This window comes from Algibacter pectinivorans, assembly GCF_900112595.1.
Classification (GTDB): Bacteria; Bacteroidota; Bacteroidia; order Flavobacteriales; family Flavobacteriaceae; genus Algibacter_B; species Algibacter_B pectinivorans.
In genome coordinates this window covers 403,700-461,370 of the sequence record NZ_FOMI01000001.1, presented here as the reverse complement: position 1 = coordinate 461,370, position 57,671 = coordinate 403,700, and the positions used below count along the sequence as shown (strand labels likewise).

57 protein-coding genes (2 of these 57 running past the window's edge) are annotated in these 57,671 nt (G+C 32.5%); 31 read left to right on the top strand and 26 right to left on the bottom strand.

The features are described from left to right. The 4 genes in view from BMY96_RS02185 to tsaB are tightly spaced (at most 23 nt apart) and all read left to right on the top strand, a layout consistent with a single transcriptional unit that may run on beyond the window. Window positions 1–85 carry the final stretch of an efflux RND transporter periplasmic adaptor subunit gene (locus BMY96_RS02185; protein WP_092848476.1) on the top strand. The gene continues 1,031 nt to the left of window position 1, outside the view, so only the last 85 of its 1,116 coding nucleotides appear in the window; its start codon lies beyond the left edge, outside the window; its stop codon occupies window positions 83–85. Further along, window positions 72–1,406, top strand: coding sequence for a TolC family protein (locus BMY96_RS02180; RefSeq protein WP_175473494.1), 1,335 nt, complete (start codon window positions 72–74; stop codon window positions 1,404–1,406). The genes BMY96_RS02185 and BMY96_RS02180 overlap by 14 nt, the downstream gene beginning before the upstream one ends. Window positions 1,407–1,429: 23 nt before the next feature. Next, window positions 1,430–1,921 (top strand): TlpA family protein disulfide reductase, encoded by a 492-nt coding sequence (locus BMY96_RS02175; RefSeq protein ID WP_092848472.1) that lies wholly within the window; start codon window positions 1,430–1,432, stop codon window positions 1,919–1,921. A 2-nt stretch (window positions 1,922–1,923) separates the two neighbouring features. Beyond that, window positions 1,924–2,601, top strand: a complete 678-nt coding sequence (tsaB, locus tag BMY96_RS02170) for a tRNA (adenosine(37)-N6)-threonylcarbamoyltransferase complex dimerization subunit type 1 TsaB (RefSeq protein ID WP_092848470.1) — start codon at window positions 1,924–1,926, stop codon at window positions 2,599–2,601. 67 nt (window positions 2,602–2,668) lie between these two features. On the opposite strand, the gene BMY96_RS02165 is transcribed toward tsaB, so the two are convergent. The 6 genes from BMY96_RS02165 to BMY96_RS02145 all read right to left on the bottom strand — a co-directional run bounded on the left by BMY96_RS02165 (window position 2,669) and on the right by BMY96_RS02145 (window position 6,009). Beyond that, window positions 2,669–3,259 carry a hypothetical protein gene (locus BMY96_RS02165; protein ID WP_092848467.1) on the bottom strand — a complete coding sequence of 197 codons (591 nt, stop codon included), beginning with the start codon at window positions 3,257–3,259 and terminating at the stop codon, window positions 2,669–2,671. 241 nt (window positions 3,260–3,500) lie between these two features. After that, window positions 3,501–4,316: a mechanosensitive ion channel family protein gene (locus tag BMY96_RS02160; RefSeq protein WP_092848466.1), complete on the bottom strand. Its 816-nt coding sequence runs from the start codon at window positions 4,314–4,316 to the stop codon at window positions 3,501–3,503. Between the two features lie 41 nt (window positions 4,317–4,357). After that, window positions 4,358–4,468 carry a DUF1304 family protein gene (locus BMY96_RS16180; protein ID WP_349267196.1) on the bottom strand — a complete coding sequence of 37 codons (111 nt, stop codon included), beginning with the start codon at window positions 4,466–4,468 and terminating at the stop codon, window positions 4,358–4,360. 37 nt (window positions 4,469–4,505) lie between these two features. Beyond that, the gene (locus BMY96_RS16175) at window positions 4,506–4,715 is read right to left on the bottom strand and encodes a DUF1304 domain-containing protein (protein ID WP_349267195.1); all 210 of its coding nucleotides are present in this window, start codon (window positions 4,713–4,715) and stop codon (window positions 4,506–4,508) included. Between the two features lie 103 nt (window positions 4,716–4,818). Next, a complete protein-coding gene (locus tag BMY96_RS02150; RefSeq protein WP_092848464.1) occupies window positions 4,819–5,019 on the bottom strand; it encodes a dodecin family protein in 201 nt (66 codons plus the stop codon). 87 nt (window positions 5,020–5,106) lie between these two features. Continuing rightward, window positions 5,107–6,009 carry a NifU family protein gene (locus BMY96_RS02145; RefSeq protein ID WP_092848461.1) on the bottom strand — a complete coding sequence of 301 codons (903 nt, stop codon included), beginning with the start codon at window positions 6,007–6,009 and terminating at the stop codon, window positions 5,107–5,109. 176 nt (window positions 6,010–6,185) lie between these two features. On the opposite strand from BMY96_RS02145, the gene BMY96_RS02140 reads away from it, so the two are divergent. Further along, entirely contained in the window at window positions 6,186–7,193 is a 1,008-nt protein-coding gene (locus BMY96_RS02140) for a PorP/SprF family type IX secretion system membrane protein (protein ID WP_092848458.1), read from the top strand. 72 nt (window positions 7,194–7,265) lie between these two features. On the opposite strand, the gene BMY96_RS02135 is transcribed toward BMY96_RS02140, so the two are convergent. After that, the gene (locus tag BMY96_RS02135; RefSeq protein WP_092848455.1) at window positions 7,266–8,426 is read right to left on the bottom strand and encodes a VWA domain-containing protein; all 1,161 of its coding nucleotides are present in this window, start codon (window positions 8,424–8,426) and stop codon (window positions 7,266–7,268) included. Window positions 8,427–8,675: 249 nt separating this feature from the next. Here BMY96_RS02135 and BMY96_RS02130 point away from each other — a divergent pair, with 249 nt between their 5' ends. From BMY96_RS02130 to BMY96_RS02115, 4 genes are all read left to right on the top strand, one after another. Beyond that, the gene (locus tag BMY96_RS02130) at window positions 8,676–10,859 is read left to right on the top strand and encodes a histidine kinase (protein ID WP_092848452.1); all 2,184 of its coding nucleotides are present in this window, start codon (window positions 8,676–8,678) and stop codon (window positions 10,857–10,859) included. A gap of 75 nt (window positions 10,860–10,934) precedes the next feature. Next, entirely contained in the window at window positions 10,935–11,669 is a 735-nt protein-coding gene (locus tag BMY96_RS02125; protein WP_092848450.1) for a LytR/AlgR family response regulator transcription factor, read from the top strand. Window positions 11,670–11,820: 151 nt separating this feature from the next. Next, window positions 11,821–12,336, top strand: a complete 516-nt coding sequence (locus tag BMY96_RS02120; protein ID WP_092848448.1) for a gamma carbonic anhydrase family protein — start codon at window positions 11,821–11,823, stop codon at window positions 12,334–12,336. 8 nt (window positions 12,337–12,344) lie between these two features. Beyond that, a complete protein-coding gene (locus BMY96_RS02115; RefSeq protein ID WP_245750520.1) occupies window positions 12,345–12,989 on the top strand; it encodes an HD domain-containing protein in 645 nt (214 codons plus the stop codon). A gap of 249 nt (window positions 12,990–13,238) precedes the next feature. Here BMY96_RS02115 and BMY96_RS02110 read toward each other — a convergent pair whose 3' ends face one another. Beyond that, on the bottom strand, window positions 13,239–13,508 hold the full coding sequence (locus BMY96_RS02110; RefSeq protein ID WP_092848445.1) for a hypothetical protein: 270 nt from the start codon (window positions 13,506–13,508) through the stop codon (window positions 13,239–13,241). Window positions 13,509–13,600: 92 nt separating this feature from the next. Between BMY96_RS02110 and BMY96_RS02105 the strand changes: the two genes are divergently transcribed. Next, window positions 13,601–14,074: a DUF1569 domain-containing protein gene (locus BMY96_RS02105; RefSeq protein WP_092848442.1), complete on the top strand. Its 474-nt coding sequence runs from the start codon at window positions 13,601–13,603 to the stop codon at window positions 14,072–14,074. Window positions 14,075–14,179: 105 nt separating this feature from the next. Here BMY96_RS02105 and BMY96_RS02100 read toward each other — a convergent pair whose 3' ends face one another. The 6 genes from BMY96_RS02100 to BMY96_RS02075 all read right to left on the bottom strand — a co-directional run bounded on the left by BMY96_RS02100 (window position 14,180) and on the right by BMY96_RS02075 (window position 21,437). Continuing rightward, a complete protein-coding gene (locus BMY96_RS02100; protein WP_092848440.1) occupies window positions 14,180–15,187 on the bottom strand; it encodes a phytase in 1,008 nt (335 codons plus the stop codon). Window positions 15,188–15,190: 3 nt separating this feature from the next. Continuing rightward, on the bottom strand, window positions 15,191–18,073 hold the full coding sequence (locus tag BMY96_RS02095) for a TonB-dependent receptor (RefSeq protein ID WP_092848437.1): 2,883 nt from the start codon (window positions 18,071–18,073) through the stop codon (window positions 15,191–15,193). Window positions 18,074–18,231: 158 nt separating this feature from the next. Continuing rightward, window positions 18,232–19,806 (bottom strand): tetratricopeptide repeat protein, encoded by a 1,575-nt coding sequence (locus tag BMY96_RS02090; protein ID WP_092848435.1) that lies wholly within the window; start codon window positions 19,804–19,806, stop codon window positions 18,232–18,234. 142 nt (window positions 19,807–19,948) lie between these two features. Beyond that, entirely contained in the window at window positions 19,949–20,209 is a 261-nt protein-coding gene (gene rpmA / locus BMY96_RS02085) for a 50S ribosomal protein L27 (RefSeq protein ID WP_092848433.1), read from the bottom strand. Window positions 20,210–20,249: 40 nt separating this feature from the next. After that, window positions 20,250–20,906, bottom strand: a complete 657-nt coding sequence (gene rplU / locus BMY96_RS02080; RefSeq protein ID WP_092848431.1) for a 50S ribosomal protein L21 — start codon at window positions 20,904–20,906, stop codon at window positions 20,250–20,252. Window positions 20,907–20,993: 87 nt separating this feature from the next. Further along, window positions 20,994–21,437, bottom strand: coding sequence for a DUF4199 domain-containing protein (locus BMY96_RS02075; protein WP_092848429.1), 444 nt, complete (start codon window positions 21,435–21,437; stop codon window positions 20,994–20,996). 185 nt (window positions 21,438–21,622) lie between these two features. Here BMY96_RS02075 and BMY96_RS02070 point away from each other — a divergent pair, with 185 nt between their 5' ends. After that, window positions 21,623–22,174 (top strand): heavy-metal-associated domain-containing protein, encoded by a 552-nt coding sequence (locus BMY96_RS02070; RefSeq protein ID WP_092848425.1) that lies wholly within the window; start codon window positions 21,623–21,625, stop codon window positions 22,172–22,174. A 57-nt stretch (window positions 22,175–22,231) separates the two neighbouring features. Here the strand turns inward: BMY96_RS02070 and gldD are convergent, their stop codons facing one another. From gldD to mutY, 4 genes are all read right to left on the bottom strand, one after another. After that, the gene (gene gldD, locus BMY96_RS02065; protein ID WP_092848780.1) at window positions 22,232–22,837 is read right to left on the bottom strand and encodes a gliding motility lipoprotein GldD; all 606 of its coding nucleotides are present in this window, start codon (window positions 22,835–22,837) and stop codon (window positions 22,232–22,234) included. Between the two features lie 28 nt (window positions 22,838–22,865). Further along, the gene (locus BMY96_RS02060) at window positions 22,866–24,170 is read right to left on the bottom strand and encodes a gliding motility-associated protein GldE (RefSeq protein WP_092848423.1); all 1,305 of its coding nucleotides are present in this window, start codon (window positions 24,168–24,170) and stop codon (window positions 22,866–22,868) included. 53 nt (window positions 24,171–24,223) lie between these two features. Beyond that, a complete protein-coding gene (locus BMY96_RS02055) occupies window positions 24,224–24,673 on the bottom strand; it encodes a single-stranded DNA-binding protein (RefSeq protein ID WP_092848420.1) in 450 nt (149 codons plus the stop codon). Window positions 24,674–24,762: 89 nt separating this feature from the next. Further along, the gene (mutY, locus tag BMY96_RS02050; protein ID WP_092848418.1) at window positions 24,763–25,803 is read right to left on the bottom strand and encodes an A/G-specific adenine glycosylase; all 1,041 of its coding nucleotides are present in this window, start codon (window positions 25,801–25,803) and stop codon (window positions 24,763–24,765) included. Between the two features lie 139 nt (window positions 25,804–25,942). On the opposite strand from mutY, the gene BMY96_RS02045 reads away from it, so the two are divergent. The 4 genes from BMY96_RS02045 (at window position 25,943) to BMY96_RS02030 (ending at window position 31,379) form a co-directional block, all read left to right on the top strand. Continuing rightward, the gene (locus tag BMY96_RS02045; RefSeq protein WP_055442767.1) at window positions 25,943–26,233 is read left to right on the top strand and encodes an HU family DNA-binding protein; all 291 of its coding nucleotides are present in this window, start codon (window positions 25,943–25,945) and stop codon (window positions 26,231–26,233) included. Between the two features lie 332 nt (window positions 26,234–26,565). Continuing rightward, on the top strand, window positions 26,566–28,113 hold the full coding sequence (locus BMY96_RS02040) for an Rne/Rng family ribonuclease (protein ID WP_092848415.1): 1,548 nt from the start codon (window positions 26,566–26,568) through the stop codon (window positions 28,111–28,113). Window positions 28,114–28,344: 231 nt separating this feature from the next. Further along, on the top strand, window positions 28,345–30,528 hold the full coding sequence (locus BMY96_RS02035; protein WP_175473493.1) for a TonB-dependent receptor: 2,184 nt from the start codon (window positions 28,345–28,347) through the stop codon (window positions 30,526–30,528). Between the two features lie 11 nt (window positions 30,529–30,539). Continuing rightward, a complete protein-coding gene (locus BMY96_RS02030) occupies window positions 30,540–31,379 on the top strand; it encodes a DUF4249 family protein (RefSeq protein WP_092848411.1) in 840 nt (279 codons plus the stop codon). A gap of 70 nt (window positions 31,380–31,449) precedes the next feature. Here the strand turns inward: BMY96_RS02030 and BMY96_RS02025 are convergent, their stop codons facing one another. After that, window positions 31,450–32,676, bottom strand: coding sequence for a hypothetical protein (locus BMY96_RS02025; RefSeq protein WP_092848408.1), 1,227 nt, complete (start codon window positions 32,674–32,676; stop codon window positions 31,450–31,452). Between the two features lie 530 nt (window positions 32,677–33,206). Here BMY96_RS02025 and BMY96_RS02020 point away from each other — a divergent pair. Beyond that, window positions 33,207–34,826 (top strand): OmpA family protein, encoded by a 1,620-nt coding sequence (locus tag BMY96_RS02020; protein WP_092848406.1) that lies wholly within the window; start codon window positions 33,207–33,209, stop codon window positions 34,824–34,826. Window positions 34,827–34,922: 96 nt separating this feature from the next. Here the strand turns inward: BMY96_RS02020 and clpX are convergent, their stop codons facing one another. The 6 genes from clpX to BMY96_RS01990 form a co-directional block, all read right to left on the bottom strand. After that, the gene (clpX, locus tag BMY96_RS02015; RefSeq protein ID WP_092848404.1) at window positions 34,923–36,155 is read right to left on the bottom strand and encodes an ATP-dependent Clp protease ATP-binding subunit ClpX; all 1,233 of its coding nucleotides are present in this window, start codon (window positions 36,153–36,155) and stop codon (window positions 34,923–34,925) included. Window positions 36,156–36,225: 70 nt separating this feature from the next. Continuing rightward, window positions 36,226–36,900, bottom strand: coding sequence for an ATP-dependent Clp endopeptidase proteolytic subunit ClpP (clpP, locus tag BMY96_RS02010; RefSeq protein ID WP_092848401.1), 675 nt, complete (start codon window positions 36,898–36,900; stop codon window positions 36,226–36,228). Between the two features lie 141 nt (window positions 36,901–37,041). Then, on the bottom strand, window positions 37,042–38,370 hold the full coding sequence (tig, locus tag BMY96_RS02005) for a trigger factor (RefSeq protein WP_092848398.1): 1,329 nt from the start codon (window positions 38,368–38,370) through the stop codon (window positions 37,042–37,044). 151 nt (window positions 38,371–38,521) lie between these two features. Continuing rightward, window positions 38,522–38,869, bottom strand: coding sequence for a phage holin family protein (locus BMY96_RS02000; protein WP_092848395.1), 348 nt, complete (start codon window positions 38,867–38,869; stop codon window positions 38,522–38,524). A 16-nt stretch (window positions 38,870–38,885) separates the two neighbouring features. After that, window positions 38,886–39,650: an alpha/beta fold hydrolase gene (locus BMY96_RS01995; protein ID WP_175473492.1), complete on the bottom strand. Its 765-nt coding sequence runs from the start codon at window positions 39,648–39,650 to the stop codon at window positions 38,886–38,888. Window positions 39,651–39,769: 119 nt separating this feature from the next. Then, window positions 39,770–40,486 (bottom strand): pyridoxine 5'-phosphate synthase, encoded by a 717-nt coding sequence (locus tag BMY96_RS01990; protein WP_092848392.1) that lies wholly within the window; start codon window positions 40,484–40,486, stop codon window positions 39,770–39,772. A gap of 225 nt (window positions 40,487–40,711) precedes the next feature. Here BMY96_RS01990 and BMY96_RS01985 point away from each other — a divergent pair, with 225 nt between their 5' ends. The 8 genes from BMY96_RS01985 to murI all read left to right on the top strand — a co-directional run bounded on the left by BMY96_RS01985 (window position 40,712) and on the right by murI (window position 49,180). Beyond that, window positions 40,712–41,371 carry a CBS domain-containing protein gene (locus BMY96_RS01985; protein WP_092848389.1) on the top strand — a complete coding sequence of 220 codons (660 nt, stop codon included), beginning with the start codon at window positions 40,712–40,714 and terminating at the stop codon, window positions 41,369–41,371. A gap of 9 nt (window positions 41,372–41,380) precedes the next feature. Next, window positions 41,381–42,268, top strand: coding sequence for an NAD kinase (locus BMY96_RS01980; protein ID WP_092848386.1), 888 nt, complete (start codon window positions 41,381–41,383; stop codon window positions 42,266–42,268). Between the two features lie 308 nt (window positions 42,269–42,576). Next, entirely contained in the window at window positions 42,577–43,263 is a 687-nt protein-coding gene (gene porG / locus BMY96_RS01975) for a type IX secretion system protein PorG (protein ID WP_092848383.1), read from the top strand. Between the two features lies 1 nt (window position 43,264). Then, window positions 43,265–44,005, top strand: a complete 741-nt coding sequence (uppS, locus tag BMY96_RS01970) for an undecaprenyl pyrophosphate synthase (protein ID WP_092848381.1) — start codon at window positions 43,265–43,267, stop codon at window positions 44,003–44,005. Further along, window positions 43,938–46,619: an outer membrane protein assembly factor BamA gene (bamA, locus tag BMY96_RS01965; RefSeq protein ID WP_092848379.1), complete on the top strand. Its 2,682-nt coding sequence runs from the start codon at window positions 43,938–43,940 to the stop codon at window positions 46,617–46,619. Before uppS ends, bamA begins: the two co-directional genes overlap by 68 nt. 171 nt (window positions 46,620–46,790) lie before the next feature. After that, window positions 46,791–47,801 (top strand): OmpH/Skp family outer membrane protein, encoded by a 1,011-nt coding sequence (locus BMY96_RS01960; RefSeq protein WP_092848377.1) that lies wholly within the window; start codon window positions 46,791–46,793, stop codon window positions 47,799–47,801. 27 nt (window positions 47,802–47,828) lie between these two features. Beyond that, a complete protein-coding gene (locus tag BMY96_RS01955; protein WP_092848374.1) occupies window positions 47,829–48,329 on the top strand; it encodes an OmpH/Skp family outer membrane protein in 501 nt (166 codons plus the stop codon). A gap of 71 nt (window positions 48,330–48,400) precedes the next feature. Further along, window positions 48,401–49,180: a glutamate racemase gene (murI, locus tag BMY96_RS01950; RefSeq protein ID WP_092848372.1), complete on the top strand. Its 780-nt coding sequence runs from the start codon at window positions 48,401–48,403 to the stop codon at window positions 49,178–49,180. Between the two features lie 294 nt (window positions 49,181–49,474). On the opposite strand, the gene ahcY is transcribed toward murI, so the two are convergent. Continuing rightward, entirely contained in the window at window positions 49,475–50,791 is a 1,317-nt protein-coding gene (ahcY, locus tag BMY96_RS01945) for an adenosylhomocysteinase (protein ID WP_092848776.1), read from the bottom strand. A 130-nt stretch (window positions 50,792–50,921) separates the two neighbouring features. Between ahcY and BMY96_RS01940 the strand changes: the two genes are divergently transcribed. From BMY96_RS01940 to BMY96_RS01910, 7 genes are all read left to right on the top strand, one after another. Further along, window positions 50,922–51,548 (top strand): 4'-phosphopantetheinyl transferase family protein, encoded by a 627-nt coding sequence (locus BMY96_RS01940; protein ID WP_092848370.1) that lies wholly within the window; start codon window positions 50,922–50,924, stop codon window positions 51,546–51,548. 53 nt (window positions 51,549–51,601) lie between these two features. After that, complete coding sequence (locus BMY96_RS01935) at window positions 51,602–52,342, top strand: phosphoglycerol geranylgeranyltransferase (RefSeq protein WP_092848368.1); 741 nt, start codon at window positions 51,602–51,604, stop codon at window positions 52,340–52,342. A 41-nt stretch (window positions 52,343–52,383) separates the two neighbouring features. Next, window positions 52,384–53,016 (top strand): nicotinamide riboside transporter PnuC, encoded by a 633-nt coding sequence (pnuC, locus tag BMY96_RS01930; protein ID WP_092848365.1) that lies wholly within the window; start codon window positions 52,384–52,386, stop codon window positions 53,014–53,016. Then, window positions 52,977–53,546 carry an AAA family ATPase gene (locus BMY96_RS01925; protein WP_092848363.1) on the top strand — a complete coding sequence of 190 codons (570 nt, stop codon included), beginning with the start codon at window positions 52,977–52,979 and terminating at the stop codon, window positions 53,544–53,546. Before pnuC ends, BMY96_RS01925 begins: the two co-directional genes overlap by 40 nt. Beyond that, the gene (locus tag BMY96_RS01920; RefSeq protein WP_092848360.1) at window positions 53,546–55,096 is read left to right on the top strand and encodes a DUF4301 family protein; all 1,551 of its coding nucleotides are present in this window, start codon (window positions 53,546–53,548) and stop codon (window positions 55,094–55,096) included. The genes BMY96_RS01925 and BMY96_RS01920 overlap by 1 nt, the downstream gene beginning before the upstream one ends. After that, entirely contained in the window at window positions 55,096–55,503 is a 408-nt protein-coding gene (gene arfB / locus BMY96_RS01915) for an alternative ribosome rescue aminoacyl-tRNA hydrolase ArfB (protein ID WP_092848357.1), read from the top strand. Before BMY96_RS01920 ends, arfB begins: the two co-directional genes overlap by 1 nt. A 340-nt stretch (window positions 55,504–55,843) precedes the next feature. Continuing rightward, window positions 55,844–57,671: the 5' portion of a TonB-dependent receptor gene (locus BMY96_RS01910; protein ID WP_092848355.1), read on the top strand. The gene runs 428 nt beyond the window's last position; only the first 1,828 of its 2,256 coding nucleotides appear in the window; the start codon lies at window positions 55,844–55,846; the stop codon falls past the right edge of the window.

Genomic DNA, 57,671 nt, shown 5'->3' with positions numbered 1-57,671 from the left:
TGAAATTACCGAAGGTATTAGCGAAGGCGATAAAATTAAAGTATGGAATAAAGCATCAAAAGATAACGAAGATGAAGAAGAATAATATAAAACAGATCGGTATCGTTTTTGCGTTATTATGCACGGTCTTTACTTTTGCTCAACAAAAAAAATGGACTTTACAGGAGTGTGTTAATCATGCATTAGAAAACAATATTACTATACGACAAAGTAAAAATAGATTGCTTGATAACGAACAGGACATTATTGCGTCTAAAGGTGCTTTTTTGCCATCTGTAAACGCAAATATGAATCATACCTTATCTATTGGTAGCAGAGAATTATTCCCAGGGCAGTTTGTAGATAGAACAGATAATGGAACTGGTATTGGAATAGGTGTAAATCAAACTGTTTTTGATGGATTTAGGTTAACTAACCTATACAAACAATCTCAACTAAGATTAGAAACAAATCAATTAGAGCTTGAAAGAATTAAAGATGACGTTTCATTAAATGTAGTTAACGCATACTTAAATGTGCTTTTTAATAAAGAACGTTTTGAGACCGCCGAAGCTCAATATCAATTTAGTGAAAAGCAACTAGAACAGGTGCAAGAGTTGGTAGATGCTGGCCTACAACCTAAAGTAAATATTTATGATGCTGAGGCTACTTTAAGTAGAGATGCTCAGCAAGTTACATTAGCAGAGAATAACTTTAATTTAGCCTTATTAACCTTATCACAATTATTACAAATACCTTTTAACGGTTTTGAAGTTGAAATTATAAATATAGATACTCCTTCTGAGGCTCTATTATATAATAATATAAATCCTATTTTAAATTTTGCTTTTGAAAATAGAAACGAAATTAAGGTGGCAGAAAAGAATGTAGAAAATGCAGTATTAGGCACGGAAATTTCTAAAAGTGGTTTTTACCCAACACTTTCTGCTAGTTATGGATTTGGTTCAAATGTGTTTTTTACAAATTTAATTGATACTGAAGAGGATTTCTTTACACAGTTAAATCAGCAAAAAGGTCATCGATTTAGTTTAAGCTTAGACATTCCAATTTTTTCTAGATTTCAAAATAAAACAACGGTTGCAAAATCTAAAATTCAAGAAGAAAATAGTAAGCTTAATTTAGAGCAAGCTAAGTTAGATTTAGAGTCTAGTATCCAACGAGCTTATACCGATGCTCAGGCTGCTCTTAAGGCTTTTGTGGCTGCAAAAAAAACGTTAGAATCTCAAAGTTTATCTTTTAATAACTCTAAAGAACGTTTTGATATTGGTGTAATGACTACTTTCGATTTAGAGCAAGCTAGAGTACAATTAATAAATGCAGAATCTTCATTAATTAATGCTAAGTACGATTTTGTTTTTAAAACTAAAGTTTTAGATTTTTATATGGGAAAATCGTTAACTGAATAATTCATTTTTAATACTTTTAACAAATGAAAAAGTTTGGGGTTATGTTAATGATTTTTTCTTGTATGACGGTTTGTGCGCAAGGAAAACAACTTTGGGCAAAGTCATATTTAAACAAGCAAGCGCCAGAGTTAATTGTTGAAAAATGGCTTTCTGAAAAACCAGATTTTAAAGGTAAATTTGTATTAATAGATTTTTGGGCAACATGGTGCGGCCCATGTATAAAAGCAATACCAGAACTTAATCGATATCATTATGAATTTAAAGACGATTTAATAGTTATTGGTATTTCAGACGAATCAAAAACTATAGTTAACAAGATGAAATCTCCAGTTATGGAATACTATAGTGCCATTGATACTAAAGAACGACTAAAAACCAGCTATGAAGTTAGAGGGATTCCTCATTGCGTACTGATTGATCCAAATGGCATTGTACGTTGGGAAGGTTATCCTGGACTTCAAGGTTTCGAATTGGATTCTTTTGTTATTGGAGATATCATTGAAAAATATAAATAATTTTGAGTTTAATTTTAAACCTAGAAACCGCAACAACAAACTGTTCGGTTTCCTTATCAAAAGATGGTAAAACCATTGTTTTAAAAGAAGATAATGATAAAAACTATTCGCATGCCGAAAGACTACATGTCTATATTGATGCTGTTTTAAAGGAAGCCAATATCACGTCAAACGATTTAGATGCCATAGCCGTTAGCAAAGGTCCAGGTTCTTATACGGGTTTACGTATTGGAGTTTCGGCAGCTAAAGGACTCTGTTTTGCATTAAATAAACCTTTAATAGCGGTTCCAACTTTAAATGCCTTGGCTTACCAAGTTACAATGGAAAGTGGTGTGGTTGTGTCTATGTTAGATGCAAGACGTATGGAGGTGTATTCTGCTATTTACGATTTAGATTATAAACAAATTCGAGAAACACAAGCCGAAATACTTGATGAGACATCATTTAAAAACTACTTAGAGCAAGGAAAGGTTTATTTTATTGGTAATGGTGTAGAAAAAACAAAAACGTTAATTAATCATCCTAACGCTATTTTTGTAGATAATAAACTTCCTTCTGCTAACCACATGAGCGTTTTAGCTTACCAAAAATATAAAGAAAACAGCTTTGAAGATGTCGCTTATTTCGAACCGTATTATTTAAAAGATTTTGTGGCTTTAAAGCCGAAGTCTAAGTCGTAAAAAAGACCTGTCAGTTTTTCTTAACATAACAGGCCATTATAAAATTTATATTTTCTAAACTTAAATTTTAGCTATCTAAATCTGGCAATAAAATAACTTCAGGTAGCGTGTATTCTATTTCTTTTGTATCGAATTTTTCAATAGGATAAGGAGGTATGTAAACTAATTCTTTAATTTTGCATACAGTTAAACATCCCCCTTTGTCTAAACAATCACCTGCAAATTTTTTACAACTAAACACACCGCTACAAGTTTTTGTTGTAGTTTTACCTCCAGAAGAGCAAGTTAATTTATATTTATCTCCTGCGTTTCTTTTATTATTAGCACCTAATTTAGACTTGAAAAGTCCAGTAGATTTGTAACCTATCTCCTTTAAAAGTAATGTTGATGTAATTATATCTAATTTTTCTTCATTTAATATCTTATATTCATATTCAGCATTTTCATTATATTCATATTTGATGGAAACTAAAACTTCTTGACCACTATATGTGCTGTTTAAGTTTTGAATAAGTTGATCTAAGTCTGAGTATTTGTCTACGAAAGCTAGATTTTCTGTTTCTTCTGTTTTATCTTCATTACTACAAGAAATTATTCCTACTACGAGAAAAAGAGTAACAATTATCATTTGTAAAAACAATAGAGGTTTTTTTTTCATGATTACATATTTTGATGTTCTTTACAAATTAAATTAAACTAAATTAAACTAAATTAAATTAAATAAGCAAATTTCTTAGAGTAATTTTTTATTTTTCTTACAGCAATTATGGAAATTTTCTATGATTTAAACCTTGTATTTTGAAGTGATTTGTGGCTTTAAAGCCGAAAGCCAAATAATAAAAAAAAGACCCTTCAAAATATTAATATTGAAGGGTCTTATAGTTTATAAATAAGGTCTTTTACCCTTTCTTTTGAATTTCAACTTGATGTGGGTAAGGAATTTCAATTCCAGCTGCATCAAGAGCAAGTTTACATTTTTCAATAGTACCAAAGTAGACATCCCAGTAATCTGCTACTGTAGCATACGGTCTTACAGCAAAATTAACAGAGCTATCAGCAAGTTCAGAAACATTTACAGAAGGGGCAGGATCTTTTAAAACCTGTGGATTATCTGTAAGTACTTTCATTAATACCTCTTTAGTTTGTTTAATATCTGCATCGTAGCTTACTCCTATAGTTAAATCTACACGTAATTTTCCTTCAGTTGTGTAATTAGTTATATTTCCATTTGATAAAGCAGCATTTGGGATAATTACTTCTTTATTAGTTGGAGTTAATATTTTAGTGGTAAAAATTTCTATTTCTTTAACAACACCAAGTTCTCCTTGTGCTTCTATTAAATCTCCAATTTTAATTGGTTTAAAAATCATGAGTAAAACACCACCAGCAAAATTAGCTAAAGACCCTTGTAAAGCCATACCAATTGCTAAACCTGCGGCAGCTAGTATTGCAGCAAAGGAGGTGGTTTCAATACCTAAATTGGCTAAAATTGTTAATATTAATAGTATTTTTAATATCCAACCTATAAGATTAAGTAAGAACTTTTGAAGGCTCTCATCATAGTTTTGTTTGGCCATTACTTTGGCTATACCGTTTCTTATTTTTTTAATAATCCAAGAACCAATTATCCATATAACAATAGCTCCTATAACTTTAAGGCCATAGTCGGTTCCTAATTCAATCCATTTTTGTGTGTCAATACTTTCTAATTCCATAATGTTTTAATGATGTTTTTAATTTGTAAATTTTTAAATTTTTAAATATTAAAATAAAGTATAATTAATGTAATAATTGCAGGTACTGCTTGTATATAAAATAACTTTATTTGCTTTGTAGAATAAGACCCGTATATACCAGCTATAGTCACACAAGTAAGAAAGCAAATGGCGATTTTTATATCGTTTTTAATAATAGAATATAAGTCCAGCTGCTAGAAATCCATTATAAAGTCCTTGATTGGCTGCTAAAATCTTAGTGTCTTCAGCAAATTGTTTAGATTTTATGCCGAAAGCTTTAATAGTTTTTGGTTTGGTCCAGAGAAACATTTCAAGAATTAAAAAGTAAAAGTGTTCTAGAGCTACAAAAGCTACAAGTATTAGGCTTATTAATGTCATTCTTTTTTATAACTTAAATATTATTTTTTAAAATTAATGAATTTATTCCATAAAAAAAGCGTTCAGAAACTGAACGCTTTGTATGTTATTTTTAAAGTAAAATTTATTCTACTTCAAAAGTAATTTTTAAGTTAACTCTAAAATCTGATACTTCACCATCTTTTACACTTGCACTTTGGTCTTGAACATATACAGAACGTATGTTTTTAAGACTTTTTGATGCGTGTTTTACTGCTTTTCTTGTAGCATCTTCCCAACTTTTTTCTGAATTTGCTAAAACTTCAATTACTTTTAATACTGCCATGATTTTATGTTTTAAGTTGTTTGTAACAATTACACTTTGTAATGTAATGATTTTTTGACACTTAAAATATAAAAAAGTCACATGGTTTTATCCATTTATGGCTTCTACAGTTTCAATTTTTCCTGGTAACATTTCTTTAAGCATGTTTTCAATACCACTTTTTAAGGTGTATGTTGAAGAAGGGCAACCACTACAAGCACCTTGAAGCATTACACTTACGTTTTTACTTGCTGAATCGTAAGAAATAAATTGAATATTACCACCATCGCTAGCAACTGCAGGTTTTACATACTCTTCTAAAATGTTTACAATTTCTTTTGAAACATCATCTAAAGATTCAAAATGGCTATCAACTTGCTGGGTAGATTTTTTTAGTTTTTCTACTGCTTCTGGTAATACAATATCTTTTCCTTTTTCGATATAATCCTTAATGAATTCACGAAGTTGTACTGTTATGTCTTGCCATTCTGTAATATCATATTTAGTTATAGAAACATAATTTTCATCTAGAAAGACGCTCTTTACAAACGGAAAATGAAATAACTCTGTAGCTAAAGGCGAAAGTTTAGCTTCGTCTATAGATGTAAACTCAAAAAGGGCCGCAACCATTTTTTTGTTGGCTACAAATTTCATTACAGATGGGTTAGGTGTGCTTTCAGCATAAACCGTTACTGCTACTTTTTTTGCAGTTGCAGCTTCTTCAACTACAACACCACCATCGTTTAAATAACTCTCAATTTGTTCTCTAACTTCATTTTGTACGTCATTCCATTGTACAATATCATAACGCTCTACGGCGATAAAATTTCCAGATATATATACTTTTTTTACAAACGGTAAGTAAAATAATTGTTGCGCTAATGGTGCGTTTTTAGCTTCGTCAATATTATTAAATTCAAAACTTTGATGTTTTGTAATAAATTGATTAACCTCGAATTTTACTATGGCTATATTTGATGTTTCTTGCACAGAAACCTTGAAAGTGTTCATTTTAGCTAATTTTTTACAAAAATACTAAAAGAAAACTTTAGTTATCCATATATTTGAGTTTTGTTGCTTGTATTAATATAGCCAAAAAAGTAAAGCTTGATTTTGTCTGTTTTATATGTAATTTTTTAATAATCATGGCGTTTGTAATAAACTAAACTTACTTCCTAATAGAGTTTATGAATTTTAGAACTATTATTTTAATAGCAGTAGCAGTTGTGTTTTTAAACAAGGTAACAGCTCAAGAAGGGCTGCCTATCTATACAGATTATTTAACCGATAATTATTATTTAATTCATCCATCTATGGCTGGTATAGCCAATTGCTCTAAAGTTAGATTAACAGGAAGGCAACAATGGTTTGGTCATGATGATGCACCTAAACTTACCACGCTTAGTATTAATGGCAGAATAGGGGAATCTCAATCTGCAATTGGAGGTATTGTATATGCCGATAATAATGGCTATCACTCGCAAAAAGGAGCGTATTTAACGTATGCGCATCACCTTATGTTTTCTAGAAGTGAAGCCGATTTAAACATGTTGTCGTTTGGTTTAAGTGCTGGTTTTATTCAATACCAATTAGACGAAACAACGTTTTTAGACGGTACGCCTATTCCAGATCCAATAATTGATGGTGTTGTGCAAAATGAAACTAATTTTAATGTGGATTTAGGATTCTCTTACCACTACCTAGACTTTTATGCACATGGTACGGTAAAGAATTTATTAAACAATTCTGGGGTTAACAGTGATTTAGAAATAACAAGCAACCTAAGACGTTATTTGTTTTCGGTAGGAAATGTATTTAGTAGGTTTGGTAGCGATTGGAGTTACGAGCCTTCTGTATTATTTCAATACAGAGATTTAACCAAAGAGTCTAGTCTCGATTTTAATGGTAAAGTTTACAAGGAAGTGGAGTTTGGTAAATTATGGGCAGGAGCTTCCTACAGACAAAGTTTAGATGGTGCCGAATATTTAGATGGTACCAGTGTAAATAGTCAAAAATTAAACCAAGTAACAGGAATAATTGGTGCAAACTATAACAATTTTATGTTTGCTTATACTTATACCTATCAAACCAATCCTATAGTATTTACAAGTGGTGGTTTTCATCAAATAACATTGGGATATAACTTTGGTTGTCGCCGTAAAAAATATGCGTGTAATTGTCCAGCAGTTAACTAATACTCGTTATAAATGAATAAATAAAAATCCCGCTACTAAGCGGGATTTTTATTTTGAATGGGCTTTAAATAGTTATTTCCACGTATACTTTTTTCGTTTTGCTTGTTCTTTTATAGCATGAGTCATAGCGTTTTCCAAGTTGTTGGTTTGTTCACTTTTTTGCTCAGAAATGTATGCTACGCGTTTGGCGTTTAAATCAGTAATTTCATTTTGAATGCGTTCTCGTTCTTTACTTTTGGCGTCTACATAGGCTTTAATTTCAGATTTCGACTTGCCTTTTAATTCTGTAGGTAACTCATCGTCATTAATAGTTTCAATAACAACTTCTTCCTGCTCTACAGCATCCACTAAATCCCAACTTTTATTTTTATATAAATGCGAACTTTTACTTACTGTTCGCTTTACAGCATTGGCTTTACTGTAGCCACTTGCATTCATGTCTTGTTCTGCTTGTAGCGCCATTTTTCGGCTACCTTTAGCTCCGTAGGCGACATACGTTTTATTCAATTTCTTATTTAAAATTAAAATAGCGTCATCGTAAGGCGATGCTATATGTACGGTTGCTTTGTCTTGATTTATAGCCATATAATCACCATTTGTTAATTGCGCACCATCTTTCCAATGGCTAGAAACACCTTGGTTGTAATTGCCACAGAAAATAGTGTTTACGGTAACGTCTTTTTCATTTGCATTGGCGGAGGCATCTTTATAATTTACTTTTCCTTGTGTAAAAGGCTCATTTCCTGCAATAAAAATAAGTTTTAAATCGTCGGCATTTTTACCCCAATTTAATTGGTTTAATGAGGTTTGAATCACTTGCCCGCAATACTCCTCGCCACCATTTGTGGTTAACGAAAAAAGCTCTTTTGATATATCATCTAAATCGTCGCTAAAGGCTAAAACCTGACGAATATAGCCTTCGTTTCCGTTAAGTCTATCATTGCCATATTCATATAAAGCAATTTCTAAATTGGGTTTGCTAGTGCCACATTTGGCATAAGATAGTTCGTTTACAATATCCCAAAGTTGAGCTTTTGCTTGGTCTATTAAACCATCCATACTATTGCTAGTATCTAATAATAAAGCCACCTTAATAAATTGTTTGTTGGGTTCTGGATGATTGGTTTTGGTGTCGTTTAATGCAATAGGTTCTTTTTTGTTTTCTGCTTTGCAAGAAGTGGTGAATGCCGCTAAAGTTGCGCAAACTAAAGCCGTTTTAAAATACGTTTTCATGGTTTTTCGTTTTAAGATTAATGAAGTATTATTAATCGCCCTATTTTGGACGTATTGATCTACAACGTAAAACTATGCCCAACATAATTCTTATAAAATGAAGAATGAGTAAAAGGGCTTTTTTATTGAGTAAACAAACCCACTAAATTCGTAAAGTCTAATTTTTAGTGATGTAAATACACGGTTTTGTTAAACACACATTTTCTTTTACCAAGTAAAGTGCGTAAGTTTAGCTACTTAAAATAAAGTATGCAGTCGGTAATTAAATATATATGTATAACCTGTTTTGTGTTGTGTGGCCTGTTTGTGCAGGCTCAAAACACGCGCGACGGATTAAACCAAGGGCCTAAGTTTACAGTGCGCGGTTTGGTGGTTGAGAGTGATACTCAAAAACCCATTCCCGATGTTAATATTGAAGTTAATGGTGGTGGCTATTCGGCTACCGATATTCATGGCGAATTTAGAATTGAAGCTAGAGAAGGCGACGAGTTAACCATAAGGCATAAAGATTTTGAAACCGTATTTTATACTATTAAAAGTAGCGAGCGTATTCGAGTAGAAGTAGAGCCAAATTACGAGGAGGAATCAAAATTATCTAAGTTTAAATCTATTTCTAGAAACCAAAAAGAATTATTTACGCCGTTAATAGATTCGGCAGAAGTATATTTAAAAAAAGATGCAAAAAAAAGTATTCAGTTTATTGCTGATGCGCTTTCTGAAGCTAGTTCAACAAAACAAAATAGTGAAGCCTACGAGGTTTTAGGCGATATTTATATGTATTGGAAACAATACGATTTAGCAGTTTCTAATTATAGAATTAGTTTGCAAAATAGAAGTTTAAACGAGGTTTCGTTAAAGCTGGCTAAGGCGTATAAGCTCAATAAAAACTATCAAGAAAGTTTACAGGTTTACAATGCTATAAATAAAAGTAGTTTAACAAATTGGCAGCTAACCAGTTTATATGAAGGCTTAGGCGATGTGTACCTTTTAACCAAGTCGTACAACCTATCTATTGGAGCTTACGAAGATGGATTGCAAGTAGCCAAAAAGCATTTAATAACACCTAAAATAACCGATTTAAACTCTAAGTTAGGTCAGGCCTACAACGCCCAAGGTGAAACACAAAAAGCACAAGGCTTTTTTAATAAATCTTTAAAGTTAGCCAATAGCGAAAACAAGAAACGAGCCGTCGAGGAACAAATTAAAGTAGCCGATTTTCAAAATGAAACTAATAATTATTCAGATGAAATTCAGCTAAGAAAGGAAGCACTTAATACCATTAGCGAAATTGAAAGTGAAACCGACGATATTGATAACGAAAGCCCATTAACACCGCAAAAGCAGAACTATAAAATTGGTAACGCTTATGCCTCTCAAAAAGATTATAATAGCGCCATTCCGTATTTAGAACGCAGTATTGAAGAGGCTGGTAATAAGGCCGATTTAGTGGTTCAAAAAGATGCTACACGAAGACTCTCGGAAGTATATAGAGATGCAGGACAGTTTAATAAAGCCTTGTTAGCGTATCAAGATTATGTGGAATTGGTAGATAAATTATATTCCAAGAAAGAGCAAGAAATATCGCAAGCAGCAAGGTTTAGTAAAGATATTGTAAGTAAACAAAACCGCATTTCTAGTTTGGAAAGCGACAGGCAACTATCCGAAAGTAAATATCAATTATCCATAGAGCAGGCCAAACGCCAAAAACTTATTATTTACTCTTTAATTGGTGGGTTAATCCTTTTATTAATAGGAGCCTTTTTAATGTTTAAATACATTAAACAACAACGATTAGCAAATAATTTATTGGCGCTTAAAAGTTTAAGAAGTCAAATGAATCCGCATTTTATATTCAATGCCTTAAACTCCGTTAATAGCTTTATAGCATCAAACGATGAGCGTACAGCAAATAAATATCTAACCGATTTTTCTTTGTTAATGCGAGCCGTTTTAGAAAACAGTGAAGAAGATTTTATCCCATTAGAAAAAGAGCTAAAACTTATCGAGCTCTATACCAAACTAGAACATTTTAGGTTTAAAGATAAATTTGATTATACTATAAATGTTGATGAAAACATTATAGTAAAAGACTTTGTAATACCGCCAATGCTGCTACAACCGTACATAGAAAATGCTGTTTGGCATGGTTTAAGGTATAAGAAAACCAAGGGAATGCTTAATATTAGTATTGCTCAAACCAAGCCCGACGAAATTAAAATCACCATTACAGATAACGGTATAGGGCGTGAAAAATCTAAGGCGTTAAAAACCGAAAACCAACAAAAACAAAACTCAAAAGGCATGGGTAATATTAAAAAGCGAGTGTCTATTTTAAACGAAATGTATAAGGATAAGGTAGATGTTTTAATTGACGATTTTCAAGCCGAAGAGGACACGGGAACCAAAGTAGTTGTAACGCTAAAAAAAGATTAAAAAAGAGCTAAGGTTAGGAGTACCAAGCACAAATTTTGATTCTTACCTTTAACATTAGGCTTTAAACATAAAAATATGAAATTAACCTCCATAATAGTCGAAGACGAAGAAACCAGTAGAAAAATTCTAAAAAATTACCTTAAAAAATACTGTCCAAACGTTACTGTTTTAGGTGAAGCATCAAATGTAGATGAGGCTTTGGTTTTAATTCGTAATCATGATTTAGATCTAGTGTTTTTAGATGTTGAAATGCCGTATGGTAACGCCTTCGATTTGTTAGATAAGGTGGGCGACATTAATTTCGAAACTATTTTTGTAACCGCCTATAACCATTATGCTATCGATGCGCTAAACGCCCATGCTAGCTACTATTTAATGAAACCCATTTCTATAGACGAGCTTATAAAAGCCGTAGATTATGTTACCGAAATAAAAACAAAGGAAGACGCTCTACAAGATCAAGTTTTGGTTCCAAAAACTAATACGGTGGCAGGTAAAATTACCATTCCGCAATTAGATGGTTTCGAGATTTTAAACACCCCGGACATTCTTTATTGTAAAGCCGACGATAATTACACCGAGATTTACCTTAACAACAATAAAAAGAAAATAGTAAGCAAAACGCTTAAGTATTTTGAAGAAGCTTTAGGTAACTCAAGCTTTTCCAGAGTTCATAAATCCTATTTAGTAAACGTAAACGAGGTTGTTAAATACGTTAAAGGAAAAGGAGGAAGCGTAGTGCTTAGCAATGGAAAACAAATTATGGTTTCGGCATCTAAGAAATCAGACTTATTGTCTTATTTTAAATAAATTCCCGTAAAAACGGGAATCTCATAAATTGTATCGAATTCTTTAATTTTACAATTAGCAAAATGAATTTCGAGCGTAGCAAGAAAAACAATAAACAAACAAACTAAAAGGAACTCAAAATTATAAGACTCCTTTTTTAAAGACATTATCTATGCCAGTAATAAAAACAGTAAGAGGCCATTCGCCTGTAATACCAGACAATTGTTTTATAGCCGAAAATGCTACCATAGTAGGCGAGGTTACCATGGGTAGCCAATGTAGCGTATGGTTTAGCGCCGTAGTTCGTGGCGATGTAAACTTTATAAAAATGGGTAATAAGGTAAATATCCAAGACGGTGCTGTTATACATGGTACGTATCAAAAAGCGGGTACAACCATTGGTAATAACGTGTCTGTAGGGCATAATGCTTTGGTGCATGGGTGTACCATTCACGACAATGTTTTAGTAGGTATGGGCAGTATTATTATGGATGGCTGCGTTATAGAAAGCAATAGTATAGTAGCAGCAGGCGCAGTAATTACGCAAAACACGGTTGTAGAGTCGGGCAGTATATACGCAGGTGTACCGGCAAAAAAAATTAAAAACGTAAGCGAAGCACATGTATTGGGCGAAATTAACCGAATTGCCGACGCTTATATAAAATACTCCAGTTGGTTTAAAGATTGATTAGTTTAATGGCATTTGATGTGAACAATACCCGAATTGAGATGATAAAAGAAAAGTTTTTGAATTTGATGAGAAAGTATTCGGATAATGAAAAGTACAATTTGGAATGCTGGAGTGAAATTGAGAAGCAATATACATCCAAATCCAGACACTATCATAATCTTGAGCATTTGGAAAATATGCTGATTGAACTAGAAAATGTTAAATCACAAATCAGGAATTTAGACACCCTTTTGTTCTCAATATATTATCATGATATTGTTTATAAAGCAACAAAAAGTGATAATGAGCACCAAAGTGCTATAGTATTTGAAAAAAGAATTAATAAAACATCATTTGATGGTATTATTGATTGTATAAATCAAATTGAAGCCACTAAAGAACATAAACACTCAACTGATAATGATACTAATATTCTCTTGGATCTAGATCTTTCGGTTTTAGGAAAAAGTACTGAAGAATATTTAAAGTATTCTAAAAACATAAGAAAGGAATATCGTGTTTATCCGGATTTCATGTATCGAAAAGGGAGGAAGAAAGCCTTAAAAAATATTATAGAATTAAACTCAATATTTAAAACTGATTATTTTATAAGTAAATATGAAAGTCAAGCTAAAGAAAATTTAAAATTCGAATTAGAACAATTAAGTTAATTATAATTTAAGCACTACTCAAAACCAAGAGTATTCTTTATTTCTTAGCGTTTTACTAACATCGCCCTTGGTGCTAATTTTTGCTTCACTCAGTTTCCAACTAACATGTAATACCTAAACGATAGGCTGCAAGTTTTCGCACCTCCTTCGTCGGGCTGTGGGCTTTTATTCATGCCTTATTAATTCATATTAATATATACATGAACATACATGTTTGTCAGCAATTCTTAACGCAAAAACAAAGCGTTATTAATCAACCATATCCTCTTCAAAATACCACCATAAACTAGAGTCTATCGATTTTTTCATCTTACTAATATCGGCATCATCTTTTAAAAATACAGTAATGTTTTCTCCAACACGATTTTGCCCAATACTTTCGGTAAGTTCAATTTCTTCTATTTCATTAAAGTGCTCTAAATGTTTTTTAATTTTAGCATCTAAAGATTCATCACTTAAATAAATCTTTATAGTTGACTTACTAGGCGAGTTTCTAATTTCAGATCTAAATGGTAGCATAATTATAGAATTAAAAATTAAACAATAGATAAATTGCGAATGCAACACTTTAAAGTTAAGGATTTTATTAATACTTTTAAAATAATTTTCTTATGGCAGATAAATCGATAAATAAATTAACAGCTCAGTTAGCAAAAATAGAAGGGCTTATACCTAAAAAGGACGTAAAAAATCCTTCGGTTTCCAAAGTTAGTATTGGTTGGCAAGTAGACCATGCTCTAAAAGTATTTAATGCGGTTAGCGAATGGACAGAAAACTCGAATCCTAACGAGTATCAATATAAATTTAACCTTATGCGTACTGTATTATTTCCGTTAGGTTATTTTCCTCGAGGTAAGGTTAAGGCGCCAAAAGCCGTTTTACCCCCAGAGATTATTAGTGCTGAAGATTTAATAAGCCAAATACAAATTGCAAAATCTCATATTGAAAAACTGGAAGTACTACCAAAAAACGCCTTTTACAAACATTTTATTTTTGGAAAGTTGCCTAAAAGAAAAACCCTTCGTTTTTTATATATGCATACCAACCATCATTTAAAAATTGTAAACGATATTTTAAATAAATAAAGATTTTCAATACTAAGGTGTAGTCATGCTTTAGTTATGGCTATAATTAAAAAAGCTCTTTCTGTAAAAAGAAAGAGCTTCAACAACAATTAACCTCAAAAAAAATTAATCTAGTTCTAGTAGTGCTAAATCATGAAAAAAGAAATTCTTTTCATCGTTCATAGAAACAAATAAACCGTTAGGGAACTTATTACCTAAAGCTGCAGTTGTAACATCGCAACCATCGGTTTCAATAGTGCCTAAATTAAGTTCTTTTATAAATGCATTGGTTTTTAAATCGAAAATATTAAAACTGTGAGCTTGTTGGTTAGATACTATTAAAAAGCCTTTGTCTTTATATTTTGCTATAGCAATACCTTCAATATCATCTGTAAAGTATTCGCTGCCAAAACAGCTTAACTCTTCGTTGCCCATACTTGGTTCGGCATAATATTTTCGAATGCAATGGCCTTCATCAGAATAATACACAATCCCATTTTCGTTATCGACCGCTATGGCTTCAATTTCTTTTTTACCGCTAAAGTTTCCAAACTTTCTTACCAAATTGGCGTGCACACCTAAGCTATCTGTAACCAATTCATATTGATATAAATATCCTGTTTTTGGCCCCGATTTTCTGCCAACAATGGCATATACAGTTTCGGTTTTAGCCGATTTATATAGCGCGATGCCCATGGGTGCATTGTGTTCTAGTTCTGTTGCATCGGTAAAAACTTTAAAACCACCGCCATCTAAAGGTTTCATGTCTGGTACAGAAAACACACGAATTTGCTGCAGTTCTCGTTCGGTAAACGCAATAATATCGGTTTGTGTAGAATCGTTTAGTTTAAAACCGTATTCTAAGTCGACATTATTTGGGCGTTGTATGTTTGTTATACTTTTTTCATGGATAATTTCCCCATCTAAATTAAAAGCATAAACCCCACCGTTAGTTTTTTTATCGGTACCAAAAACAATACTTTTTGACGCATCTTTAGGGTTTATCCAAATTGCGGGATCGTCTGTGTCGTTTGGTGTTTTTTCTGTAATAACCGTAGGTTTAATAACTGGTAACTGTTTTTTACAAGATCCCAAAAGGGCTATTAAACTAAACGTATATAATAATTTTTTCATTTTTTATTTTTTAAATAAATCGTATTTTAAACCTATAGTAAAACGTTGGCCGTAGAACTCACTTTGCATGGTACGGCTACTTACACCTTGGTAAAAACGTAATGGTTGGTTAGTAATATTGTTTAAACTTGTATAAGCGCTTAAACCGTTACCAAAGGTATAGTTAGCATTAAAGTCTAAGAAAAATTGTTTGTCGTAGTAACGATCTTCAAAGGCATTTCCTCCAATTTCATCAATATAAGAGTCCGAGAAGTTACTTGAAAGGCGAACGCTAAGCTTTTTATTTGCATATGCTAATGAGGCATTAAACATATTTGGAGCTGTGTTTGGTAAGCCCAAATCGTCGCGTTCGTCGCCATCTTCGTTTCTAATACCATTAGCGTTAGAAGTAAGGTGCGTGTAGTTTAAATAAATACTTAAATCTTTAGCAAAACCAGGTAAGAAATCTAGTTTTCTTTGGAAAGCAAACTCGAAGCCTAAAACGGAAGCATCATCGCCGTTTAAAGGCTGGTAAACTTCGTAACCAGTAGTGTCATCGCCATAAGTGTTATCGGTTGTTTCGGTTTGATAGGTGTAAATAAAGTCGTTTATTTTTTTATAAAATACACCTCCAGATAAGATACCTACAGATTTAAAATAGTGTTCTGCCATAACATCAAAATTCATAGATGTTGTTGGATCTAAATCTGGGTTACCAAGTACAATTTCGCTGTCTTCATTAATTATTTCTGCTCTAGGAATTAGATCTGCGTAGTTTGGACGCGCTAAGGTATTGGTCCAAGCAAAACGAAAAACGGTATTATCGTTTAAATCATATTTAAAATGTAAGCCCGGTAAAATGTTAACGTAAGAGTTTGTTTCTTTAACAGCTTCAACAATAATGTCTTCATCAATGCCCGCATCTTCATCTTCTTCAATAAAGGTTAATCTGTAACCTTCAGAATCTAAATTGGTACTTTCAATTCTAACCCCAGCTAAAACACTTAATTTATCTGTTAATTGTTGATTAGTCATTACGTAACCCGCATAAACATTTTCGTTAACATCAAAATTTCCGCTTTGGTACTCATCTACTAAATCTTCACCTTCAAATAGTGTAGCGTCTGTAAAATTTAAACTTCCAAGAAATTCTGGAGTAACAAAAGAGCCTATTGCATATTGTTGTCCTGCTAAAAAATCTGGGTCCGTATAATTTCTAGTAGGAAGAGTTCCTAGTAAATCGAAGGCTGCATCTTCAGGAGAATATTCGGTAAAATCATTATCTCTGTTTTTGTTTTTAAAACGCCCACGAACACCAAATTTTAAAAAGCCATCGCTGCTATTAAATAAGTTTAATGGTAATTTAAAGTTTACAAATACATTTACATCGTTTTCTTCGGTGTATTGGTTTTCTTCGGTTAGTTCATCAAACTCAAAATTGTTATATGCGGCATCATCTGCGTTAACTGGAGTGTATAGCGGATATTTTGGGTCGTTGTTATAATTTATGTTATACTCGCTTTCGTGAACTAAATATCGCTCGTTTAAGCGCTCCTCTGAGGCTTTTGCATAGGAGGTCATCCAATCTATTTGTAAGTTTTTAATTAAATGGTTTCCGCCTAAACTAAAGTTTAGCATACGTTGGTCTTCTAAACGCGTATTTTTGTTTCGGTTATTATCAATTCCAGCTTTTGTTTCGCGTTTTGCTTCAACTGGAAACATAGTTAAGTTTCCGTTTCCATCAACCGTAAAATCGCCTGCTTCAATATCTTCACCATCTAAAATTTCGTGTTCTAGAACAAAACGGTTTTCGCGATCGTCTCTCCAGTTGTAAATGGATTTAAAATAGATGCTGTTGTTGTCGTTAAATTTATAATCGAAATTGGCTGAAAAACTTCTACGAATTCGTTGTACTAAATATTGTCTTATTTCGAATACGTTTGTATACGGGTTAACATCAATTTCCTCCAGGTTATCTTCGTCGCCATTATTAAACTCAAACTCGTCGGTCCATTCGGCTTCAAAATTATCGCTTCCAAAATCGTTATCGTTTATGGATGTGGATACTAGCCATCCAAATTTTCCGTTGTCGCTTCTATCTCCTAATAAAAACGATCCGTTTAAAATTCGTTTTCCTGTAATAGAATTTACCCCAGAACCTGCGGTTGCAGATAACCTGAATCCTTGAGGAGATGTGCGAGTAATTAAATTTACAGAACCACCAAGCGCATCGGCATCCATATCTGGAGTAACGGCCTTGTTAACTTCTACGGTTTGAATCATATCCGATGGAATTAAGTCCATTTGCACTTCTCTATTATCGCCTTCGGCAGAAGGAATTCGGCTTCCGTTTAAGGTAACCGAGTTTAGTTGAGGTGCTAAACCTCTAATAATAATGTTTCTTGCTTCACCTTGATCTACTTTCATGGTAATACCTGGAATACGCTTAACGGCATCTCCAATATTTGCATCTGGAAATTTGCCTATTTGATCGGTAGAAACAATGTTTGTAATGTTGGTTTTATTTTTTTGCGTATTTAATGCTCTAGCTTGACTACCAATAGAGTAGGCTGTAAGTTCAACGGCATCTAATTCTGTGTTTTCGGCAGATAAGTGGATGTTTACCGATACCGTTTTACCTGCAGTTATTGTAATGGTTTCATTATAATCAGCATAGCCTATATACTCGATTAGTAAGTTGTAGTTGCCCTCTGGAATATCTACTAAAGTAAATTTACCATCAAAATTAGAAACGGCACCTTTTTTAAGCTCTGAAATGACCACTGTTGCTCCTGGTACAGTAATACCATTACTATCTGTTATAACACCTTGTACATTTCCGCTTTGCGAAAAGACATAAGAGGTTATTAACATGGTTAAAAATGTTATAAAATGTAATTTTCTCATGTTGTTGTTTAATTTTTGTTTACTACAAAACTATATTTACAACATTGTTTTTATTTAAAATTGATGTTAATAAACTGTGGTTTAGGAATGAAATTAGCCTATAAACGATAGCAACATTAACAGTGAGATAATATTGTGTTGATGTTTTGTTAAAATAATTAAATGTTTAAAATATAGTATTGTAGGTCTTCTTTTGAAGATAGCGGAAGCTTTTTGCGCATTCTATATCGAGCTATACGAACACTGTCTGGAGTTATGTTTAATATTGAAGCTATGGCTTTTGATGATAAGTTTAAACGAAGCAGCATACATAAACGTATTTCAGAAGATGTTAACTCCTCTTGAACTTGTTTTTTTAAGTTTTTTAAAAAACTAGGATTTATTTGACTAAAATATGTCATGAGTTCTGTCCATTCGTTTTCTTTTTTTAACTCGGAATTAATAAGTTTTACAGTATCTTTAAGCGTGTTTTTAACCATTTCTGGGTTTCTGTCTTTTAAATTAAGGAGTGTTCTAGAAATATCTGCAAGCAGTTTGTTTTTATGTGCCAAGTTTAAGCTGTAATTTGTTAATGAAGAAATTTTAATGTCAATTTCTCTTTTTAGTGAAGCTTTTTCGGTAGTTTTAATATCTAAATCTGCTTGTAATAATTGTTGCTTGTATGTTAATAGCTGTTGCTCTTGCTTTTTTTGTTTTCTTAAATGAATTAAGCCAATAATAAACACTAAAATTATGGTTAAGGATGTAAATATAATGGCTATTTGTTGCGTTTTATTTATTTGGTTTTGTTTATTTAGAATAGCTACTTGAGCTTCTTTTTCTTTTACATTATAAAGTACTTCCATTGCACTTACTAGTTGTGTGTTTTGTTGCTTAAGTTGCTCTTCATTAACTAAGTTTTGTTTGTTTAAGTATTGGTATGCTGCCTTGTAATTTTTTAGTTTAGCATAAGTTCTAGCTAAATCTCTAAGGGCACTTTCTTCCTGTTTCTTATTTTTTTGGTTTTTTGCGAGAGTTAAAGCTTTTTCTGTTAATTTAAGCGCTTGGTTATATTGTTTTTGTTTTCTGTAAATATCAGCGAGGTTGTTAATTATGTTAATTTTTAGGTTTGAAGTTTCAGTGGGCTCAAAATCATAAGCTTTTTCAAAATAATTTAGAGCCAGATCGTAAAGTTCTAAATCTTCATAAATACTCCCAATGTTTTCATTTGTTAGTGCAATTCCTGTACTATCGTTTAAAGTTTTAAATATTTGTAAACTTTTTCTTTGGTTGTATATGGCGGTATTGTATTCTTTTTGCTTTTCGTAAACGCTACCCAAAATTGCGTATGCACTAGCTAAACCTTTTTTATATTTTATTAGTCGTGCTAATGGTATGTTAGCATTGCAGTAGTTTAACGCTTTGGTATACTTGTTTAATTTTAGGTGTATGGCAGCAATTTGATTATTTGCATAGACGGACAACGTGTCTTTTTTAGTGTGGATGTCTTTTGCTAGATGGTAGTTTTTTATAGCTTCACTATCTATCCCTAGATACTTGTAAAGGTCTGCTAATAATATATATTGCTTAGTTATTGCTAGCGTATCGTTTGTGCTTTTAGCTAGGTTTATGGCTGTATTTATGCTATTTATTTTGTTAATTATCTTACCTTGGTCTGTACTTACTTGTTTGTATAAGGGGTTGAGGCTAATAGCCCAAAATACTAGTGGTATTAGTTGTTTTAAAATTAGCATAATAAGGTAGGGTATAAATTACCAAATTAAGAGAGCAAACTTTACATGAACATGGTTTTAATATTAATTTTTTATTAATAAAAACAAAAGCCCTTTCTGTTTTACAGAAAGGGCTTTTAAAAATTTAAAAGAAAATTATTTCTTAAGCATCAAAAGGCTCAATAGAAACATAAGATTTGTTATCTTTTTTCTTTGTAAACTTTACAATACCATCAACATATGCATGTAAAGTATGATCTTTTCCTTGGTATACATTTTCACCTGGGTGATGTGTATTACCACGTTGTCTTAATATAATGTTTCCAGCAATGGCAGCTTGTCCACCAAAAATCTTAACGCCTAAACGTTTCGATTCTGATTCTCTACCATTCTTAGAACTACCTACTCCTTTTTTGTGAGCCATTGTCTTAAGTTTTTATATTGTTATACTTAAGTGGTTGCTATTAAGCTTTACCACCATCTAATTCGTCTTGCCATTTTTTAAGCTCATCCCACTTACCATCGGCAGCTAATTGAGCTTGTGCTGGCCATGTATCTGTAACGTGATTTCCACGTACACCTGCAATAATCTCAGAAATTTTAGCGGCATCAGTTTTTGCTAATTCAGCAAAAGTTGAAATTCCAGCTTCAATTAAAGTTGTTGCAATTTTTGGACCAATACCTTCAACTTTTTTCAAATCGTCAGCTTTTCCTGTTGCTTTTTTAGCAGCTTTAGGAGCAGCAGCTTTCGCTTCTACTTTTGGTTCAGCTTTTTTAGTTTCTTTTTTTGGAGCTGCTTTTTTAGCACCAGAAGACACTATTGATTCAATTACGATTTCAGTTAAAGATTGTCTGTGTCCGTTTTTTACACGGTAACCTTTACGTCTTTTCTTCTTGAATACTATTACTTTATCACCTTTAAGGTGCTTTAAGACTTTTGCACTAACTTGTGCTCCATCTATAGCTGGGGCGCCTACAGTTACATTGTCACCATCGCCTAAAAGAAGTACATTGTCGAAAGACACTGCTTTACCTTCTTCTGTTGCTAAACGGTTAACAAAAACTCTTTGGTCTTTTTCAACTTTAAATTGATGCCCTGCTATCTCTACAATTGCGTACATAGCGTAACGTTTTTATTAATTAATTTTGTTCAAAAATGAGTGCAAATATACTGCTAATTAATTAATCTACAAACGTTATCGTTAAATTTAAGTCATATTTCTGCTTTTTTTAAAAAGTTGCATAACTGTAAGTGAAGCAACTACCGTAGTAGCTAGCCCCATAACTGCAACAACAAAGGTGATCATGCCCATATCGAGGTTAAAATTACCGTTAAATTTTTTAATTAATTCCGATAAAAATGTTGGGTCTACTTCTGTGGTGTAGAATAAAAAGAATATGGTGAATGCTAAGGTTGCAATAAAACCCGTTATAACACCTGTTTTAAAACCTTCGCCATACGAGAATTTTTCGGGGTTTTCTATTTTTGAAATGCGTATAGCTTCGTAAATACCAAAGCCAGTAATTATGGCATTTACAAAACTAAAGGCAGGATTTGTATGTTTATCAACTAGCGATAATACCAAGAAATAAGCTATCAATACGGCACTTGTAACTAAACCGAAACGAATGGGAAGCGATAAATTTTTCATATTTTAAAAGTATTGATTCTCTTAAATTTCGGCATTTTTTTTGAAATATTATAATTATTGGATTAATTTTTAAGGAATTAGCAAGTTTTAAAGTATAATTTGTTTTATTATTACTTGTTTTTATAAAGGGCTTAAACTCAATATTTAGTAAATTTGCAGGAGTAATAATAAAATATAAAACCGAAATGAATTCAATAAAACTAATTTTAACACTCGCACTAGTTGCTATCTTTGCTAGTAGCTGTAAAAACGATAAAAGTCCTGAAGTAAAAACTGTTGAGGTTGAAAATGCGGTGGCTAAAAATTTAGATCCTAATGCCACTTATGCTAAAGCAGAATTTACTATAGATGGTATGACGTGCCAAATAGGGTGCGCTGCGACTATACAAAAGAAAATTTCAAAGATGGATGGGGTGAAATCTGCAACGGTTTCTTTTGATAAAAAATTGGCCATGGTAGAATATGATGAAGCCAAGGTAACTCCAAAATCTTTGGAAGATGCCGTAGTTAATGTTGCCGATGTTTATAAGGTAAGTAACATGAAAACGGTTAGTGATTTCTCTAAGGAAAAAGCTTGTGCTGCCGATTGTAAAAAAGCGTGTTGTGCAGATAAAGACAAAAAAACTTGCGAACCAGGTTGCGAGAAAGCGTGTTGTAAGGCAGGTTTAAAAGACGCCGAAAAAATGGCTTGTAAGCCAGATTGTAAAGAAGCATGTTGCGTTAAAAAGGCAGCGTAATTTATTTTTTTTACAAATACATAATTAAAAAAAAGGTTTCCGTGTAGGAAGCCTTTTTTATTTCCAGCTTATGGTTTCCATAATGTGTTTAATGTCCTTTTGCAAATAATTGGCTGCCGGTAAAATGGAGTCGTAGTTGGGTTTGGCATAAAAATATAGCGATCCTGTTAGGAAATGATTTATACTGTCTGTTACATAAAACTGTGCTGGCGATGCCACATTACCTTTAACTTCAGATAGCATACCGTACACCTTTCTTTGTTTATCTTCAAACGGATAGGCAGGAATTTCGTCTGCTTTTTTAGTGTGCTCTAAGGTAAATTTTTGAGCGTCTCTTAAAAAGGCTTGCAAATTATTTTTGTCTTGATTAATAGCCTTGTAAGTTAAAAAGATAGTGCCCTTTAAAGTTGGGTACTCTAAATTAACGCCATAGCTTTTGGTTGGGGATTTTAACTCTTCTAACGCCACTTTAGTTGCAAGTAAATTTTTTTCAAAAGTAAAAGGCAAATTTAAATGCGCATCCACATATTTAGCTTTTGGATAGTCTAAGCGTAACTCGGCTTTTGGTTTTGGTACAAAATCTTCACCACATGCTGTTAGTACCAAAACAAAAGATAAAATAAGACGTTTAAGTATGTAGTAAGTTTTTGTTTTTACATTCATGAAGTTTTCGGTCTCAATATTAACGTGGTTACAGAATGGTAAATTTAACAAGTTTAATGCGTTTTTTGTCCATGGCCTCAATAGTAAAAACGTAATTTTCAAAATTTATTTTACTATTCAGTTTAGGGAAACTCTTAGATATTTCTAAAACAAAGCCTGCAACGGTTTCTGCTTCACCTTTATTGGCTTCAAAAACAGTATCGTCTTCAATCCTAATAATTTTATATAAATCTTTTAAAGCTGTTTTGCCTTCAAAAACATAATTATTGTCGTCTAATTTAGAGTACATTAAGTCTTCGTCGTCAAACTCATCACTTATGTCTCCAACAATTTCTTCAATAATATCTTCCAACGAAATTAGCCCAGATGTACCACCATATTCATCAACAACAACCGCCAAGTGTACTTTTTTCTCTTGAAATTCGGCCATTAAATCGTCTAATTTTTTGTTTTCTGGCACGAAAAAAGGTTCTCTTAAAAGTGTGGTCCAATCAAACTGTTTTCTATCTAAGTACGGTAATAAATCTTTTACATAAAGGATCCCTTCAATGGTATCAATATTTTCTCGATATACGGGAATTCTAGAATAACCATTTTCAATTATATCTGGCATAATATCTAAATATTTATGCTCGATATTTAAAGCAAAAATATCAATTCTTGGGCGCATAACCTGCTTAGTGTCGGTGTTTCCAAAGGATACAATGCCTTGAAGAATTTTTTGTTCTTCTTTTGTGGTGTCTTCTTCGCTGGTAAGCTCTAGTGCTTGGGATAGTTGGTCGACACTTAAATTAGATTTTTGCTTACCTAGTTTATTATGAATACCTAATGTAACACTGCGCATAGGTAAACTTATAGGCGATAAAAGAACATCAAGTACTTTTAAAGGATATGCCATAAAGGTGGCAAATTTTAGGTTATTTCTGCTAGCATAAATTTTAGGTAATATTTCGCCAAACAGTAAAATTAAAAAGGTAATAACTACAACCTCTAAGATAAATTTAATAGTAGGATTGCTAATGTTACCAAACATAAAGTCGCCTAAAAAAGCAAATAAAATAACAATGGCAATATTAATAAAGTTGTTAGCAACCAAAATGGTGGCAAGCAGTTTTTTAGGGCGCTCCAAAAGTTGCGACAGTATTTCAATACGCTTAGATTTTTGTTCTAAACCGCTTTCAATATCGCTTCTGTTTAACGAAAAAAGAGCAACTTCTGCTCCAGAAATAAGAGCAGAGCATAGTAAAAGTAGCACTAATAATGCAAATCCAAAAACAATCGAAACATCAATTGCCATAATTAGTAGTATAAAACTCGCGGGGTCAGGATCCAATTACAACTGGTTTAGTTAAACATAGTACACTCGATAAGTTATCGAGAAAATTATTAAAATGGAAGATCGTCATTATCTTCTTCTATTGGTTCGCTATTTGCTTTTGGTGCTGCCGGTGGCGCAGATTTTTGTTCGGTAGGCGCACTGCTATTGTTTTCACTATCTTTTTTGGTGGAAAGAAATGTAAAATCATTACATTGAATTTCGGTAGAATATCGATCGTTTCCTTTCTCGTCGGTCCATTTTCTGGTTTTTAACCTGCCTTCAATATAAACTTTATCGCCTTTGCTTAAGTACTTTTCGCAAATTTCGGCACCTTTATTTCTAACTACTATATTATGCCACTCGGTATTTGTTATACGCTCATTAGTTTGTTTGCTTACATAGGTTTCGCTAGTAGCAATAGGGAATCGCCCTATGCAACCACCACCTTCAAAATAATGCATTTTCACATCATCTCCCAAATTTCCAATAAGCATAACTTTATTTAACGAACCTGCCATAATTTATAGTTTAAGTACTTGCAAAATTACTGAATTGCTTTGCATTTATTTAAAATTAATAAAAAAATATGATTGTTAAAGCAAAACATCTAAAAATTGAAGCTTTCAATAAAATTACCTATTAATATAGGAACGGCAAATTCTCTTATTTTTGAGGTGGGTATGCCTTCAATAGGAAGCTTTTCAATATTAATAATCCAGAATTTTGTGTGTAAATGTTGGTGTGATAATTTGTGTATTAACGACTCCTTATTATATAAGGACATTTTAAACGCGTTATCTTTTAATAAGTCATGATGCAATACGAGCTCTTTAAACGCTTTTTCGGTCAATTCATTGTCGGTTTCAATTAAAGGAAACTGGTATAGGTTTTGCCAAATGCCTTTGCCTTTGCGCTTTTGTATAATAGTTTTTTCATCTTCAGAAATAAAAACTAAAAAATTGAAATACTTTTTTTTCGCTTTCGCGGATTTAATTTTTACTGGTAAATCGCCTATTTTATTTTTTTTTAGTGCTAAGCAGCTAGCATTAAAAGGGCAGATGCTACAGTCTGGGTTTTTAGGTTTGCATTGTGTGGCACCAAACTCCATAATAGCTTGGTTAAACTCGGCGGGTTGCTTTGCATCAATTAATTTTTGAGCTAAAGTTTTAAATTCTTTGGCGCCTTTTGATGAATTTATGGGGGTGTCTATATTAAAGTACCTTGATAGTACTCGGTAAACGTTGCCATCAACAACCGCAGTAACTTCGTTAAAGCAAATAGATGCAATGGCGCTTGCTGTGTAGTCGCCTACACCTTTTAATTTTAATATGTCCTTATAGTTATTAGGAAAAACGCCATTAAGCTCGTTTGCTACATATTTTGCAGAGGTGTGTAAATTCCGTGCCCTAGAATAATAACCCAAACCTTGCCATAATTTTAAAACATCGCTTTCATTGGCATTTGCTAAGTCGAAAACAGACGGAAATTTGCTAACAAAAGCTTCATAATAAGGTAAACCTTGTATAACTTGTGTTTGTTGTAAAATAATTTCTGATAGCCAAATGTAATAAGGGTTGTTGGTTTCGCGCCAAGGTAATTTACGTTTATTTATTGAGTACCAATGTGTTATGGTTTTTGAAAATATCATAAAATCGTTTAATCGAGGAAACAAAAATAAACGTTTATAATATTAAATTTTAGTCAATTAGGTTTGAAATATTGAATATTAAATGCATATATTTGCATCCCTTTTAGAATTATTAGTAACAAAAAAATAATATATTAAAATGACGAAGGCTGATTTAGTAGCAAAAATTTCTGAGAAGTTAGGAATTGAAAAAGGAGATGTTCAAGCAACAGTTGAAACATTTATGGAAGAGGTAAAAACTTCTTTAGAAGGCGGAGACAATGTTTATTTAAGAGGTTTTGGTAGCTTTATTATTAAAACTAGAGCTGAAAAAACAGGTAGAAACATTTCTAAAAATACAACTATAAAAATACCTGCTCATAATATACCTGCATTTAAGCCTGCAAAAGTATTTGTTGAAGGCGTTAAAACAAATGTAGACGTTAAATAAAGTAACAAAGTGCTGAAGATGTTCAGTAATAAAACGAATTATTAATTTAAAAATACACTATTTATGCCAAGTGGTAAAAAACGTAAAAGACATAAGGTAGCGACGCACAAACGTAAGAAACGTAGACGCGCTAACCGTCACAAGAAGAAAAAATAAATCAAAAAAGTAGTTAGATTAGCTACTTTTTTTGGTTTAAAAAAACAAACAAGTTCATTGAAATGAGTTCAATAATTTTTTAACGCCTTTTGGTGTTGTTTGAACTCCACGGATTAAAATCCTGTGAAAAAATAATGTTTAATCCATCCCGATTTATCGGGACAAAAATTAACTAAATGGATAAAGAATTGATCATTCGATCTAGTTCTGACGATGTTGATTTTGCCTTATTAAAAGATGGAAAACTTATTGAATTACAGAAAGATGAAGATAGTAACGACTTTGCTGTTGGTGATGTGTTTATAGCCAAAATCAGAAAAGCCGTTCCTGGACTAAATGCCGCATTTGTTAATGTGGGTTACGAGAAAGATGCATTTTTGCACTATCACGATTTAGGGCCAAAACTACCTTCGCTTTTAAAATTCACAAAACGTGTAAGCACAGGTAAACTAAAAGAATTTTCTTTAAAAAATTTCCCATTTGAAAAAGATATTGATAAAGACGGTAAAATTACCGACGCATTAAAATCTAATCAATCGCTATTAGTACAAATAGTAAAAGAACCTATATCTACAAAAGGCCCTAGAATAAGCTCAGAGCTTTCTATTGCTGGTAGATATATTGTTTTAGTACCTTTTTCGACACGCATATCTATTTCTCAAAAAATAGAAGATCGCGAAGAAAAAGATCGCTTAAAACGCTTGGTAAAGAGTATTACTCCTCAAGGTTTTGGCGTTATTGTACGTACGGTAGCACAAGGCAAAAAAGTAGCAGAGCTAGATAAAGATTTACAAAATTTGCTTAGTCGTTGGACGGCAATGTGTAAAAAGCTACACAAAGCGCATCATCCTACAAAAGTATTAGGAGAAATGAATAAAGCCTCGTCAATTTTACGAGATATATTCAATGATACCTTTACAGGAATAACTGTAGATGATGAAACGCTGTATTATCAAATTAAAGATTACGTGCAGGAAATTGCACCAGAGAAAGAATCAATAGTTAAATTGTATCAGTCCAAAAATCCAATTTTTGAGAAATTTGGAATAGAAAGACAAATTAAAACCTCGTTTGGAAAAACTGTATCTATGGCAAAAGGTGCGTATTTGGTTATCGAACATACCGAAGCACTGCATGTTATAGACGTAAACAGTGGAAACCGATCAAACAAAGCAAATAATCAAGAGGATACAGCATTAGAAGTCAATTTAATAGCTGCTACCGAAATGGCTCGTCAATTACGATTACGTGATATGGGAGGTATTATAGTGGTAGATTTTATAGACCTGACCAATGCAGAAAATAGGCAAAAGCTTTTTAACCATCTTCGTGATGAGATGAAAGATGATAGGGCTAAACACAAAATATTGCCTCCAAGTAAATTTGGGTTGATACAAATTACAAGACAGCGTGTTCGTCCGGAAATGAACATTAAAACTCGCGAGGAAAATCCTGATGAGATTATTAATGGTTCCGAAGTAGAGGCACCAATAGGTTTGATTGAAAAAATTAATCAAGACCTAGAAAGACTAATTAAAAAAGACTATAAAAGATTGACCTTAAACACACACCCTTTTATAGCAGCCTTTTTAACAAAAGGTATTCCATCTGTGCGAACTAAATGGTTTTTAGAGCACAAAAAATGGGTTAAAATTTTACCAAGAGATGCTTACACATACTTAGAATATCACTTTTTTGATAAAGATGGTAATCAAATTAAATAACTAAAAAAACCTGCTACCTTATTTGGTTAGCAGGTTTTTTGTGTTTATAGGCCTTTTTTTGTAAACAACTTAGAAAGTTAATACAATTATTGTGTTTATTTTCGTAAAAAAATAATTCAAAATATTTTATTCTCTTTTTTTAGGATGTACCCACTTAAGTATATAATACCAATTGTTTTTATCTTTATTTGTTTTAATAAGACTTTTAGTCAAAATATTATAAAAGCAAAAGTGTTTGATTTTGTAAAAAACAAACCTATTACAGACGTTTCAATACAAATAAAGGGAACAAATAAAGGAACATATTCTAAAAACGATGGTACGTTCTCGTTACTTAAAATAAAAAATAGAGATATACTCGTTTTATCTAAAATAGGCTATAAAACTACATTTGTAGATATAAATACCATTGGAAACATTATCTATTTAGAACAACAGATTAATGAGTTATCTTTGGTTACTCTTAGAAGTTTTTCTAGTAGTCAACTAAAAAACACGGTGCCAGATCAAATCTATTATTCAAAAAGAGATATTCAACGACAGCCATTTATATTAGGTGAAAAGGATGTAATTAAACTTTTACAATATACTCCTGGTGTACAACAAGCAACCGAAGGGCAGTCGGGGCTTATCGTTAGAGGAGGCAACGGTAGTATGAATTTAACTTTGTTAGATAACATTTATATACATAATACTGCGCATTTAGGTGGTTTGTTTTCGGCGATAAACTCAGATTTTGTTGAATCTTTGGAGTTTTCTAAGGCTGGTTTTGATGCTAGTTATGGTGGTAGATTATCTTCAGTAACTAATATAAAAACTTTGAAAATTCCAGATAGTACAAGTTTTAGTGGTAGTTTAGGTTTACTATCAGCTAAATTAACTGGAAACATTAAGGTTAATGAAAAACATAATTTATTACTATCCGGAAGAAGAACTTATTTTGAGATTTTTAAACCATTTATAAAAGACAAGGATGCTATATTAGGAAAAGATAGTAATTATTATTTATATGATATTTTAGTAAAACACACCTATAAATTATCTAATAAAAACCAAGTAGAAACTATGCTTTACATAACTAAAGATGATTTTTACGATAAAACTAAGGGGAGGGATAGACAATTACAATGGGGAAATTTTTTAATAGGAACGACTTATAGCCACAAGTTTAATAAAACGTTAAGCTCCGAAACAACACTGAGTAATAGTTTTTATGAGTTTTCAATAGGAACCGATGATGTGGTTTATGATTATCAAGCTCGTAATACAGTTAATGTACTAGGAATAAAGCATCATTTTGTATGGGCTTTACCAAACTATGTTTTAAAGATTGGAGCTCAATATAATACAAATACAATTCTTCCAAAACGAGTTCTAGCTAGTATAAACAACTCTCCTATAGAGATTTTAAATCAAGACACTTTTAAATATTCTGATTTTAGTTTATTTGCAGATATTGAACAAACCATTTCTAAAAGTGTTAAACTTAAAACAGGGTTAAGGTTTACCAGATTTAAAAACCAGTCCAATGCCTTAGTAGGTAAAAATATATTTTCTAGTTTAGAACCTAGATTAAGTGTTAAATATCAATTTAATGACCAGCAAGCATTTAAATTTAGCTACCAAAGGCTAAGGCAATTTATACACCAAGCCTCAATTAGCTCCTTTAGTTTACCTGCTGATTTTTTTGTTATTAGTACTAAAACTGTAAAACCTCAAACAGTAAATCAAGTTAGTTTAGGCTACGTTTACGAGGTAAATGGGTTGCAATTTAATAGTGCTACGTTTTTTAAAAATGTTTCGAATTATAGTGAATTTGAAAATGGTTCAATAAATAATTTATTTTCAAATAATATTTACGATGATATTTTGGTGGGGCACTTTAATGCGTATGGTTTAGAGTTAAGTGCAAGTAAAAAAATAAATAAATTAACAGCACAAGGGGCTATTACATTATCAAAAACAATAGCTAAGTTTAAAGATATAAATCAAGGGCAATATTTTCCAACAAATTTTGATAGGCCAATTAATATAAACACTATAGTAAATTATAAATTAAATAATAGGTTAGAGTTTGGTGGACTATTTTTATATACTAGCGGTCAAAACTATACAAGGCCTAGGGACATAAGAATAATAAATGAAAGACCTATTATTAATTTCGAAGCCAAAAATACATCTCGTTTTCCTAGTTACCATCGTTTAGACTTGTCGTGTACATACGCTTTTAAACCTAAAGGAAATTGGAGTTCGAAATTAAATTTAACATTATATAATATTTACAATAATAAAAACCCATTTCAAATAACTTTCTCTACCGATGGAAGTTCTGATGACGCCTTTGTTGAAATTATTGAAGATCGAGATAATTTATTTCCTTTTTTACCAACATTAAATTGGTTATTCTCTTTTTAAACTAAATTACGATGAGAAAAATAATTATTATAGTTTTATTATTAGTAAGTTGTGTAAGAAACCAGGAAGTTGTCTTATCGTCAGATCAATTAACTGTTGAAGGTGTTATTTCTGAAAATAATTTCGCAGAAATTTACTTAACCAATAGTTTGGCTTTTTCTGGTGTTATTGATTCCTTAGAAGTAGCTAAATCTATAGAGGCTAAAGCAAAAGTAGAACTCTTTGATGGGGAAACATCTGAAATATTAACGTTAAAAAAAGACAATTCGAGGTTTCCTTTTCTTTCTTACAAAAGCAACACCATACAGGGAGATCCTAATAGAGTATACAGTTTGATTATAACTATAAGAAACATGCAGTTTACGTCTAAAACAACTATACCTTCAAAGCCTGAGATACTAGAAGTTAACTTTGTAGAATCTTTAGAAGATGGAGTGATTAACCCTAATTTTAAAGATATTGAATTAGTAATAGATAACAAAACAATAGAAAGTAGATATTTTAAAGTTTTAATTAAAAACGAAGAAGAAGATAAATTTAATCTTGCAGGACCATTTATATTCAATACCGAAAACATTTCTACAAAAACATTTCCGTTAATTGTTACTTACGTTGATTTTGAAAATCATGTAAAAATAAATCAACTAGAGGTTAATAAAGTATTTGAGTTAAAGCTTATTGCTATAACTAAAGAACAGTTCGAATTTTGGAAATCTGTTAAGGGAGATAAGTCAACTTTTATAGAAAATTCTTCCTTTACAAATGAGGTTAAAACAAATATTAGTAATGGTGCCTTTGGGTATTGGTCTGGCGAAAATGTAACTTCTGTTAAGTTTAAAATTCCAAAATAATAAAGGTTACTAAAATTTTAATTTTAGTAACCTTTATTCCTTTTAGATTAGTAGTGTTTAAGTCTAATATTTAATTGAGATCTTCAAAAAGCTTTTCGTAAGCTTCAAAAACTGTGTCAAATTTGTCTTCTAACTCAGTAAAAGATCCATCAATATATGTGTCAAAATCACTAGATGTACCATCTTCAAATAAGAATTTTACATTTACAATATCTTCACTAACCTCAACTTCTTCGTAGTTTTCTGTGCTAGAGTTGTAAACAAAATCGGTATATGTACTTTGGTCTTTATAAAATAAACTTTTAGCTATCGATTTATTGTTAATGCTTAACTCGCTATTAACGTTAGAATTTAATAAATCGATTTGCTCATCAATGGTTAAGTCGCTATCGGCATCAAAATTATCATCAACGGCGCTAGTAACAAATTTAGCATCTAAAAATTGGAAAGTTACGGTTGCATTATCTAGAGCCTCGTCGATTTCTGCATCTTCATCACTAAAATCACCATTAACATTACTGTTAAATCCAAAAATAACACAATCATCAATTTTTAAATTAATAGTTTGGGTTAAGGATTTATCGTTAGCATTATTTAAAGCTGTTGAAAATGTAAAATCTCCTAAGGTTGTTTCATTATTAATATTATTAGGAACTAAACCATTACTTTCAAAAGAACCAGAGTAGCTTTGTGTAAAAACAATAGTGTTATTAATTTTTAAGTTTGCTTTAGCTAAAGTAGGTACTTCTTCTAGATCGATATCACTAGTTTCTTGTGTTACAAAATCTGTAACGCTAAAAACAGCAACTTTGCCATTGTAGTTAATGTTATAAATCAAGTCATCACTATCTCCAGTTTTATCAAATTCTTCAGTGTCCGAATTCCATAGGTAAATACCCTTTTCTTCTTCAAAATCATTGGCAAGAGGTGTATCTTTTATTAGTAAAACAGATTGTTTTGCATTAAATATTACTGGGTCTTGGCTTTCTGTTTGTAATGCAGCAACATTGTTTATAGTACCTAATACTTTTTTCGTAAAGCCAGCAGGTTTACTAGAGTTGGTTGTAGATAAGAATTCAGCTAATTCAACAATTTCGTTTAACGCATCATTACTTTCAAAGGCTTCAATCTTATCTAGTAATTTAATACTGTTATCTTCTAACTGCTCTTTTCCTTCTTCTACACTTAAGTTTCCAGATATATTGTTATCGTTAGTATCTTCGTTGTCGTTGCTGTCACACGAATAACTAAGGACAATAATTAAAGAGGATAGAAGTAATTTAATTGGTTTTTTCATTATAAATTGTTTTGGTTTGTAGCCAAATATACACTTTTTGTCTTAATAGAGTTATATTTACTTTGTTTAGTGGTGTATAAAAAAAGAATTAGCAATAAATACTTTCTTTAGTATAATTATTTATAAAAATTATTAAAAATAATTTTCAATTCTATTTATTCTCGTACAATACGTTTAATTTTTCTTATATAGGTAGGACCAATAAAGTGTGTTTTATCACTTGGAAAGTACTTTCGTTACTCATCATTTTACTAGAAAAGGTAGGAGCATAAACATTAGGCCTAATACCTTACAAGAAACTACGATAATAAGTGCTTTAGGCCTATAGTAATTTTTTTAAATAAAATACAACTTCTATCCGGTACATTGACTGTTATTTAATTGCTTATTAATTTTATTTGGTCTTATTTCGTTACATTTTGTTATAAAACAGGTTGTTAACGAATTTAATTACCTTTTAATCAAATAAATTTATTAATCTTTTAATTCTATATTACTTTTAAAATTCATTAATCCTAAACCCTCTCATAATGAAAACTAAACTTTGTTTTTTCATTGTTCTGACTTGTAATTTTATTATTGCTCAAGGACCCAACGGCTCCATAGATTTTAATAGTTCGCCTTATAGTACCAAAATATTACCCTCCTATATCAGAGCAAAACCATCAATAATAAGCGGCAATGGTTTTAATTTCGAGTTACTAGATGCAGGTGTAAGCACACGATACGCCGAAATTGGTTCAGGGTTTTTTAGAAACAAGTTAATTATGGTGTCCTCTAAAAAAATAGGAGGACTAGCTAAAATTGATCCTAATACACATGAGGCTTTCAAGGAGTTATTTTGTTTGGATATCGATAGAAATGGATCTTTAAGTTCGCCTTTATTGTTTAGTCGAATTATAAATACTAATGATAGTGAAGACCAATTAACCTTTTCTCCAAACGAAAAAACCGTATATTACACTAGAAGTAGTAAAGAGAATTCGCTTGAATTTAAACTATACAAAGCAGAGTTGGAAGAAGACTCTCATGGTAATTGGATAAATAACCAACTTTTAAGTGTTAACGAGGCTAATGTGTCTATAGAAACTCCTTTTGTTAATAGCACAGGCGATAAGTTATATTTTTCGGCAAATTACCCAGACGCCATTGGAGGGTTCGATTTATATGTATCAACTATTAACGCCGATGGTACTTTAGGAGAACCAAAAAATTTAGGAAATACCATTAATACTACTGCTAACGAAAAATACCCATCATTGTCACCAGACAATAAATACTTATATTTTGCCTCTACTGGGCACGAAAATATTGGAGGTTACGACCTGTTTGTAAGTAAAAATTCTAAAAATGAATTTCAAGTACCACGTAATATGGGGAATACCATAAATACAGTATACGATGAAATAGCTTATTTTTTAGCTGCTAGAAATAAAGCCTATGTATCTTCAAACAGGCCAAATGGTAAAGGTGGTTTTGATATTTATACAGCAACAAACAATGAAATTGTACAGTCTATTAAAGGAGAAGTTTTAGATTTAGAAACGCAAATTAAATTACCAAATACAATAGTAATTTTGAAAGATGATGAAGGAAATGAAATTGCAAAAACTATTACAGCCGAAGATGCTACATTTAGTTTTAATGTGTCTCCATTTGAAACCTATAGGATATCAACACAGAAAGAAGGGTTTAAAGCTGCTACAGTTAACTTTTTTGCCAATAGCGGGAGCGAAACCACTTACAAAAAGGATATAGAATTACATACTACCGAGCCCGTAATAGCTAAAGTGGAAAACGAAATGCGCATTGTGCTTGAAAACATCTACTTTAACTTTAATAAATGGCATGTAAAAGAAGAATCGTTTATCACTTTAAATAAAGTGGTTAAGGTTTTAAAAGCAAATCCAGATATGAAATTAGCGGTTAACGCACATACCGATAATAAAGGTAGAGAATCGTACAACTTGAGCTTGTCTAACAAGCGTGCTGCATCTGCGGTTAATTATTTAATTACAAATGGCATTTCTAAAGCGCGTTTAGTGTCTAAAGGATATGGAGAGTCTAAACCATTGGTAGATTGTAAAACTAGCTGTTCTGAAAGCGATTTACAAACCAACAGACGTGTAGAGTTTGTTATAGTTGAATAATAGGAATTACAGTATAAAAAAAACCACGCTATTGGCGTGGTTTTTTGTTTTAAACTTTTTGTTAACCTTGTAAGAAGAATAATAAAATAGTATAATTTATGAAACTGCTTTTAGTTTCTTTAAGGTTGTTTTAGTAAGCTTTTCTTCGGCGTAAGCCTTAGTTACGTTTAATTTCTTTTCGTTGCTGCTTGGTAATTCAAACATGGCATCGGTTAAAATTTCTTCGCAAAGCGAACGTAATCCTCTGGCTCCTAATTTATACTCTATAGCTTTACCAACTATAAATCCTAAGGCACCATCAGATATAGAGAATTCTATTTCATCCATTTCAAACAACTTTTTGTATTGTTTTATAATGGCGTTTTTAGGCTCTGTTAAAATAGCTCTTAGTGTATCGGCATCCAACGGATCCATGTATGTTAGTACAGGTAAACGTCCAATAATTTCTGGTATTAAACCAAAATCTTTTAAATCTTTTGGTATAATATATTGTAGTAAATGTTCTTGATCTACAACTTCATCAGACATTGAAGCACTATAACCAACTGCTTGCATGTTTAAACGCTTAGAAATTACACGATCAATACCATCAAAAGCACCACCAGCAATAAATAAAATGTTTTCTGTATTTACTTCTATAAATTTTTGATCTGGATGTTTACGTCCTCCTTTTGGCGGCACATTTACAACGGTGCCTTCTAAAAGTTTTAATAAGGCTTGTTGTACACCTTCACCAGATACATCGCGTGTAATTGATGGGTTATCGCTTTTACGAGCAATTTTATCAATCTCGTCAATAAACACAATGCCTTTTTCGGCTTTTTCTAAGTTGTAATCTGCGGCTTGTAATAAACGTGTTAAGATGCTTTCTACATCTTCACCAACATAACCTGCTTCGGTTAAAACAGTAGCATCAACGATAGCTAATGGTACGTTTAACATTTTAGCAATGGTTTTTGCCATTAAGGTTTTTCCGGTACCAGTTTGCCCAACCATAATGATATTACTTTTTTGTATTTCAATATCATCTTTTGAAGGTGGTTGTAGTAAACGTTTGTAATGATTATATACGGCAACAGACATTACTTTTTTAGTAGCGCCTTGGCCTATAATATACTCATCAAGGAAATTTTTAATTTGTTGAGGCTTACGTAATTTTAATTCTGCAGATAAATCGCTGCTATCACTTTGTTTAGACTCTTCTATTACAATACCATGCGCTTGCTCAATACATCTGTCGCAGATGTGAGCATCTAAGCCTGCTATTAACAAGTTAGTTTCAGGTTTTTTACGACCGCAAAACGAACATTCTAATTCTTCCTTTGCCATTAATCTTATTATTTTTTGGAGCGAAAGGTTATAAATACCTCTCTAACAATTCTTTAAAATTACAAATAATTTATTTGCGAGCCAAAATTTCGTCAATCATACCGTATTCTTTCGCTTTATCAGACTTCATCCAGTAGTCTCTATCACTATCTGCATATACTTTGTCGTAATCCTGCCCCGAATGCTTACTTATAATTTTATACAGTTCTTCTTTAAGAATTAAAATCTCGCGAGCTGTAATTTCAATATCACTAGCTTGCCCTTGCGCACCACCTAATGGTTGGTGTATCATAACTCTAGAGTGTGTTAAACCACTACGTTTTCCTTTAGCACCCGCACATAATAAAACGGCTCCCATTGAAGCTGCCATTCCTGTACAAATAGTGGCTACGTCTGGTTTAATAAATTGCATCGTATCATAAATACCTAAACCTGCATAAACGCTACCTCCTGGAGAGTTAATGTAAATTTGAATATCCTTGTTAGCATCTGTACTTTCTAAAAATAAAAGCTGCGCTTGAACAATGTTGGCAACCTGATCGTTAATTCCGGTACCAAGAAAAATAATTCTATCCATCATTAAACGAGAAAATACATCAAAAACGGCAATATTCATTTGGCGTTCTTCTATAATGTTAGGTGTTAAGTTAGTAGGGTACATACTACTAATAATCTTGTTGTAATATGTGCTGCTAATACCTTGATCTTTTATCGCGAATTTTTCGAATTCTTTAGCGTAATCCATAATCTTTTCTATATTTTGTGAGCTAAACTCTTGACTTACATGTAAGTGAGCTTATGAAAATTAAATTAAAACTTCTTTTTTAATAAAAAAGCGCTTAAACCCGCAGATTTAAGCGCTTAAATATAAGCATTTTTAATTTATTTATTTGTCGCCGTACACTTCTTTAACAAAGTTTTCGTAACTTAATTCTTTAACCTTAAGGTTTGCTTTTTCTTTGTAAATGTTTAGTAATTTTTGACTTACTAATTGCTCTGAGATACGACGTGCTTCATCTTGGTTTCCTAATACACGAGCTGCAATATCATCTAATTCCTTATCAGAAGGATTCATTTGACCAAATTGAGCCATTTGTGCTTTAATCATTTCTCTGGCATGACCTTTAATGTCCTCCATGGTTACTTGCACATTGTTAGCCTCAATTAATTTACCTTCAATTAACTGGTAACGTAAGCTTTTTTCAGACTTTTCGTATTCTTCTTTGGCTTGTTCTTCATCCATTTCTTTTTCACCAGCAGTTTGCATCCACTTTGTTAAAAACTCTGCAGGTAAATCGAATTTTGTGTTTTCTACTAAATACTCAGTAACGTCGTTTAGTAATTTTTGATCGGCTTGTTGTACAAATTGCTTTTCGGCATCTTCTTTAATTTTTGCTTTAAGCTCAGTAACCGATGTTACAACATCTTTACCAAAAAGTTTATCGAATAAGTCTTGGTCTAAATCTGCAAGCTCACGCTTGTTGATTTCCGAAATAGTAAAGTTTACTTCAATATCTAAACCATGAACATCGTCATGACCTAATTTTAAAGCGTGCATTAAATCGTGATCATCTTCAAAAAGGCCTTTAGTTTTTAAAGTAATAACGTCGCCAGCTTTAGCACCAATAAATTGTTTTGCAGTTGATTTGCCTTTAAATTTATCTAGTGTTAACGTTACGGTGTTGTTTATTTCTTTTTCTTCGTTTGTGTAAGCTCCAGTAATTTCGCTATCTGCTTCAACAACATCTTGAGATACTAATTTTCCGTATTGTTTTTGAATACGTTCAACTTGCTCATCAATCATTTTATCGTCTGCAACGATGTTGTATTGTGTAATGGCTTTTTTTCCTTTTAATTCCACTTCGAATTCTGGTGCAAGACCTAATTCAAATTCAAAAGAAAATTTTTCGGCATTCCAGTCAATCTCATCCTGCATTTTTGGTAATGGTTGCCCAAGAACATCTAATTTTTCTTCAGTTAAATACTTGTTTAAAGCATCTTGTAATAGTTTGTTAACCTCGTCTACTAAAACAGCTTTTCCGTATTGTTTTTTTACCATACCCATTGGCACATGTCCTTTTCTAAATCCAGGAATGTTTGCTGTTTTGCGGTAATCTACCAATATTTTTTCAACCTTATCGCTATAATCTTCTTTAGCGATATCTACTTTTACTACAGCATTTAATGCATCAACGTTTTCTCTTGTAATATTCATTTTAAATGATATAAAGCCTTAAATCAGGCATTTAACAATAAAGGTTTGTTTTAAAACCTGCAATTTTTGTTACTAAAATTGGGATGCAAAAATAGTATATTTTTACATCCTAACAAAGTTTTTAATTACTTGATTTACAACAGCTGCTTAACTACTTTTTATCTGTTTTTAGTAAGGACTGTAAAATGGATTGAAGTATAGATAGTAAGATGCTAAATAAGATAGCCCACCAAATGCTATTTACAGCAAAACCATCTATAAATTGATCTGCTAATAGAATTATTGCGCCATTAATAACTAAAAGAAATAAGCCTAGAGTTAGTATGGTTGCAGGTAAGGTTAAAATAACTAAAAGTGGTTTAACCAAAAGGTTTAAAATGGATAATACTAAGGCTACAATTATGGCTGTAACATAATTATCTACTTGTACTCCGGAAAGTAAGTGAGCTAAAGCGAATACGGCTACAGCATTTAATAAAAGTCTTAATATTAGATTCATGTGTGTTATTTTTAAATCAATTTACAAAATTAATTACAGCTTGCGAAAATTCTTTAGGGTTTTCGGCATGTAACCAATGTCCTGCGTTAGAGATGGTAACGATATTAGACTTTGGAAAATGGTTTTTAATTAAAGCTTCATCGCCAACACCAATATATTCTGATCGGTCACCACGTAAAAACAACGTGTTTTTTTCGAACCTCGAGTAACTAGGTAAGGATTCGCCAACCTCGGCAACTTCTTGTTTTAAAACCTCTAAGTTAATGCGTAAAGCTAGTTTTCCTTTTTCAATCCAGTATAGGTTTTTTAATAAAAACATACGGGTTCCAACATCGGAAACGTATCGACTTAAAGCCTTGTCTGCTTCGGTTCTAGACGTAATGGTATCAAAATTTAATGCGCTTAAGCCTTCTAGAATGGCATCATGATGCACTGGGTAAAATCTAGGAGAAATATCGGCTACTATTAATTTTGAAACGAGTTCTGGGTATAATGTAGAAAATAACATGGCTGTTTTGCCTCCCATAGAGTGACCAAGTAAAACAATATCAGATAGATTATGTGCATCGCAATACTGTTTTAAATCTTCGGCTAATACCTCATAGTTAAAAGTATCGTCATGAAAACTACGTCCATGATTACGTTGATCTATTAAGTGCACTTGAAAACCAAGTTCGCTAAATTGAGTTCCTAGGGTTTTCCAGTTATCGCTCATGCCTAAAAAGCCATGAAGAATAATAAAAGGTTTTCCTTCTCCTAATATGTTTGAGTGTAATATCATTTGGCTTCCATTTATCCCTCTAGCGGAGGGGAATTGTTATTTAATTTTTTATGTTTTAATTTGTTTTTTGTCGCTTCACTTACAATGGTGTGCTTCCTTATACTTAGTAAGGATTAACTTTATGCTTTTAGCTTGCGTAAATACATTTGTATAACGTTCTCGACGCCTAAATATAAACTTTCGGCAATTAAAGCGTGTCCTATAGATACTTCTAATAAATCTGGGATGTTTTCTTTAAAAAACTGGATGTTATCCAAAGATAAATCATGTCCTGCATTAATGCCTAAGCCTAAGCTATTTGCTAATTTGGCGCTCTCTAAATACGGGGTAATAGCATCTTTGTTTCCTAAACCGTATTGGTGTGCAAAGGCTTCGGTGTATAATTCAATTCTATCGGTTCCTGTGGCTTTAGCGCCTTCAATTTGCTCTAAAACTGGATCTACAAAAATAGAGGTTCTTATACCGTTATTTTTAAACTCCTTAATAACATCAACCAAAAAATCTTTATGTTTAATGGTGTTCCAGCCAGCGTTACTAGTTATAGCATCAACGGCATCTGGCACTAAGGTAACCTGTGTTGGTTTAACCTCTAAAACCAAATTCATAAAAGATTCTATTGGGTTGCCTTCAATATTATATTCTGTGTAAACCTCCGGTTTTAAATCGCGTGCATCTTGGTAGCGAATATGTCTTTCGTCTGGTCTAGGGTGTATGGTAATACCTTGTGCTCCAAAACGCTGTGCGTCTTTTGCAAATTCAACAACATTTGGTACATCGCCACCTCTAGAATTTCTTAAAGTCGCAATTTTATTAATATTAACACTTAGCTTAGTCATCTAACATATTTTAAAATAGAATGTATTTGAAATTTTTTAATTTAAGAAACCCTCAAATTAATTGTGCAAAAATACAAAGTAGAACAGCCATAGATACTATTTTTTTGATTAATTTGCAGTTCTATAAAGGATTGCAATAAAATACGCTTTTCAATAAATTACAGTTATAATTTATCAGTGTAAAACAAAACATTTTATAGTATTAATAAAAATAGGAGTTACAGTATGAAACTTTCAGAGCTTATTATAAACGACATAACGCCATTAAGCAACCAGAGTGAAACAAGGGATTTAAAACAATTGTTTAATCAGCTTACGTACTCGCATATTCCGGTTAAAAATGAAAATGGTGCCTATTTGGGGTGTTTTTCCGATACCGATGCGCACTGTTTTGATGGTGAAAAAGCTATTGAAACCTATTTGTATGCTTTAGAAGATTTTTATGTTAGAAATACCACACTTTGGTTAGATGTTTTAGAAGCCTTTGCAGTAAATTCGGCTAATATTATGCCGGTTTTAAATGAGCAAAATGAGTACTTAGGTTATTATGAGCTTAACGATGTTATTAGTTTATTTAGCGAATCGCCTTTTTTCTCTGAAGCGGGAGGTATTCTAGTTGTAGAAAAAGGTATTAACGATTATTCATTTAGCGAAATTAGCCAAATTGTAGAGTCTAACGATGGTAAGTTGCTAGGGGCCTTTATTTCTAAAATGAATACCGATCTAGTTCAAGTTACTTTAAAAATAGGAAATACCGGACTAAACGAAATCATTCAAACCTTTCGTAGGTACAGTTATAACATAGTTTCTGGCCACGAAGAAGATGGCTATATTGAAACCTTAAAGGAGCGATCAGATTATTTAAACAAATATTTAAACATGTAATTTTAATTTATGAAGGTTGCCATTTTCGGAAGATATTATAATACCACAACACCAAAATCTGTTGAAACCCTTTTTAATTATCTTGAAAATCAAGGTATAGAAGCTTATATCGAGACAGAATTTCATAAATTAATAGACCAAGAGCCTCATGATATTAAAGGCTATCACAAATACAAAACCTTTACAGAGCTAGATCCAAGTTTCGATCTTTTAGTAAGTATAGGCGGCGATGGAACCATATTAAGAGCCACCATGTTTGTAAAAGATATGGGTATTCCAATTATTGGTATAAATACGGGGCGTTTAGGGTTTTTGGCAACAATTCAAGTAGATGCCATTGAAAAAGCCATACAAAATATAATAGATGGTAAATATCGCATATCCGAACGCAGTTTATTAACCGTAGAAACATCGTCGGGCAATAAAGATATCGAGGCCATGAGTTTTGCACTAAACGAAATATCGGTAAGTCGTAAAAACACCACGGCAATGATAACTATCGATACCTATTTAGACGACGAATTTTTAAATTCCTATTGGAGCGATGGTTTAATCGTATCTACCCCAACAGGTTCTACAGGTTATTCATTAAGTTGCGGCGGTCCTGTAATAACACCAGGTTCAAGTAGTTTTGTATTAACACCAATAGCACCACATAATTTAAGTGCGCGCCCGCTTGTTATTCCAGATTCAACCGAGGTGCATTTAAGAGTGCATGGTCGCGAAAAACAACATTTAATATCTCTAGACTCTAGAATTGCAACTCTAGATAATGGAACGCTTATTAAAATTAAGAAAGCCGATTTTAAAATTAAAATGATCGATTTACTAGACGAAAGCTTTCTAGATACCCTTCGCAAAAAGCTTCTTTGGGGCGAAGATAAACGTAATAAATAAGTTTTGGGCGCCTGCCGGCAGGCAGGCGGGTTACCAAACCCTTTGACTCCGATAAGTACAATCTCTAACGCAAACCTGTACGCTAAATTTGGGAGTAATACCATAAGTCAGTTTCTATATGCAAATTAAACACTATGCTGTTTTAAAATCTAATACCAATAATCCATCAGAAAGTACTTATAGTCTTTAATAATCCTTTCAATAAAAAGCAATAATTTAATAGAATTTCTGTTTTAAAACCATACAAATAGGCTCAAATTATAATGAGCTAATGTTATTTAATTATATTTGCAAACTTTTGAATATTTATGAGGCATTTAATCATATTGATATTAAGCATATTAAGCACCCAGCTAGGTAGCGCACAAATTAACGAAATTGGTGTGTTTTTAGGAGGAAGTAATTTTATTGGAGATGTTGGTGCTACCGATTATATATCGCCAAACCAACTAGCCGTTGGTGGTATGTATAGATGGAATAGAAGTAAAAGACACTCGTATCGTGCCTCAATAATTTTTAGCGAATTAGAAGGTATAGACACAAACTCAGACGATCCTAGGCGTATTCAACGTGGTTACGAGTTTTCAACTAAAATCACAGAATTGTCTTTAGGAATGGAACTTACCTTTATAGATTTTAATTTACATTCGGGTAAAAGGTTAGGAACACCATATTTGTTCTCTGGAATTACTATGGCTTACCACGATAATTCTTATTTTAGTAGCGGAATTCAAACCTCCGAAGATACTTCAAGTTGGGCATTTGGTATTCCAATGGTACTAGGTTTTAAAACCAATGTGCTAGAAAACTTTATCTTAGGCCTTGAAGTAGGAGCGCGATATACATTTTCGGACGAGTTAGATGGTAGTTTACCCGATTCAGAAGAACTACAACAATTTCGTTTTGGAAATATAAATAATAATGATTGGTACATGTTTACAGGAATAACTTTTACCTATACATTTGGAGAAAACCCTTGTTATTGCATAGATTAAAATGGACTTAAAAAACCACGTACTTAAAAAATCGTTACCAAAACATATTGCCATTATTATGGATGGTAATGGGCGTTGGGCCAAACAAAAGGGTATGTTGCGTGCTTTTGGTCATGAAAACGGAACAAAATCGGTAAGGCAAACAGTAGAGGCTTGTGCAGAGTTAGGTATAGAAAATTTAACCTTATATGCCTTTTCTACCGAAAATTGGAACAGGCCAAAACTAGAAGTGCAAACTTTAATGAAACTTTTGGTGTCATCTCTTAAAAAAGAAATTAAAACACTTCAAGACAATAATATTAAATTGGCAGCAATAGGATCATTAGAAGCATTGCCTAAAAAAGTTTATAAAGAATTGACCGAAGTTATTGAAAGTACAAAACAAAATTCTAGAATGACTTTAACTCTAGCGCTTAGTTATGGCTCTAGAGCCGAAATCATAAACAGTGTTAAAGAAATTAGTATTAAAGTTAAAAATAGTATAATTTCGGCCGAAAATATTGATGAATCAATTATAAATGAGCATCTTTACACGCGAAATTTACCAGATGTAGATTTGCTTATTAGAACAAGTGGAGAGCAGCGTATAAGCAATTTTTTACTATGGCAAATCGCTTATGCCGAATTATACTTTACAAGTGTTTTATGGCCAGATTTTACCAAGCAACATTTGTATGAAGCTATTATTGAATATCAAAAAAGAGAACGACGATTTGGGAAAACAAGTGAACAACTTAGCTAAAAAAACACCTACGCATACCTATTTTAAACGCTGTTTATCATTATTATTTTTTATCAGTTGCTTAAATAGTTATGCCCAAAATTCAAATTTCAACGAGGGTACTAAGTATACCTTAGCAGAAATAACAGTATCTGGTAATACTACCTTTAGTGAACAAACTATTATTACATATTCTGGTTTAAGAAAAGGTAAAGAAATAACTATACCTGGAGAGGATATAGGTAATGCTATTAAAAAACTTTGGAACTCTAAATTATTTAGTGACATTGAAGTTTATGTGACTAAAATTGAAGGCGACGTAGCACATTTACAAATAAAACTATCCGATTTACCACAACTAAACGAGCTTAAAATTAACGGCGTAAAAAAAGGTAAGCACGAAGGCATTATTAAAGATAATAAATTAAGAAAAGGAACTAAAGTTACCGAAAACTTAATTACAACTACCAAAAATTTCCTTACTAAAAAGTACAAAAAAGAAGGTTTTCTTAATACCAAAGTACATATAAATACTGTAGAAGTTAAAGATTCTATCGAAACAGCAAGGGTAAATATGGTGCTTAATATTGATAAAGGTGAAAAAGTAAAAATTAAAGACATTACATTTAATGGTAACGATGTGCTAAGTGATAAACAGCTTAGAAAAAGCATGAAAGGAACCAAGCAAATTAAGCGTATAAGACTTTTAAAACGTTCAAAATTTATTGATTCAACGTACCAAGCAGATTTAGGTCATGTTATAGATACATATAAAGAAAATGGTTATAGAGATGCTAGAATATTAGCAGACAGTATTATTTATAATAATGATAAAACCATATCTCTAGTTATCGATGTTAAAGAGGGGGAACCATATACTTTTGGTAAAATTAATTTTATTGGTAATACAGTTTATACCAACGATCAATTAAGTAGATTGTTACGTATTAGAGAAGGCGATACGTATAACGGAATTTTATTGCAAGAGCGTATTGCAGATAACTCTAAACCAGATGCGCAGGATATTACAAATCAATACCAAAATAATGGTTATTTATTTTCAAGCATTAACCCTGTTGAGGTAAGTGCTGATAATAATATAATTGATATTGAGGTAAGAATATCTGAAGGTAAACCGGCGTATTTTAACACTGTAAGTGTTGTAGGTAACGATAAAACTAACGATCACGTAATTTATAGAGAACTACGTACTAGACCAGGACAGCTTTATAGTAAAGCAAATGTAGTAAGAACTGTTAGAGAGCTTGGGCAATTAGGATTTTTTGATGCTCAAGAAATCTCACCAAACTTTAATAATCCTAACCCTGTTGAAGGAACTATTGATATGGAATATTCCGTTAAAGAAACCGGATCTAGTCAAATTGAGCTTCAAGGTGGTTATGGAGGCGGGGGCTTTATTGGCACACTTGGATTGTCCTTTAATAATTTCTCTATTAAAAACATATTTAAAAAAGAGGCCTATAAACCAATTCCCATGGGCGATGGCCAAAAATTAGCATTACGCTTACAGGCCAGTCGTTTTTATCAAACATATAGTTTTTCATTTTCAGAACCCTGGTTAGGTGGTAAACGCCCAGTGCAGTTTTCTACATCATTATCACATACAAAACAGTTTTTATTTGATTTTAATACTGGAAATGCAGATAAAAGTAAAAGTTTTAATATTACAGGTATTACATTTGGCTTGGCAAAACGTTTGCAAGTACCTGATGATTATTTTACTTTATCTCAGGCTATAAGTTACCAACGTTACGATTTAAATAACTACAATACGGGGTTATTTACATTTGGTGATGGGTTTTCAAATAACTTATCTTATACATTTGGCCTTAGTAGAAATAACACAAGTGTAGATCCAATTTTCCCAACAGGTGGTTCTAACTTCTCGTTTTCAACAAAATTTTCGTTGCCTTACTCGTTATTTAATGGTGTAGATTATGAGGAATTATCTGAAGATTATGATGAAGCCTTAGAACGTCGTTCTAATGCATCAAGTACTGCAGATCGTGATTATATTGCAGCGAATAACGAAATTGCAGAAATAGATCAAAAACGTTATAATTGGTTAGAATTTTATAAAGTTAAATTTTCTGGAGAGTGGTACACTCAAATAACCAAAAATTTAGTTTTAAGACCTAAAATAGAATTTGGTTTTTTAGGCGCATATAATAATGCTAGGGGTGTAATTCCTTTTGAACGTTTTTATTTAGGTGGTGATGGTTTAGGTAATTTCTCTTTAGATGGTAGAGAAGTGGTGCAATTACGTGGATATCCAAACCAATCGTTAACACATTTAGATGAAAGTACAGGGCAAGCATCGCAAGATGGGTCTAGTATTTATAATAAATTTTCGTTAGAGCTTCGTTACCCAATTACTTTAAAAGCATCGGCTAAAATTTATGCTTTAGGATTTTTAGAAGGTGGTGCATCTTCAGATTCTTTTAGGGATTTTAATCCGTTTAACATCAATAGATCTGCCGGTTTAGGTATACGTATATTCATGCCTGCCTTTGGTTTATTAGGTATTGATTTTGGTCATGGTTTCGACCCACTACCAGGGCAAACAGTTAAGAACGGATGGGAAACACATTTCATAATTGGACAACAGTTTTAGGTAGAAAAAATACTTTGGCACGATATTTTCTAATAACACTTTGATGATTTACAACAGAATTGAAATTTTTAACGTTAAAATTCGTTAATTTTGAAGATGCAATTCTAAAAGGCAGAAAAAATCATCTGTCGTTTTAGAATTAATAACCAAGAAATTATAAAATATTAACAGATGAAAAATAACGTTCTTTATTTACTGACATTAGTTTTTATGCTAAGCTTTTTTGCGAACGCTCAACGTGGAGTTCGAATAGCTTATATAGATACCGAGTATATTTTAGAGAATGTTCCGGAGTATCAAGAAGCAACAGCGCAATTGGATGATAAGGCTCAGAAATGGAAAAATGAGATTCAATCTAAATTAACTGCAGTCGAGCAAAAGCGAAAAGACCTTAGTAATGAAAAAGCACTTTTAACAAAAGAGCTAGTTGATGAGCGTGAAGAGGATATCACTTTTGAAGAAAATGAAATCTTAGATTATCAACAAAAACGTTTTGGTCCTAATGGCGATTTATTTATCCAGAAAAGGCAATTAATGCAACCTATACAAGACCAAATATTTGCAGCCGTTCAAGATATGGCAGAAGGTAGAAAGTATGATTTTATTTTCGATAAATCTTCGGATGCTGTAATGTTGTTCTCGGCAAAACAATTTGATGTTAGCGAGCAGGTATTAAGGAGTATAACGCGAACTTCTAAACGCAAGCAAGCAACCACAAAGGCAGAACGTAAAGCGGCAGAAGAGGAAGAGTTAATTCCGGAAATTAACGAAGAACTTGAAGCTAGAGAAAAAGCTTTGGAAGAAAAGAAAGCTGAAAGAGAAAGTGCTGTTGAAAAACGCCGACAAGAAATTTTGGCAGCTAGAGAAGCTAAAAAGAAAGAAGCAGAAGCTAGACGCCAGAAGGTATTAGAAGACAGAGAAAAGGCTAAACAAGCTAAATTAGATGCTAGAGATAGTACTTCGGGACCTCCAGGTGCACCAGGAGGAGCTAATGCAGAAGCATCGGAGGCAGGTGCTAAAACAGAAGCTGCAGCTACTAAAACCAAGGCAGAACTAATTGAAGAAAACAGACAAAAAAAATTAGCAGAGAGGGAAGCTAGAAAAAAAGCCCTTGAAGAAAGAAAAAAACAAATATTAGAAGAACGCCAAAAGGCAAAAGACAGTATAAACAACAATAATTAATTTTAACACACTTAATACTTTTTAAAAATGAAACAATTTAAAACTTTTTTATTAGCAATCGCTCTATGTTTTGCAACCGTTAGTTTTACGCAAGCACAAAGTAAAGTTGCGCATATAAACACTCAAGAATTAATTGCAGCAATGCCAGCAGCTAAATCTGCTCAAGCTGAGATTGAGGCTTTAGGTAAAACTTACCAAACAGATATTCAAGCATCTATTACGGAATATCAAAACACAGTAAAACAATACGAGGCTGAGGCTGCTACAAAAACAGACGAAGAAAACCAAAAAAGAGGTTTAGAGCTTCAAGAAAAACAACAACGTATTCAACAATTTAGAGCAGATGCTCAAAAAGATTTAGCAACTAAAGAAGCTGAGTTATTTAAGCCAATTCAAGAAGCTGCAATGAAAGCTATTAACGAAGTGGCTAAAGCTAAAGGATACGAGTATGTAATTGATAGAGCAACATTAATTGTAGCTAATGGTACAGATATTCTTGCCGATGTAAAGAAGCAATTAGGTATCTAATATAAAATTACTATAAAATAATTTTTAAAGCTGTCTTTTATAAAGGCAGCTTTTTTATTTTTGTTATACTTATGAGTAAGCAGGCTATTGGTATTTTTGATTCTGGGGTTGGAGGAACTTCCATTTGGAAAGAAATACACGCGCTTTTACCTTTTGAGCATACTATTTACCTTGCCGATAGTATTAATGCGCCTTATGGTCCTAAAGGGAAAGAGGCTATTTTAGCCCTGAGTATAAAAAATACGGAGTATTTGCTTAATAAAGATTGTAAGCTAATTGTAGTAGCTTGTAATACCGCCACAACAAATGCTATAACGTATTTAAGGTCGCAATATAATGTGCCTATTATTGGTATTGAGCCAGCTATAAAACCTGCTGCTTTACAAACCCAAACGCATGCGGTTGGTATATTGGCAACTAAAGGCACTTTAAGTAGCGCATTGTTTTCTAAAACGGCTACACTATTTGCTAAAGATGTTACTATTGTAGAGCAAATAGGAGATGGTATTGTAGAGTTAATTGAAGCTGGTAAACTGCATACCGAAGCTATGAAATTGCTTTTAAAGGGCTATTTAGAGCCTATGATTAAAGCTAATATAGACTACTTGGTTTTAGGTTGCACGCATTACCCTTACTTAATGCCTATTCTGTTAGAATTATTACCAAAGCATGTTAAAATTATTGATTCTGGCGAAGCTGTAGCACGACAAACCAAGGCGGTTTTAAAAGAATATAATCTTTTAAATGAGGCTATGCTTAAACCTAAATTGCAATTTTTTACTAACGGAAATCCCGAGGTTATGAAAACGCTTTTAGGCAACGGTTATAAGGTGTCGTCCCTAGATTTTTAACGGTACGCTTATTATATTTTTTAACTCAAATTTTGGTGTTAAGTACTGCACTCGCGTTAGGGATAATAGTGGAAAGCCCACAGCCCGACGCAGGAGGTGCGAGGACTTGTAGCGAATAGCCCGACTTTTTGCGATCCTGCAAGGTTTACAATAAAAACCTTGTAGGTATGAGTAAAAAGTAACGCCCAACTGCTTCATTTAATTAATCTAGTTTCAGGACTAATTGTAGCAAAAAAAAAATCCCAAACACGAATGCTTGGGATTTGGAATTTTATAATTGGATGTTTTATTATCCTAATAACGGTAATGTTCTGGCTTATATGGACCATCTACAGTTACTCCAATATAAGTTGCTTGATCTTCGCGAAGCTCGGTAAGCTCAACACCTATTTTTGCTAGGTGTAATTTCGCTACTTTTTCGTCTAGATGTTTAGGTAACATATAAACTTCGTTTCCGTAAGCTTCGGCATTTTTCCAAAGTTCGATTTGCGCTAAAGTTTGGTTTGTAAATGAGTTACTCATTACAAAACTTGGGTGTCCTGTTGCACAACCTAAGTTTACTAAACGCCCTTCGGCAAGTATAATAATGTCTTTTCCAGCAATATTATATTTATCTACTTGTGGCTTAATGGTATCTTTTGTGTTACCGTGGTTTTTGTTTAACCAAGCCATGTCGATTTCGTTATCGAAGTGGCCAATGTTACATACAATAACCTTATCCTTCATAGCTTCGAAATGACGCCCTTGGATAATATCTTTATTTCCTGTAGTTGTGATAATAATATCTGAATTAGCAACAACAGTTTCTAGTTTTTTAACTTCAAAACCGTCCATAGCAGCTTGAAGCGCACAAATTGGATCGATTTCGGTTACTGTTACTATAGAACCAGCACCTTTAAATGAAGCTGCTGTACCTTTACCAACATCGCCATAACCACAAACAGTTACACGTTTACCGGCAAGCATAATATCGGTTGCACGACGAATAGCATCTACTGCAGATTCTTTACATCCGTATTTATTATCGAATTTAGATTTTGTTACAGAATCGTTTACGTTAATAGCAGGCATTGGTAATGTTCCGTTTTTTACACGCTCGTAAAGACGGTGAACACCTGTTGTAGTTTCTTCTGATAATCCTTTAATTCCTGCTGCCAATTCTGGATACTTGTCTAGTACCATGTTGGTTAAATCGCCACCGTCATCAAGAATCATGTTTAATGGTTTTCTGTCTTCTCCAAAGAAAAGAGTTTGCTCGATACACCAGTCAAATTCTTCTTCGGTCATGTCTTTCCATGCGTAAACAGCTGTTCCTGCTGCTGCAATGGCTGCTGCTGCCTGATCTTGAGTTGAGAAAATGTTACAAGAACTCCAAGTTACCTCGGCGCCTAGTGCTTGTAAGGTTTCAATTAAAACGGCTGTTTGTATGGTCATGTGTAAACATCCAGCAATGCGAGCTCCTTTTAATGGCTGCTCGTTTTTGTACTCTTCACGAAGACTCATTAAACCTGGCATTTCGGCTTCTGCCAATTTTATTTCTTTGCGTCCCCAATCGGCAAGTGTAATGTCTTTTACTTTACTAGCTACGTAAGGAATTGTTTTTGTACTCATAGTAATTTTCTTTTGTTTTTTAATGCTAAGCTTCATTGTGATTAGAACTTAAAATACTTAAATTCGCTTTTATAAAACACATTATCAACTTAGAGTTTGCAAAGATAACTATTAACTTTTAGAATATTAAATGCCTTTATACAAAACCATTACCCCAAATTCACAAACTACTGTTAAAATCTGGAAGATTACAGAATCTTACACAGATTTAATGGCGGCGGTTAATTTGAAAGAAATGGCGCTAAATCGTGTTTTAGGTATGAAAAGTGAATTGCACCAACGTGGTTTTTTAAGTGTACGTTGCTTATTGCAAGAATTTGGGTACGCTGATGCCGATTTGTTTTATGATGAACATGGTAAACCCCATTTAAAGGATGGTAAGCAAATTTCTATTACACACTCGTTTACTTTCTCAGCGGTTGTTATAAGCGATTTAATTGTGGGTATTGATATTGAGAAGCAACGTGACAAAATTGGAGTGATTGCCCATAAGTTTATTGATTACGAAAATGATTATTTAAACGATAAGGTAGAAGATTACGTAAAGAAATTAACTGCTATTTGGTGTGTTAAGGAATCTTTATACAAGCTTTTTTGTACGCCCGGGCTTAGTTTTAAACAGCATTGTCTGGTGATTCCGTTTTCTGAAGGCGATCATGAAACCATTGCCTGGATTGATTATAAAAACAAAAAATACCGCTACAATATTTACTTTTTAGAGTTTGAAGGTTTTACCTGTGCTTATGCTATACAGTAGAAACAAGAAAAGAGAAAATAGAGCATAGCGCAAAGAAAATTATTAATGAATTCGTGGTAAAAAGACAAGACACATACCAAAATATAATAAAATCGGTTTCGGTAAAAGAGAAACTTTTGGCCGTATTAATTGATCCTGATAAGTTTTTAGTTGAAAACACAAGCGCATTTATAAATAAGGTAAACGCATCCATAGCCACTCACGTTTTTGTTGGTGGTAGTACTGTAGATGATTTTGTAACCGATACGCTGGTTGCCGAAATTAAAAAACATACCGCTCTACCTATAGTTTTATTTCCGGGTGATATTACCCAGATAACAGGAAAAGCAGATGCTATTTTGTTTTTATCCTTGCTCTCTGGTAGAAATCCAGATTATTTAATAGGAAAACATGTTCAAGCTATTTCAAAACTAGATAAAACAAAATTAGAGATTATATCTACAGGGTATATTTTAATTGAAAGTGGTAAGAAAACTGCCGTACAACGTGTTACTAAAACAAATCCTATATCAAGAGATAACGTACAACACATAATTAATACTGCTAAAGCAGGACAATTATTAGGGATGAAACTTATATATTTGGAAGCTGGTAGTGGTGCAGAACAAGCACTTACAGGAGAAATTATCCAATCGGTAAAGGAGGCGTTATCCATTCCTTTAATAGTTGGAGGAGGTATTCGAAGCAAGGTACAACTAGAGCAAGCCTATAAAGCAGGAGCAGATTTAGTTGTTATTGGTACCGCTTTTGAAAGTGATGACTTGTTTTTTGAAGACCTAAAAATGATTAATTAATACCACGCCTTAAATAAAAAGTAAAACTTTAAATATTAATTATGAATGCCTTTTTTGAGTTTTTCTTTGGACAATATTCCGGATACCAAACTACAGATATAGTTCTTGAAATTGTAGCCGTAATTTTTGGTTTTCTTTCCGTTTTGTATTCTAAACAAAATAATATTTTGGTGTTTCCAACAGGTATGGTAAGCACTGTTATTTTTGTGTATTTATTATATAAATGGGAGTTGTTAGGCGATATGATGATTAACGCTTATTATTTTGTAATGAGTGTTTATGGATGGTATATTTGGACAAGGACTAAAAACAACACTCAAGTATCTCCAATTTCAAAAATGTCATTTAACGAGAAAAAGATAAGTGTAATTATATTTTTAGCCACCTTAATATTTGTGTATTTAGTTTACATGACGTTTGGTAAATGGACAAGTTGGGTGGCCTATGTTGATACCTTTACAACAGCTATATTTTTTGTTGGCATGTGGTTAATGGCAAGACACAAATTGGAGAATTGGGTTTTCTGGATTATTGGCGACCTTATTTCCGTTCCTTTATATTTCTATAAAGGGTTTACATTTACTAGTTTACAATATTTAGGATTTACCGTTATTGCAATTTTTGGTTATTTAGCATGGAAGAAAAATATAAACAACAACCCGCAAACTGCATAAAAGTAGTTTTATTTGGGCCAGAATCTACGGGAAAAACCACATTGTCTCGTCAGTTAGCACGGTATTATAGTTCGGTTTGGGTTCCAGAATATGCGCGTGATTATTTGCAAAAAAAATGGAACGACCATAGAAAAACTTGCGAGATAGAAGACTTGCTACCTATAGCCGAAGGCCAAATTAAACTCGAAAACGAATTGGCGCAAAAAACAGATACTGTGTTAATTTGCGATACCGATTTGTTAGAAACCAAAGTGTATTCCGAAGCTTTTTACTCCCAAAGTTGTGATCCCGATTTAGAGAAATATGCGGTGCAAAATTCGTACAATTTGTATTTTTTAACTTATATTGACACGCCATGGGAGGCAGATGATTTAAGGGATAGGCCAGAGGAGCGCGAAACCATGTTTAATGCGTTTCATGAGGCATTAGAAAAGTATAACAAACCATACGTGATATTAAAAGGCGATATAAAAACACGTTTAGAAACCGCTATTAAACATATAGACAAACTATTAAACTCTAAAGTATAATGTTTTCAGACCAAGATATTAAACAACTAAAAAGCAAAGGCATTTCGGTAAAAGCCGTAGAGGCTCAGGTTACCAGATTAAAAGAGGGTATGACTTTTTCTAATTTGTTAGCGGCAGCTACAGTAGATAAAGGAATTGAAAGTTATGACGGTAATGAGATTCAAAACTTTATAGATTTATATGAAGCGGAACAAAACAATATATCTATTGTAAAATTTGTACCAGCTTCGGGCGCAGCAACACGAATGTTTAAATTTTTATTTCAATTTCTTAAGGGGTTTAATCCGGCTAAGGAAACTTTAGAGAAATATGCTGAAAGAAAAAACGATAACTTAATTTTAATTTTTGCCGAAGGACTAGAGAAGTTTCCATTTTATAAGGAAGTAATATCGAAGGTTAAACAAAGTAATCCTGATTTTGAGAGCTTATCAAGAGACGAGAAAATACTTCTATTTGTTAAAACTATGCTCGATGCAAAGGGTTTAAATTATAGTTTTTTTCCAAAGGGATTATTACCGTTTCATAAATATAACAACGAAGTAAAAACAGCTTTCGAAGAACATTTATTCGAATCTACGTTATATGCAGATTCCAACCGACAAGCAAATCTTCATTTTACGGTTTCAAAAAATCATCAATTATATTTCTCAAATGAATTAAGTAAAATACGAGAAACTTTAGAAAAGCAAACAAAAACCACATTTAACGTGTCGTTTTCATATCAAAACGAAGCGACCGAAACAGTGGCACTTGCAACAAATGATGATGTGGTACGAAAAGAAGATGGTTCTATTTTATTCAGACCAGCAGGACACGGTGCCTTGTTAGAGAACTTAAATAAGTTGGATAACGATTTAATCTTCATAAAAAACATTGATAATATTGTTGTTTCTGGCAGAAATATTGGGCTTTCAAATTACAAGAAATTATTAGCCGGTGTTTTATTAGAAGCACAGCAAAAGGTTTTTAGTTATTTGCATAAGTTAGATGAAGGACATTTAGTCGATTCCGATTTTAAAGTGATGGCATTATTTTTAAGATATAGATTAAATGTGCCCATAATAGTAGATTTTGAAGCGTATACTGCACAAGAAAAAATAGAATATTTAAAAGAAAAACTTAACCGACCAATTCGTGTATGTGGCATGGTTAAAAACCAAGGTGAACCTGGAGGCGGACCGTTTTGGGTTAAAGATAAAAATGGCAATACGTCTTTACAAATCGTGGAGTTTGCTCAGATTAATTTTGGCAAAAAGAATCAGCAAAGTATTGTTTATAAAGCCACGCATTTTAATCCAACAGATTTAGTTTGCGGTGTTAAAGACTATAAAGGGAACAAGTTCGATTTATCTAAATTTGTCGATCCTGAAGCTGCTTTTATTACCACCAAAACTCAAAATGGTGTCGATATTCAGGCCTTAGAATTACCAGGATTATGGAATGGTAGTATGGCATATTGGAATTCTATTTTTGTTGAAGTCCCTCTCGAAACGTTTAACCCGGTAAAAACAGTTAATGATTTGCTTAAACCGGTTCATCAAGTGTCATAATGTTTAATGAAGATGCGATACGGCAAGAGTTAAATTTTAAAGCCATTAGAAGTTCGGGCAGCGGCGGGCAGCATGTAAATAAAGTGTCTTCAAAAGTGGAACTAACTTTTAATGTGTTAGAGTCCTTGGTACTCAATGATACTCAAAAGGAACGTATTCTTATTAAACTTCAAAATCGATTAACAACAGAAGGTGTTTTAATTCTGCAATGCGGCGAAAGCCGAAGCCAGCATAAAAATAAAGAAATCGTTATTAAGCGTTTTTTAGAGTTGATAAAAGAAGCTTTAAAAGTTCCAAAAAAGCGAAAACCTACAAAAGTGCCTAAGTCAGTTATTAAAAAGCGCCTTAAAAGTAAGCGTAAACAGTCTGAAAAGAAGAGCAATAGGCAAAAGCCAAACATTGACTAAATAATTATTAATTTTTCACTGTTAATTCTTAATTCTTAACTAACTTTGCAGCGTTCTCAAAAAGGGGTGCCTATATCGGCTGAGATCATACCCATTGAACCTAGAACAGGTAATGCTGTTTAGGAAGCGAGCGTAAAGAAAATGTCCGGTGGACATTTTTAGCGAGTGCGATAAGGTCATCAATGTTGTTTTTTTACTTCTAAATCTTAATTTGTCTATGATTAACGATTTAAGGAATATTAAAACTAACTATATGATTTCGTATAAGTTAAACGTTCAAAGTTTATTTATAAACAATAAAGAATAATGACCTCTTTTTATTCGATTTTAAACAATCGTAATGAAAAATTTATTTCTTTTTTTAACACTTTTAGTGTTATCAGTCAGTGCCAACGCACAACAAAATCAAAAAACTCAAGATTCAACAAAAACAGAAAAACTTGACGAAGTCTTGCTCTCTGCAACAAGAGCAAAAGATAAAACACCAGTTGCATTTACAAATATTTCAAAGGAAGAATTAGAGTCCATTAATTTAGGTCAAGATTTACCTATTTTATTAGACCAATTACCATCTGTAGTTACAACTAGTGATGCAGGTGCCGGTGTTGGTTATACAGGAATTCGTGTTCGTGGTACAGATGCTACTAGAGTAAATGTAACCATTAACGGTATCCCTTATAATGATTCCGAAAGCCAAGGAACATTCTGGGTGAATATGCCAGATTTTGTGTCTTCAGTAGAAGATATACAACTTCAGCGTGGCGTAGGAACTTCAACTAATGGTTCTGCTGCATTTGGAGCAAGTTTAAATTTAAAAACCTTAAATCCTTCAACCGAAGGTTACGCTACAACAACCAATGCAGTTGGAAGTTTTGGTACTAGAAAACACAATATTAGTATCGGTTCTGGAATAAAAAATAACTTTTATGCAGAAGGACGATTATCAAACATTCAAAGTGATGGATATATTGATAGAGCAAGAGCAGACCTAAGTTCGTATTACGTAGAAACGGGTTTTTTAAACGAGAAAACGTCAGTTAAAGCCATTGTTTTTGGAGGTAAAGAAGAAACATACCAATCTTGGTATGGTACACCCGAAGCTGTAGTTAATAATGATAGAGCGGGTATTCAGGCATTTATAGATAGAAATTTCCCTTCGGAAGCTGAAGCTGAAAATCTTTTAAATTCAGGACGAACCTATAATTATTATACTTATAAAAATGAAGTAGATAATTACGAGCAAACACATTATCAATTACATGCTTCGCATCAATTTAACACTAATTTTTCAGCTAATATTTCAGGAAACTATACTAGAGGAAAAGGCTATTTTGAGCAGTATAAAGATGGTGAAGAGTTAGGAGATTATTTTCCAAATAACCCAAATGCTTCAGAAGAAGGAGATGTTATTAGAAGACGCTGGTTGGATAATGATTTTATTGCATTAGTATATTCGCTTAATTATAAAAAGAACGATTTAAGCCTATACCTTGGTGGAGGTTATAATACCTATAAAGGAGACCATTTTGGTGAAGTTATTTGGGATTCATTTTCTTCTGAAATTCCTATTAACAGCAACTATTATTTTAGTTATGGTGATAAAAAAGATTACAATACGTATGTAAAAGCTGAGTATAATATCAGTTCTAATCTTTTTGCATTATTAGATTTACAATTCAGAAAAGTAGATTATGAATCGGTTGGAACTAGTTCAGATTTATTAGATATTGATGTATCTGAATCGTATAATTTTTTCAATCCTAAATTCGGGTTAACTTATAAATTCGATAATTATAACAGTATTTATGGCTCTTTTGCTGTTGCTAACAGAGAGCCAAATAGAGACGATTTAACTAAAAATCCAATTCAGCCAAAACCTGAAAGATTACACGATTTTGAATTTGGATATAAGTTAAAAACACCTAATTTCTATACTACTGCCAATTTATATTATATGAATTATAAGGACCAATTGGTTTTAACTGGCGATTTAGATGATGTTGGCGACCCTATTAGGCAAAATGTAGAAAAAAGTTATAGAGCTGGTATTGAATTACAGGCAGGATATAAAGTGTCAGAACAATTTAGAATTGATGCTAATGCAACTTTCAGCCAGAATAAGATTAAGGCTTTTGATTATGTGGTTTACGATACGCAATACGACCCAA

Excerpts from the sequence above, each read along its gene's own strand:
- BMY96_RS02180 (WP_175473494.1), top strand. The coding sequence starts at position 72 with ATGAAGAAGAATAATATAAAACAGATCGGTATCGTTTTTGCGTTATTA.
- BMY96_RS02175 (WP_092848472.1), top strand. The coding sequence starts at position 1,430 with ATGAAAAAGTTTGGGGTTATGTTAATGATTTTTTCTTGTATGACGGTT.
- BMY96_RS02165 (WP_092848467.1), bottom strand. The coding sequence starts at position 3,259 with ATGAAAAAAAAACCTCTATTGTTTTTACAAATGATAATTGTTACTCTT.
- BMY96_RS02160 (WP_092848466.1), bottom strand. The coding sequence starts at position 4,316 with ATGGAATTAGAAAGTATTGACACACAAAAATGGATTGAATTAGGAACC.
- BMY96_RS16175 (WP_349267195.1), bottom strand. The coding sequence starts at position 4,715 with ATGACATTAATAAGCCTAATACTTGTAGCTTTTGTAGCTCTAGAACAC.
- BMY96_RS02150 (WP_092848464.1), bottom strand. The coding sequence starts at position 5,019 with ATGGCAGTATTAAAAGTAATTGAAGTTTTAGCAAATTCAGAAAAAAGT.
- BMY96_RS02145 (WP_092848461.1), bottom strand. The coding sequence starts at position 6,009 with ATGAACACTTTCAAGGTTTCTGTGCAAGAAACATCAAATATAGCCATA.
- BMY96_RS02140 (WP_092848458.1), top strand. The coding sequence starts at position 6,186 with ATGAATTTTAGAACTATTATTTTAATAGCAGTAGCAGTTGTGTTTTTA.
- BMY96_RS02135 (WP_092848455.1), bottom strand. The coding sequence starts at position 8,426 with ATGAAAACGTATTTTAAAACGGCTTTAGTTTGCGCAACTTTAGCGGCA.
- BMY96_RS02130 (WP_092848452.1), top strand. The coding sequence starts at position 8,676 with ATGCAGTCGGTAATTAAATATATATGTATAACCTGTTTTGTGTTGTGT.
- BMY96_RS02125 (WP_092848450.1), top strand. The coding sequence starts at position 10,935 with ATGAAATTAACCTCCATAATAGTCGAAGACGAAGAAACCAGTAGAAAA.
- BMY96_RS02120 (WP_092848448.1), top strand. The coding sequence starts at position 11,821 with ATGCCAGTAATAAAAACAGTAAGAGGCCATTCGCCTGTAATACCAGAC.
- BMY96_RS02115 (WP_245750520.1), top strand. The coding sequence starts at position 12,345 with ATGGCATTTGATGTGAACAATACCCGAATTGAGATGATAAAAGAAAAG.
- BMY96_RS02110 (WP_092848445.1), bottom strand. The coding sequence starts at position 13,508 with ATGCTACCATTTAGATCTGAAATTAGAAACTCGCCTAGTAAGTCAACT.
- BMY96_RS02105 (WP_092848442.1), top strand. The coding sequence starts at position 13,601 with ATGGCAGATAAATCGATAAATAAATTAACAGCTCAGTTAGCAAAAATA.
- BMY96_RS02100 (WP_092848440.1), bottom strand. The coding sequence starts at position 15,187 with ATGAAAAAATTATTATATACGTTTAGTTTAATAGCCCTTTTGGGATCT.
- BMY96_RS02095 (WP_092848437.1), bottom strand. The coding sequence starts at position 18,073 with ATGAGAAAATTACATTTTATAACATTTTTAACCATGTTAATAACCTCT.
- BMY96_RS02090 (WP_092848435.1), bottom strand. The coding sequence starts at position 19,806 with ATGCTAATTTTAAAACAACTAATACCACTAGTATTTTGGGCTATTAGC.
- rpmA (WP_092848433.1), bottom strand. The coding sequence starts at position 20,209 with ATGGCTCACAAAAAAGGAGTAGGTAGTTCTAAGAATGGTAGAGAATCA.
- rplU (WP_092848431.1), bottom strand. The coding sequence starts at position 20,906 with ATGTACGCAATTGTAGAGATAGCAGGGCATCAATTTAAAGTTGAAAAA.
- BMY96_RS02075 (WP_092848429.1), bottom strand. The coding sequence starts at position 21,437 with ATGAAAAATTTATCGCTTCCCATTCGTTTCGGTTTAGTTACAAGTGCC.
- BMY96_RS02070 (WP_092848425.1), top strand. The coding sequence starts at position 21,623 with ATGAATTCAATAAAACTAATTTTAACACTCGCACTAGTTGCTATCTTT.
- gldD (WP_092848780.1), bottom strand. The coding sequence starts at position 22,837 with ATGAATGTAAAAACAAAAACTTACTACATACTTAAACGTCTTATTTTA.
- BMY96_RS02055 (WP_092848420.1), bottom strand. The coding sequence starts at position 24,673 with ATGGCAGGTTCGTTAAATAAAGTTATGCTTATTGGAAATTTGGGAGAT.
- mutY (WP_092848418.1), bottom strand. The coding sequence starts at position 25,803 with ATGATATTTTCAAAAACCATAACACATTGGTACTCAATAAATAAACGT.
- BMY96_RS02045 (WP_055442767.1), top strand. The coding sequence starts at position 25,943 with ATGACGAAGGCTGATTTAGTAGCAAAAATTTCTGAGAAGTTAGGAATT.
- BMY96_RS02040 (WP_092848415.1), top strand. The coding sequence starts at position 26,566 with ATGGATAAAGAATTGATCATTCGATCTAGTTCTGACGATGTTGATTTT.
- BMY96_RS02030 (WP_092848411.1), top strand. The coding sequence starts at position 30,540 with ATGAGAAAAATAATTATTATAGTTTTATTATTAGTAAGTTGTGTAAGA.
- BMY96_RS02025 (WP_092848408.1), bottom strand. The coding sequence starts at position 32,676 with ATGAAAAAACCAATTAAATTACTTCTATCCTCTTTAATTATTGTCCTT.
- BMY96_RS02020 (WP_092848406.1), top strand. The coding sequence starts at position 33,207 with ATGAAAACTAAACTTTGTTTTTTCATTGTTCTGACTTGTAATTTTATT.
- clpX (WP_092848404.1), bottom strand. The coding sequence starts at position 36,155 with ATGGCAAAGGAAGAATTAGAATGTTCGTTTTGCGGTCGTAAAAAACCT.
- clpP (WP_092848401.1), bottom strand. The coding sequence starts at position 36,900 with ATGGATTACGCTAAAGAATTCGAAAAATTCGCGATAAAAGATCAAGGT.
- tig (WP_092848398.1), bottom strand. The coding sequence starts at position 38,370 with ATGAATATTACAAGAGAAAACGTTGATGCATTAAATGCTGTAGTAAAA.
- BMY96_RS02000 (WP_092848395.1), bottom strand. The coding sequence starts at position 38,869 with ATGAATCTAATATTAAGACTTTTATTAAATGCTGTAGCCGTATTCGCT.
- BMY96_RS01995 (WP_175473492.1), bottom strand. The coding sequence starts at position 39,650 with ATGATATTACACTCAAACATATTAGGAGAAGGAAAACCTTTTATTATT.
- BMY96_RS01990 (WP_092848392.1), bottom strand. The coding sequence starts at position 40,486 with ATGACTAAGCTAAGTGTTAATATTAATAAAATTGCGACTTTAAGAAAT.
- BMY96_RS01985 (WP_092848389.1), top strand. The coding sequence starts at position 40,712 with ATGAAACTTTCAGAGCTTATTATAAACGACATAACGCCATTAAGCAAC.
- BMY96_RS01980 (WP_092848386.1), top strand. The coding sequence starts at position 41,381 with ATGAAGGTTGCCATTTTCGGAAGATATTATAATACCACAACACCAAAA.
- porG (WP_092848383.1), top strand. The coding sequence starts at position 42,577 with ATGAGGCATTTAATCATATTGATATTAAGCATATTAAGCACCCAGCTA.
- uppS (WP_092848381.1), top strand. The coding sequence starts at position 43,265 with ATGGACTTAAAAAACCACGTACTTAAAAAATCGTTACCAAAACATATT.
- bamA (WP_092848379.1), top strand. The coding sequence starts at position 43,938 with ATGAAGCTATTATTGAATATCAAAAAAGAGAACGACGATTTGGGAAAA.
- BMY96_RS01960 (WP_092848377.1), top strand. The coding sequence starts at position 46,791 with ATGAAAAATAACGTTCTTTATTTACTGACATTAGTTTTTATGCTAAGC.
- BMY96_RS01955 (WP_092848374.1), top strand. The coding sequence starts at position 47,829 with ATGAAACAATTTAAAACTTTTTTATTAGCAATCGCTCTATGTTTTGCA.
- murI (WP_092848372.1), top strand. The coding sequence starts at position 48,401 with ATGAGTAAGCAGGCTATTGGTATTTTTGATTCTGGGGTTGGAGGAACT.
- ahcY (WP_092848776.1), bottom strand. The coding sequence starts at position 50,791 with ATGAGTACAAAAACAATTCCTTACGTAGCTAGTAAAGTAAAAGACATT.
- BMY96_RS01940 (WP_092848370.1), top strand. The coding sequence starts at position 50,922 with ATGCCTTTATACAAAACCATTACCCCAAATTCACAAACTACTGTTAAA.
- pnuC (WP_092848365.1), top strand. The coding sequence starts at position 52,384 with ATGAATGCCTTTTTTGAGTTTTTCTTTGGACAATATTCCGGATACCAA.
- BMY96_RS01925 (WP_092848363.1), top strand. The coding sequence starts at position 52,977 with ATGGAAGAAAAATATAAACAACAACCCGCAAACTGCATAAAAGTAGTT.
- BMY96_RS01920 (WP_092848360.1), top strand. The coding sequence starts at position 53,546 with ATGTTTTCAGACCAAGATATTAAACAACTAAAAAGCAAAGGCATTTCG.
- arfB (WP_092848357.1), top strand. The coding sequence starts at position 55,096 with ATGTTTAATGAAGATGCGATACGGCAAGAGTTAAATTTTAAAGCCATT.